General features: G+C 63.5%; 54 protein-coding genes and 1 other RNA gene (1 of these 55 only partly in view). 33 read left to right on the top strand and 22 right to left on the bottom strand.

Annotation, left to right across the window (positions count from 1 at the left end; all coding sequences use genetic code 11):
- Window positions 1-211, bottom strand: a 211-nt coding sequence (locus tag ACI2KG_RS25860; RefSeq protein WP_404663811.1) for a hypothetical protein, incomplete at its 3' end; no start/stop codon positions are given.
- A gap of 320 nt (window positions 212-531) precedes the next feature.
- On the opposite strand from ACI2KG_RS25860, the gene ACI2KG_RS25865 reads away from it, so the two are divergent.
- A complete protein-coding gene (locus tag ACI2KG_RS25865) occupies window positions 532-816 on the top strand; it encodes a HigA family addiction module antitoxin (protein ID WP_404663812.1) in 285 nt (94 codons plus the stop codon).
- A 4-nt stretch (window positions 817-820) separates the two neighbouring features.
- Here the strand turns inward: ACI2KG_RS25865 and ACI2KG_RS25870 are convergent, their stop codons facing one another.
- On the bottom strand, window positions 821-2,608 hold the full coding sequence (locus ACI2KG_RS25870) for a monovalent cation:proton antiporter-2 (CPA2) family protein (protein WP_404663813.1): 1,788 nt from the start codon (window positions 2,606-2,608) through the stop codon (window positions 821-823).
- A 298-nt stretch (window positions 2,609-2,906) separates the two neighbouring features.
- Window positions 2,907-3,881, bottom strand: coding sequence for a GlxA family transcriptional regulator (locus ACI2KG_RS25875; RefSeq protein ID WP_404663814.1), 975 nt, complete (start codon window positions 3,879-3,881; stop codon window positions 2,907-2,909).
- Window positions 3,882-4,061: 180 nt separating this feature from the next.
- On the opposite strand from ACI2KG_RS25875, the gene ACI2KG_RS25880 reads away from it, so the two are divergent.
- Together ACI2KG_RS25880 and ycaC are read left to right on the top strand one after the other, a co-directional pair.
- A complete protein-coding gene (locus ACI2KG_RS25880) occupies window positions 4,062-4,424 on the top strand; it encodes a helix-turn-helix domain-containing protein (RefSeq protein WP_404663815.1) in 363 nt (120 codons plus the stop codon).
- Between the two features lie 73 nt (window positions 4,425-4,497).
- Window positions 4,498-5,124: an isochorismate family cysteine hydrolase YcaC gene (gene ycaC, locus ACI2KG_RS25885; RefSeq protein ID WP_016712658.1), complete on the top strand. Its 627-nt coding sequence runs from the start codon at window positions 4,498-4,500 to the stop codon at window positions 5,122-5,124.
- 131 nt (window positions 5,125-5,255) lie between these two features.
- On the opposite strand, the gene ACI2KG_RS25890 is transcribed toward ycaC, so the two are convergent.
- Complete coding sequence (locus ACI2KG_RS25890; protein ID WP_404663816.1) at window positions 5,256-10,304, bottom strand: AAA family ATPase; 5,049 nt, start codon at window positions 10,302-10,304, stop codon at window positions 5,256-5,258.
- A 240-nt stretch (window positions 10,305-10,544) separates the two neighbouring features.
- Here ACI2KG_RS25890 and ACI2KG_RS25895 point away from each other — a divergent pair, with 240 nt between their 5' ends.
- From ACI2KG_RS25895 to ACI2KG_RS25910, 4 genes are all read left to right on the top strand, one after another.
- A complete protein-coding gene (locus ACI2KG_RS25895; RefSeq protein WP_404663817.1) occupies window positions 10,545-11,537 on the top strand; it encodes a response regulator in 993 nt (330 codons plus the stop codon).
- Entirely contained in the window at window positions 11,534-11,902 is a 369-nt protein-coding gene (locus tag ACI2KG_RS25900) for a response regulator transcription factor (protein WP_404663818.1), read from the top strand. Before ACI2KG_RS25895 ends, ACI2KG_RS25900 begins: the two co-directional genes overlap by 4 nt.
- Before the next feature lie 171 nt (window positions 11,903-12,073).
- Window positions 12,074-12,502 (top strand): DoxX family protein, encoded by a 429-nt coding sequence (locus ACI2KG_RS25905; RefSeq protein WP_404663819.1) that lies wholly within the window; start codon window positions 12,074-12,076, stop codon window positions 12,500-12,502.
- Window positions 12,503-12,710: 208 nt separating this feature from the next.
- Window positions 12,711-12,995, top strand: coding sequence for a helix-turn-helix domain-containing protein (locus ACI2KG_RS25910; protein WP_404663820.1), 285 nt, complete (start codon window positions 12,711-12,713; stop codon window positions 12,993-12,995).
- Between the two features lie 64 nt (window positions 12,996-13,059).
- On the opposite strand, the gene ACI2KG_RS25915 is transcribed toward ACI2KG_RS25910, so the two are convergent.
- On the bottom strand, window positions 13,060-14,550 hold the full coding sequence (locus ACI2KG_RS25915; protein ID WP_404663821.1) for a YifB family Mg chelatase-like AAA ATPase: 1,491 nt from the start codon (window positions 14,548-14,550) through the stop codon (window positions 13,060-13,062).
- Between the two features lie 256 nt (window positions 14,551-14,806).
- On the opposite strand from ACI2KG_RS25915, the gene ACI2KG_RS25920 reads away from it, so the two are divergent.
- Window positions 14,807-16,819 carry a DUF4034 domain-containing protein gene (locus ACI2KG_RS25920; protein WP_404663822.1) on the top strand — a complete coding sequence of 671 codons (2,013 nt, stop codon included), beginning with the start codon at window positions 14,807-14,809 and terminating at the stop codon, window positions 16,817-16,819.
- A gap of 25 nt (window positions 16,820-16,844) precedes the next feature.
- Here ACI2KG_RS25920 and ACI2KG_RS25925 read toward each other — a convergent pair whose 3' ends face one another.
- Entirely contained in the window at window positions 16,845-17,111 is a 267-nt protein-coding gene (locus ACI2KG_RS25925) for an accessory factor UbiK family protein (protein WP_400612746.1), read from the bottom strand.
- 373 nt (window positions 17,112-17,484) lie between these two features.
- Here ACI2KG_RS25925 and glnK point away from each other — a divergent pair, with 373 nt between their 5' ends.
- The 3 genes from glnK to sutA all read left to right on the top strand — a co-directional run bounded on the left by glnK (window position 17,485) and on the right by sutA (window position 19,959).
- On the top strand, window positions 17,485-17,823 hold the full coding sequence (gene glnK, locus ACI2KG_RS25930) for a P-II family nitrogen regulator (RefSeq protein WP_002555808.1): 339 nt from the start codon (window positions 17,485-17,487) through the stop codon (window positions 17,821-17,823).
- 46 nt (window positions 17,824-17,869) lie between these two features.
- Window positions 17,870-19,201, top strand: a complete 1,332-nt coding sequence (locus tag ACI2KG_RS25935; RefSeq protein WP_404663823.1) for an ammonium transporter — start codon at window positions 17,870-17,872, stop codon at window positions 19,199-19,201.
- Window positions 19,202-19,629: 428 nt separating this feature from the next.
- Window positions 19,630-19,959, top strand: a complete 330-nt coding sequence (gene sutA / locus ACI2KG_RS25940) for a transcriptional regulator SutA (RefSeq protein WP_060507631.1) — start codon at window positions 19,630-19,632, stop codon at window positions 19,957-19,959.
- Window positions 19,960-20,100: 141 nt separating this feature from the next.
- Here the strand turns inward: sutA and ACI2KG_RS25945 are convergent, their stop codons facing one another.
- From ACI2KG_RS25945 to ACI2KG_RS25970, 6 genes are read right to left on the bottom strand one after another with little or no spacing between them, the layout of a single operon-like run.
- Window positions 20,101-20,796 (bottom strand): HAD family hydrolase, encoded by a 696-nt coding sequence (locus ACI2KG_RS25945; RefSeq protein ID WP_404663824.1) that lies wholly within the window; start codon window positions 20,794-20,796, stop codon window positions 20,101-20,103.
- Window positions 20,793-21,692: a tyrosine recombinase XerC gene (xerC, locus tag ACI2KG_RS25950; RefSeq protein ID WP_400612738.1), complete on the bottom strand. Its 900-nt coding sequence runs from the start codon at window positions 21,690-21,692 to the stop codon at window positions 20,793-20,795. The genes ACI2KG_RS25945 and xerC overlap by 4 nt, the downstream gene beginning before the upstream one ends.
- Window positions 21,692-22,402 (bottom strand): DUF484 family protein, encoded by a 711-nt coding sequence (locus ACI2KG_RS25955; protein ID WP_404663825.1) that lies wholly within the window; start codon window positions 22,400-22,402, stop codon window positions 21,692-21,694. The genes xerC and ACI2KG_RS25955 overlap by 1 nt, the downstream gene beginning before the upstream one ends.
- Before the next feature lie 13 nt (window positions 22,403-22,415).
- The gene (dapF, locus tag ACI2KG_RS25960; RefSeq protein WP_400612733.1) at window positions 22,416-23,246 is read right to left on the bottom strand and encodes a diaminopimelate epimerase; all 831 of its coding nucleotides are present in this window, start codon (window positions 23,244-23,246) and stop codon (window positions 22,416-22,418) included.
- A 4-nt stretch (window positions 23,247-23,250) separates the two neighbouring features.
- Window positions 23,251-24,498 carry a diaminopimelate decarboxylase gene (gene lysA / locus ACI2KG_RS25965; protein ID WP_404663826.1) on the bottom strand — a complete coding sequence of 416 codons (1,248 nt, stop codon included), beginning with the start codon at window positions 24,496-24,498 and terminating at the stop codon, window positions 23,251-23,253.
- A 10-nt stretch (window positions 24,499-24,508) separates the two neighbouring features.
- The gene (locus ACI2KG_RS25970; protein WP_201207499.1) at window positions 24,509-24,721 is read right to left on the bottom strand and encodes a lipoprotein; all 213 of its coding nucleotides are present in this window, start codon (window positions 24,719-24,721) and stop codon (window positions 24,509-24,511) included.
- A gap of 251 nt (window positions 24,722-24,972) precedes the next feature.
- Between ACI2KG_RS25970 and cyaY the strand changes: the two genes are divergently transcribed.
- The 3 genes from cyaY (at window position 24,973) to rnk (ending at window position 26,088) form a co-directional block, all read left to right on the top strand.
- Window positions 24,973-25,305, top strand: a complete 333-nt coding sequence (gene cyaY, locus ACI2KG_RS25975; RefSeq protein ID WP_201207500.1) for an iron donor protein CyaY — start codon at window positions 24,973-24,975, stop codon at window positions 25,303-25,305.
- 1 nt (window position 25,306) lies between these two features.
- Window positions 25,307-25,531 (top strand): DUF1289 domain-containing protein, encoded by a 225-nt coding sequence (locus tag ACI2KG_RS25980; protein ID WP_201207501.1) that lies wholly within the window; start codon window positions 25,307-25,309, stop codon window positions 25,529-25,531.
- Between the two features lie 146 nt (window positions 25,532-25,677).
- Window positions 25,678-26,088, top strand: coding sequence for a nucleoside diphosphate kinase regulator (gene rnk, locus ACI2KG_RS25985; protein WP_400612724.1), 411 nt, complete (start codon window positions 25,678-25,680; stop codon window positions 26,086-26,088).
- A gap of 115 nt (window positions 26,089-26,203) precedes the next feature.
- Here rnk and ACI2KG_RS25990 read toward each other — a convergent pair whose 3' ends face one another.
- Window positions 26,204-29,059, bottom strand: a complete 2,856-nt coding sequence (locus ACI2KG_RS25990; protein WP_404663827.1) for a class I adenylate cyclase — start codon at window positions 29,057-29,059, stop codon at window positions 26,204-26,206.
- A 170-nt stretch (window positions 29,060-29,229) separates the two neighbouring features.
- Between ACI2KG_RS25990 and ACI2KG_RS25995 the strand changes: the two genes are divergently transcribed.
- Complete coding sequence (locus tag ACI2KG_RS25995; protein ID WP_404663828.1) at window positions 29,230-29,682, top strand: YaiI/YqxD family protein; 453 nt, start codon at window positions 29,230-29,232, stop codon at window positions 29,680-29,682.
- Between the two features lie 142 nt (window positions 29,683-29,824).
- On the opposite strand, the gene elbB is transcribed toward ACI2KG_RS25995, so the two are convergent.
- Complete coding sequence (elbB, locus tag ACI2KG_RS26000; RefSeq protein ID WP_404663829.1) at window positions 29,825-30,484, bottom strand: isoprenoid biosynthesis glyoxalase ElbB; 660 nt, start codon at window positions 30,482-30,484, stop codon at window positions 29,825-29,827.
- A 247-nt stretch (window positions 30,485-30,731) separates the two neighbouring features.
- On the bottom strand, window positions 30,732-31,376 hold the full coding sequence (locus tag ACI2KG_RS26005; protein WP_404663830.1) for a DedA family protein: 645 nt from the start codon (window positions 31,374-31,376) through the stop codon (window positions 30,732-30,734).
- Between the two features lie 212 nt (window positions 31,377-31,588).
- Here ACI2KG_RS26005 and ppk1 point away from each other — a divergent pair, with 212 nt between their 5' ends.
- Complete coding sequence (ppk1, locus tag ACI2KG_RS26010) at window positions 31,589-33,838, top strand: polyphosphate kinase 1 (protein ID WP_400612711.1); 2,250 nt, start codon at window positions 31,589-31,591, stop codon at window positions 33,836-33,838.
- Here the strand turns inward: ppk1 and ppx are convergent.
- Window positions 33,825-35,327, bottom strand: a complete 1,503-nt coding sequence (gene ppx, locus ACI2KG_RS26015; RefSeq protein ID WP_400612708.1) for an exopolyphosphatase — start codon at window positions 35,325-35,327, stop codon at window positions 33,825-33,827. The two genes, ppk1 and ppx, sit on opposite strands and share 14 nt — an antisense overlap.
- Before the next feature lie 244 nt (window positions 35,328-35,571).
- On the opposite strand from ppx, the gene trxA reads away from it, so the two are divergent.
- The 5 genes from trxA (at window position 35,572) to ACI2KG_RS26040 (ending at window position 41,070) form a co-directional block, all read left to right on the top strand.
- Window positions 35,572-35,901: a thioredoxin TrxA gene (gene trxA / locus ACI2KG_RS26020; protein WP_201201135.1), complete on the top strand. Its 330-nt coding sequence runs from the start codon at window positions 35,572-35,574 to the stop codon at window positions 35,899-35,901.
- A 325-nt stretch (window positions 35,902-36,226) separates the two neighbouring features.
- Complete coding sequence (rho, locus tag ACI2KG_RS26025) at window positions 36,227-37,486, top strand: transcription termination factor Rho (protein WP_003253661.1); 1,260 nt, start codon at window positions 36,227-36,229, stop codon at window positions 37,484-37,486.
- Between the two features lie 219 nt (window positions 37,487-37,705).
- Window positions 37,706-39,172 carry a 4-hydroxy-3-polyprenylbenzoate decarboxylase gene (gene ubiD / locus ACI2KG_RS26030; RefSeq protein ID WP_404663831.1) on the top strand — a complete coding sequence of 489 codons (1,467 nt, stop codon included), beginning with the start codon at window positions 37,706-37,708 and terminating at the stop codon, window positions 39,170-39,172.
- Entirely contained in the window at window positions 39,172-40,140 is a 969-nt protein-coding gene (locus ACI2KG_RS26035) for a CDP-6-deoxy-delta-3,4-glucoseen reductase (RefSeq protein ID WP_404663832.1), read from the top strand. Before ubiD ends, ACI2KG_RS26035 begins: the two co-directional genes overlap by 1 nt.
- Window positions 40,141-40,419: 279 nt before the next feature.
- Window positions 40,420-41,070 (top strand): gamma-glutamylcyclotransferase, encoded by a 651-nt coding sequence (locus tag ACI2KG_RS26040; RefSeq protein WP_201201141.1) that lies wholly within the window; start codon window positions 40,420-40,422, stop codon window positions 41,068-41,070.
- Between the two features lie 113 nt (window positions 41,071-41,183).
- Here the strand turns inward: ACI2KG_RS26040 and ACI2KG_RS26045 are convergent, their stop codons facing one another.
- Window positions 41,184-42,161, bottom strand: coding sequence for an NADPH:quinone oxidoreductase family protein (locus ACI2KG_RS26045; RefSeq protein WP_404663833.1), 978 nt, complete (start codon window positions 42,159-42,161; stop codon window positions 41,184-41,186).
- A 169-nt stretch (window positions 42,162-42,330) separates the two neighbouring features.
- Between ACI2KG_RS26045 and ACI2KG_RS26050 the strand changes: the two genes are divergently transcribed.
- On the top strand, window positions 42,331-42,735 hold the full coding sequence (locus ACI2KG_RS26050; RefSeq protein ID WP_016712618.1) for a flagellar basal body-associated protein FliL: 405 nt from the start codon (window positions 42,331-42,333) through the stop codon (window positions 42,733-42,735).
- 91 nt (window positions 42,736-42,826) lie between these two features.
- Here the strand turns inward: ACI2KG_RS26050 and ACI2KG_RS26055 are convergent, their stop codons facing one another.
- Entirely contained in the window at window positions 42,827-43,279 is a 453-nt protein-coding gene (locus tag ACI2KG_RS26055; RefSeq protein WP_404663834.1) for an EVE domain-containing protein, read from the bottom strand.
- A 179-nt stretch (window positions 43,280-43,458) separates the two neighbouring features.
- Between ACI2KG_RS26055 and ACI2KG_RS26060 the strand changes: the two genes are divergently transcribed.
- Window positions 43,459-43,611, top strand: coding sequence for a hypothetical protein (locus tag ACI2KG_RS26060; RefSeq protein ID WP_201201154.1), 153 nt, complete (start codon window positions 43,459-43,461; stop codon window positions 43,609-43,611).
- Between the two features lie 18 nt (window positions 43,612-43,629).
- On the opposite strand, the gene ACI2KG_RS26065 is transcribed toward ACI2KG_RS26060, so the two are convergent.
- The 4 genes from ACI2KG_RS26065 to ACI2KG_RS26080 all read right to left on the bottom strand — a co-directional run bounded on the left by ACI2KG_RS26065 (window position 43,630) and on the right by ACI2KG_RS26080 (window position 45,018).
- Window positions 43,630-44,238, bottom strand: coding sequence for a 5-formyltetrahydrofolate cyclo-ligase (locus tag ACI2KG_RS26065; RefSeq protein WP_110743596.1), 609 nt, complete (start codon window positions 44,236-44,238; stop codon window positions 43,630-43,632).
- An 83-nt stretch (window positions 44,239-44,321) separates the two neighbouring features.
- Window positions 44,322-44,501, bottom strand: a non-coding RNA gene (gene ssrS, locus ACI2KG_RS26070) — 6S RNA.
- 17 nt (window positions 44,502-44,518) lie between these two features.
- A complete protein-coding gene (locus ACI2KG_RS26075) occupies window positions 44,519-44,839 on the bottom strand; it encodes a cell division protein ZapA (protein ID WP_201201159.1) in 321 nt (106 codons plus the stop codon).
- Window positions 44,836-45,018, bottom strand: a complete 183-nt coding sequence (locus ACI2KG_RS26080; protein ID WP_201201241.1) for a TIGR02449 family protein — start codon at window positions 45,016-45,018, stop codon at window positions 44,836-44,838. The genes ACI2KG_RS26075 and ACI2KG_RS26080 overlap by 4 nt, the downstream gene beginning before the upstream one ends.
- Window positions 45,019-45,199: 181 nt before the next feature.
- Here ACI2KG_RS26080 and ACI2KG_RS26085 point away from each other — a divergent pair, with 181 nt between their 5' ends.
- From ACI2KG_RS26085 to gcvP, 10 genes are all read left to right on the top strand, one after another.
- Window positions 45,200-45,754 carry a YecA family protein gene (locus tag ACI2KG_RS26085; protein ID WP_400612684.1) on the top strand — a complete coding sequence of 185 codons (555 nt, stop codon included), beginning with the start codon at window positions 45,200-45,202 and terminating at the stop codon, window positions 45,752-45,754.
- A 21-nt stretch (window positions 45,755-45,775) separates the two neighbouring features.
- Window positions 45,776-47,110, top strand: coding sequence for a Xaa-Pro aminopeptidase (gene pepP, locus ACI2KG_RS26090; protein ID WP_404663835.1), 1,335 nt, complete (start codon window positions 45,776-45,778; stop codon window positions 47,108-47,110).
- Window positions 47,107-48,306: a 2-octaprenyl-6-methoxyphenyl hydroxylase gene (gene ubiH, locus ACI2KG_RS26095; protein WP_404663836.1), complete on the top strand. Its 1,200-nt coding sequence runs from the start codon at window positions 47,107-47,109 to the stop codon at window positions 48,304-48,306. The genes pepP and ubiH overlap by 4 nt, the downstream gene beginning before the upstream one ends.
- A complete protein-coding gene (locus ACI2KG_RS26100) occupies window positions 48,303-48,785 on the top strand; it encodes a DUF4442 domain-containing protein (RefSeq protein WP_201201164.1) in 483 nt (160 codons plus the stop codon). The genes ubiH and ACI2KG_RS26100 overlap by 4 nt, the downstream gene beginning before the upstream one ends.
- 9 nt (window positions 48,786-48,794) lie before the next feature.
- The gene (locus tag ACI2KG_RS26105; RefSeq protein ID WP_404663837.1) at window positions 48,795-50,012 is read left to right on the top strand and encodes a 2-octaprenyl-3-methyl-6-methoxy-1,4-benzoquinol hydroxylase; all 1,218 of its coding nucleotides are present in this window, start codon (window positions 48,795-48,797) and stop codon (window positions 50,010-50,012) included.
- Between the two features lie 218 nt (window positions 50,013-50,230).
- Window positions 50,231-51,232 carry an extracellular solute-binding protein gene (locus ACI2KG_RS26110; RefSeq protein WP_404663838.1) on the top strand — a complete coding sequence of 334 codons (1,002 nt, stop codon included), beginning with the start codon at window positions 50,231-50,233 and terminating at the stop codon, window positions 51,230-51,232.
- A 162-nt stretch (window positions 51,233-51,394) separates the two neighbouring features.
- Entirely contained in the window at window positions 51,395-53,017 is a 1,623-nt protein-coding gene (locus ACI2KG_RS26115) for an ABC transporter permease (RefSeq protein ID WP_404663839.1), read from the top strand.
- 124 nt (window positions 53,018-53,141) lie between these two features.
- Window positions 53,142-54,224: a glycine cleavage system aminomethyltransferase GcvT gene (gene gcvT, locus ACI2KG_RS26120; RefSeq protein ID WP_404663840.1), complete on the top strand. Its 1,083-nt coding sequence runs from the start codon at window positions 53,142-53,144 to the stop codon at window positions 54,222-54,224.
- Window positions 54,225-54,275: 51 nt separating this feature from the next.
- Complete coding sequence (gene gcvH / locus ACI2KG_RS26125; RefSeq protein ID WP_404663841.1) at window positions 54,276-54,659, top strand: glycine cleavage system protein GcvH; 384 nt, start codon at window positions 54,276-54,278, stop codon at window positions 54,657-54,659.
- Window positions 54,660-54,875: 216 nt separating this feature from the next.
- Window positions 54,876-54,957, top strand: the start of a protein-coding gene (gcvP, locus tag ACI2KG_RS26130; RefSeq protein ID WP_404663842.1) for an aminomethyl-transferring glycine dehydrogenase. The gene runs 2,792 nt beyond the window's last position; the window shows 82 of its 2,874 coding nt (coding positions 1-82); the start codon lies at window positions 54,876-54,878; its stop codon lies off the right edge, out of view.

Below are 54,957 nucleotides of genomic sequence, written 5' to 3' on the forward strand. Positions count from 1 at the left end.
GGAGCTGGCTTGCCGGCGATGGGCTGCACAGCAGCCCCGGCAGTCTTAACTGACTGGCATTAGGGCAAGCCCGCTCCCACATCTGTTTCGGGCCAATTATTCCTGTACCAATGGCGCGCGCACCCTTGGTGCATGTCTGAAGAATGATAAAAGCTACTGCTTTACCTTCGATATCGAAGGGAGCAAACAAGGCGGACAGAGGTGAACTCACAGGATTGACTGGCCCGAAACAGATGTGGGAGCGGGCTTGTCCCGCGAAGCGCCGCGCGGGCGGCGCTCGATCTTGTAGGCGCTGCAACCCTCAAGCCATGCACTCAAAGGCCTCAATTCGGCCCCGGCCAAATCCCTTTTTGGGAAACTTCTTACATTGAAAGCGGATGGCATGACGGCGCCAAACTGGAAGGCCAAGCGCAAACTGGGCAACCCGGAAACCCTTCAGGAGTGCCGCATGTTCCGTCCCAGTAATAGCTTGAAAAGTGTAAGGCGTGGCCTTGCACTCAACCGTCAATGATCAGCTAGGAGCCTTCAATCATGGCTATGTTCGATCCTCCCCATCCTGGGGAATCCTTGCGAGGAGACGTGTTGCCCGCAATCGGCATGAATGTCTCTGAGTTGGCTCGCCACCTTGGCTATTCGCGGGGGCAGTTATCCACTGTGCTCAATGGGCGCGCCGCCATCTCTGCCGATCTTGCTTACCGCCTTGAGCTGGCGGGTCTGGGGCCTGCCCGGCAATACCTTGCCGAACAGGCAGCTTACGATCTTTGGCAGGCTGCCCACCGTGAGCATCCTCAGATAGCGCGCTTGGTGTTCGCCTGATGCCTCAATCCGCATCCGAATCAAACAACCGCTCCAGCTCCACCCGCGCCTCCTTGGCCGTCTGCATCACCTTGGCGCGGTCATCGCGCACCTGCCCCTGCGCCACCAGCACCTCTTCGTCATGCTGGGTAAATCGTGCAATCCGGTCGGCCGCCTGCTCGTCACTCAAGCCCAGCCCCACCAGCGCGCGGCGGGTCATTTCCAGGCTGGAATAGAACGTCTCGCGAATCGGCTCGGCACCCACATCCGCCAGTTTGTGCACATGCTGGCGGTTACGGGCGCGAGCCAGCACTTTCAGGTGCGGGTACAGGCGCTTCACCCGTTCCGCGGTATGAATGGCCGCTTCCGGGTCGTCGATGGTGATGATGAAGTACTCCGCCTCGCCCACTTTGGCCGCGTGCAGCACCTCCGGGCGCAGCGGGTCGCCGTAGAACACCGGCACCTGTTCGAACATGCGGGTCATCTCGATGGTGTCGACCGAGGTTTCCAGGGCAATGAACGGGATCTTCTGCGCCCGCAGGATGCGCGCGACAATCTGGCCCATGCGGCCCATGCCAACGATGACCACCCGTGGCGTATCGGTCTGGATCTGCTTGTATTGCTCGGGCACTTCACGCACCGCTTGCGGGCGTTTGAGGGCACGGGCGCAGGCAATCATCAGCAGCGGGGTAATGGCCATCGACAGGGTGATGGTCATCAGCAGCAGGTCGTAGGTCTGGGTGTCGAACAGGCCTTGGTCCTTGCCCAGCTTGAACACCACGAAGGCGAATTCGCCACCGGCCGCCAGCACCATGCCCAGGCGCAGCGCGCTGGCGCCGCTCAGGCCACCGGCCAGCCGACCGACACCCACCAGCAGCACCAGCTTCACCGCCACCAGCAGCAGGGTCAGGCCCAGCACCACCAGCGGCATTTCCAGCAGCAGGCGCAGGTTGGCGCCCATGCCGACGCTGATGAAGAACAACCCCAGCAGCAGGCCCTTGAACGGTTCGATCTGCGACTCCAGCTCGTGGCGGTACTCCGAATCAGCCAGCAGCAGGCCGGCGAGGAACGCACCCAGGGCCATGGAAATGCCGGCTTCTTCCATCAGCCAGGCGGTGCCGATCACCACTAGCAAGGCAGTCGCAGTGGACACTTCCGGCAGGCCGGTGCGGGCCACGGTGCGGAACACCGGGCGCAGCAGGTAGCGGCCGCCGATGATCACCACGGCAATGCTGGCGAATACCTTCAGGCCGTGTTGCAGGCTATCGCCGTGGCTGGTGTCCGGGCCACTGGCGGCCAGCAGCGGGACCAGGGCAATCAGCGGGATCGCGGCGATGTCCTGGAACAGCAGGATGGCGAAGGCCAGGCGGCCGTGCGGGGCATTCAGCTGCTTGCTCTCGGCCAGGCTTTGCAGGCCGAGGGCGGTGGACGACAGCGCCAGGCCCAGGCCGAGCACGATGGCGGCCGGTAGCGACTGGCTGAAGCCGAACAGGGCGATGGCGCCAATCAGCGCGCCAGTCAGCAGCACCTGTGCGGTGCCGACACCGAACACCGATTTGCGCATCAGCCACAGGCGTTTGGGCGACAATTCCAGGCCGATGATGAACAGCAGCAGGACCACACCCAGCTCGGAAATGTGCGCCACGCTTTCAGTGTCGCGGATCAGGCCCAGCGCCTGCGGGCCAATGACCACGCCGGCTAACAGGTAACCGAGCACTGCACCCAGTTGCAGGCGCTTGGCCAAAGGGACGGCGAGGACGGCGGCGAGCAGGAAGATCACCGCGGTTTGCAGAAGGCTGCCTTCGTGTGGCATTGGCTCGTACTCCATGAGCTGCCGGGGCAGCATTTGAACAGTTTGGCGGACAATTCTGGGGGTTGGAGTGGTGTTAGACAATCTGCTGTTGGGGAGTAAGATTGTCCCGAACAAAGAGACAGTAGCTGCAGGCTGCGTTTCAATTGTGGGAGCGGCTTTGCCGGGGCGCCGGACCGGTCGGAAAGGGCTGCGCAGCAGCCCCGGGATCTTGAGGTAACGCTGTAATTTCTGAGGCTGCTTAGCAGCCCTTTCCGACCGGTCCGGCGCCCCGGCAAGGCCGCTCCCACAGGGACCGCGTTCAGGCTCCGCCAAACTGCGCCCGATACTGCGCCGGTGTCATGCCAATCCGCTCACAGAACACCTTCCTCATATGCCGGTCACTGCCAAACCCGCACTGCGCCGCCACCACCTTAAGCGGCAGGTCGCCGCATTCAAGCAGCTTGCGCGCCCGGTCGATGCGCGCATTCTGCAAATACTGCAGCGGCGTAATCCCTACTTCACGCTGAAACGTCCGGGCAAAGTTGCGCGCGCTCATGGCCACCAGGTCGGCCATCTTCTGCACGGTGAATGCCTGCTCGATATGGTCGACGATATACGCCTGCACCCGGGCAACCGGCGAATCATCCCGTGGCACCGCCGCCAGCAGCGGGCCGTACGGGGTCTGCCCGCCCTGGCGATGACGGGCCACCAGCAGCACCTTGGCGACTTCCAGTGCCAACGCCTTGCCATGGTCTTCAGCCACTACCGCCAAAGCCAGGTCGATGCCCGCAGTGATACCGCCCGAGGTAATCAGGCAGCGGTCGATCACGTAGATCTGCTCGGTTTCCACCTTGGCCTCGGGAAACGCCCGCGCCAGCCGCTCGACGTAGTTCCAGTGGGTGGTGCAACGATAGCCACCCAGCAGCCCGGCCCGGCCCAGCAGGAACACCCCGGTGCAAATGGCGCCGAAGCGCTTGGCACTGCGCACGGCCTGCGGTAGCCAGCGCTCGATCGCCGGCAGGGCGACGTCGTAGGCGCCCGGGCCGCCAGGTACCAGCAACAGGTCGACCGCTTCTGGCAGATCTTCCAGGCGCAGGTCGGCCACCACCTTCAACCCGCACGAGCCGCGCACCGCTGCCTGGCCCTCGGCCAGGGTCAGCAGCCGGTAGCGGCGCTCGGCCGGCAGGAAGCGGTTGGCAATGGCGAACGCATCCATGGGCCCGGTCACATCCAGCAACAGCACATCGTTGAAAAGCACCATGGCTACGGTGCGGTGGGCGGGGTTTTCCTGCATGGCTCTTTTGCCTTGAATGCCGGCCGCCGCTGGCGGCCTTGGGCTAAATACGAAACGCATCTTATGGTAACGGCAAAACGGCCAGGGCCAGCAGTGCACAATTAAGAACAATTCAGCTTTGGCTCAGGACTTTGTCATGTGCCAGCGGCGAGACTTTCCCCACTGAACAGGAGAGTCGCCATGCACCCTGGGACGCCCCACACGCCGCTGCAAGCCCCTGGCGCCCTGACGCCGGCGCGCTTGCGCCAGGCCAAGGAACTGATGCTGCGCAGCTCGCTGTCGATCATCGAGATCGCTGGCGTGTGCAACCTCACCCGCAGCCATTTTTCCCGTGCCTTCAAGGTCAACACCGGCCTCTCGCCCCAGGCCTGGCGCCTGCTGGCGCGCATGGAAAAGGCCAAGCGCCTACTCGCCACCGAGGCGCCGATTACCCATGTGAGCCTGGAGTGCGGCTTTTGCGACCAGGCCCATTTCACCCGCGCCTTCAGCCGCCTGGTCGGCCAGCCGCCGAATGCCTGGCGCCAGGCGCAAACCATTTCTTAAGCCGACGCTATCCGCCGGTATAGCCACTTGCGGGCAGTGCCGGGCCGCTTTCCCAACCCAAGGAGTCACCCCGATGAGCCAACCCGATTACAAGCGCCTGAACAAAGACGACGCCGTGGTGCTGCTGGTCGACCACCAGACCGGCCTGATCTCGCTGGTGCAGGACTTCTCGCCCAACGAGTTCAAGAACAACGTGCTGGCCCTGGGTGACCTGGCCAAGTTCTTTGGCCTGCCGACCATCCTCACCACCAGCTTCGAACAAGGCCCGAACGGCCCGCTGGTACCGGAACTGAAAGCAATGTTCCCGGACGCGCCCTACATCGCCCGCCCAGGGCAGATCAACGCCTGGGACAACGAAGACTTCGTCAAGGCGATCAAGGCCACCGGCCGCAAGCAGCTGATCATCGCTGGTGTGGTCACCGACGTGTGCGTGGCGTTCCCGACCTTGTCGGCGCTGGCGGAAGGTTTTGAAGTGTTCGTGGTCACCGATGCCTCCGGCACCTTCAACGAAACCGTGCAGCAGGCGGCGTGGGTGCGCATGACCCAGGCGGGCGCGCAGATGATGAACTGGTTCTCGGTGGCCTGTGAGCTGCACCGCGACTGGCGCAACGACATCGAAGGGTTGGGCAACCTGCTGTCGCAGCGCATTCCTAACTACCGCAACCTGATGAACAGCTACGCGGCGTTGACCTCGCGTTGATGTAAACCTGTACCGGCCTGTTCGCGGCGGTTCGGCGCCCCGATGAACCCGCTCCTACAATGGCAGCACGGCCCCCGGGTTGTGCGCTATCCCTGTAGGAGCGGCTTTAGCCGCGAAGAGGCCGGCACAGGCTAAGCAGAACTCACAGGCAGACTGAAACGAATCCGGCACCCACCCAGCTCCGACACCAGCGCCTGCAACCGCCCCCCATGGGCCAGCACCACCGAGTTGCAGATCGCCAGGCCCATGCCCATGCCACTGCCCTTGGTGGTATAGAACGCCCCGAATACCCGCTCCCGTTCCTCAGGCGCAATGCCCGGCCCGTTGTCGTCCACGCAAATCTCCACCCGCTCCCCAATCACTGCCGAGGCAATCCGCAGCGTGCCATCGCTGCGATACCCCGCCAGCGCCTCCAGGCCATTGGTGATCAGGTTGAACACCAGCTGTTGCAGCTGCACCGGGTCGCCCATCACGCTCACCCCCGCCTGCAACCGCGTCTGCACATCCACCGGGCCCTTGGCCGCATCGGCCGAGGTCAGGCGCACCACCTCGCGGATCAGTTCGTCCAGCTTCACCGCCTTGAGTTGCACCGGCGACTGCTTGGCCAATGAGCGCAGCGCCCGCACGATGTTGGCGGCACGCTCACTGTCGTTGCGGATGTCCTCCAGGCCGGCAATCGCTTCCTCCAGGTCGGGTTTGGCGCGCTTCAGCCAGCGCAGGCTGGCGGCGGCGTTGGAGCTGATGCCGAGCAGCGGCTGGCTGATCTCGTGGGCGATGGACGCCGACAGTTCGTTCATTACTTGCAGGTGCGCAGTGCGCGCAAGCTCTGCGCGCGAATGGCGCAGTTCTGCCTCAATCTGCGCGCGGCTCTGATTGTCTTCCGCCAGGCGCGTATAGAACTTGGCCGTCTGCAGTGACACGGCGGCCTGCGAAGCAAGGATTTCCAGCATGGCCAGGCGCTGGCTGCCGAACAGGTTGGGCACCAGGCGGTTTTCCAGGTACACCAGGCCGATCAGCACGCCCTGCAGCACCAGCGGCAGGCACAGCACCGAGCGGGCGTTGCGTGCCTTGAGCTCCTGGCGCAAGGCCTCGGGGCAATCACTTTGGGCATCGTTGAGTACCAGCGGCTTGCGCGTGCGCAGGGTGGTGTTGATGACCGACAGCGGCGCCTGGGTCATGAACTTCTGGCAGTTGTCCATGCTCACGTGCAGCCCGGCATCGTCGATGTAGGCAAGGGCGGCCATCTGGAATTCGGCGCCACTGACGATCAGCAGTGCTCCGTGGTCGGCACCGGAGTGCTGGGTCAGGTGGCCCATCAGGGTTTCGATCAGGCCTTCGAGCAGCACTTCTTCGGACAACGCCCGCGCGGCTTCGATACCGGCCTCAAGGTCCAGCCTGGCCTGGTGGGTGGCGCGTTGGGTTTCCTGGATCGGTTGGGTACGCAAGAACGGGTGCAGTGCCTCTAGCTGGTGCACCTTGCCGGTGGCGCCCCAGATATGGAAGCAGTCACGGGCGATGCGCAGGTGCAGGTTGGCACCGGAGATCAGGCCGCTGGGGATGCACACCTCGGCCAGTTGTTCGTGGGCCAGTGCCTGCTCGTGGATGAACCCGGCGGCGGTGGCGGCGATCTGCGCCTGGTCGAAGCAGCGGATGGCGGCCAGCCCGTCGCCCTCCAGCTTGGCGATCACCCCTTCGATCAGCAGCAGTTTGTTGCGGAAGGTGGCGGGGTTGAAGCCGGCCCAGTGGCCAAAGCGCTCACGCAGGGCCTGCAACTCACCCAGCTTGTCGGCAAGGCTGCCGGGGACCTCTGGGCTGCCCAGGGCCAGGCCACGGAACAGATGATAGTCGGCCAGGTTGATGTGCACCGGCGCGGCCCAGGCGTGGTCACCGGCCAGGGCCAGGGTGAGCATGGCCTTCGGGTGGTTGCCCAGGTAGAAGGCGCACATGCCGTCGAACAGATGCTGGAAGAACCGCGTGGTCGGCGAGTGCGAGGGGCCGACCGAAGCCGGGCAGGGCGTGCCGCTGAGGTGGGCAACGAACGCTTGCTGGGCCAGCAGGATCTGTTCGACATCGCGGTAGCCATGGCGGCGCACAGTGGCCAGGCCTTGTGCTATTTCCTCGGCCACCTCCGGCAAGTAACGGCCCATGATCAGCGAGTCGGAAACCAGGTGGTTGCAGGCATGGCAGCTCATTGCCAGGTCTCCGCTCAGGTGCGCCGAATCAACGGCCTCCAGCGCTGTGCGACGGGCGAATTCCATGGGCGAGGTCCAGGCGCTGACCTGGTCCAGGGCCAATAGCGCGCTGCTCAGGTCCGCCTCGAAGCCGTGGCGCTCGATCAGCTTGAGCGCGGCCAGGCAGTAGGCGTGGCCATCGTGATAAGCGCCGAAGCGCTCGGCGCGCATCACCCCGTACCAGGCCAGGCCGTAGGTGCTGCCTGGGGCCACGCCATGCAACAGCGACAACTCCATGAGCTTGGCCAGGTGCAGGAAGCACAGGTCGTCCTGCACCAGCAATGATGACGACAGGGTGGCCAGCAAGCCGATTGCCAGGGCCACATGTTCCGAATCGGTGCGCGGTAGCGATTCCAGGCAGTGGCGGCCTTGCTGTTCGATCAAGGCCTGCACGCGCGCGTGGCTGGCTTCCACCTGTTGCGGGTCAAGGCCCTGTGCCAGGTGGATGCCCAGCTTCTCCAGGCCGGACAGCGCGCTGCCAATGGCTGCCTGATAGTCGCCCTGCAAGGTATCAAGGCGCGCCTGCAGCTGGCACACCCTGGCCCGGTCCAGGGTCGAGCGTGCGCGTTGGCGGCACTCGCCGAGCTGGACCTCGGCGGCGGCCACGCGCGCCAGCTGCAAGTCGCACTCCGCTGCCATGCTGCAAATGGCAAAGCCAAGCGTGGCGCGGCTTTCCAGCGCGCTGCCGTGGTTTAGCAACTGTTCGGCCGTGCGCAGGTAGCCGGCGGCCTGTTCATAGGCGCCGCTGTCACGCGCGCGCAATGCCGCTTCGTGTAAAAGCTGCAGGAACACTGCGCAGTCATCCGCGGTAAACCCGCATGGGCTGGCGCGTTGCAGCTGATGGGTGATTTCGAACAGCAGCTCATGCAAACGCTCTGGCCAGGCCCGGAGCATGGCCAGGGCAATGTGCGCATGCAGCGATTCGCGCTGTTGCACCGGCGTCAGCTCGTAAGCCGCCTCCAGCACCCGGTCATGAACAAAGCCCAGGCCGTTCTGGCCTGAAAGCAGAAAACCCGCGCCAATCAACGCCTGCAACGGATCACCCGGTGCATGCCCAAGGGCCAGGCGCAGTACGGCTTCATCACATCGGTTGCCCGCCGCGCTGGCAATGCGCAGCACATCGCGCTGTGGCGCGGGCAGGCGCGCCAGGCGGTGGATCATCAAGTCGGCAACATTGTCGGAGTAGCGGTGCCGGGCTACAGCCTGCGGGCACCATGACCAGCGCATGGCCTGGGTGTCGAAATTGAACAGCTGGTCCTCGACCATGGCCCTGAGAATCTGGTTGATGAAGAACGGGTTGCCAGCCGTCTTCTCGTGTACCTGCCCGGCCAGTTGCAACGCCGCGCCGGGGTCGATGTGGTAGCGTTCGCCGATCAGCTCGGCCACTGCACCCACGGCCAGCGGGCGCAAGTTCAGGGTGGTGCTGTGCACCGTTGCGGGTACGGCAAGTGGCGCATGGCTGGCGTGGGCGTCATTGCGCCGGGCTACGATCAGCAGCAGGTTGCCGGGCGTGTTCGCCAGCAGTTGTGCCAGTAGCTGCCGGGAGGCGTCATCGACCCACTGCGTGTCGTCGAGGAACAGCACCAGGGGCAGGCCTGGGCGGCTGAATACCTGAAGAAACTCGACGACTGCCTGCAGCTCTTTCTGCAGTGCCAGACGCGTAGGTTTGGCTGGCAGCTCAGGCAGGGGGCCGAGGACCAGTTGCAGGTCAGGCGCCAGCTTGCCGAGCAGGCTGCCGTGGCCTTTGATGCGGCGCAGGATTTCACGGCGCAAGGTGTCGAGGTCCTGGCTGTTCTTGGCCAGCAACTGGTTGGTCAGCGCGCCGAGGATCTCGACCCAGGGGGCGTAGGGCGACGACTGGGCCAGGCTGTTGCACTTGCCTATGGCCCAGTAACCCTCGGCGTTGGCCTTCAGTGTCGCCTCGACCAGGCTCGACTTGCCCATGCCGGCGGCGCCGTTGATATGCAGCATTTGTGGCTTGCTGTTGCGGCGCAAACCCTTGAGCAACAGGGCGATGGCTTTCTGCTCAGCACTGCGGCCATACAAGCGGGTGCTATTGGCCGCAACCGGGTCGGCGCAGCCTGGCTCGAAGGCGACCATGTGGTTGTTGGCGGCCCATTGCCGCTGGCAGTGGCCCAGGTCCACCGCCAGCGCTTGGGCACTCTGGTAGCGGGCGTCCGGCTCTTTGGCCAGCGCCTTGCTCAATACCTTGCTCAGTGGCTGCGGCACGTTGCTATCCACTTCGCAGGCCGCCCTTGGCTGCACGCCGGCATGCAGCTGCCGCCAGTGCTGGGTATCGCGCCCGACCAGCGGCAGCTCACCGAGCAGCAGCTGGTAGAGGATCGTGCCCAGGGCATAGATGTCGCTTCGCTGGTCGCTGTTGCTGCCGTGCGGGCAGACTTGCTCGGGCGCCAGGTAGGCCCAGTTGCCGAGGGGCGTGCCTTGTTCGCTGGTCAGTTGCGCGGGGGTGGCACGAAAGCAACCCAGTCTTGCTCGCTGGTTTCCCTGCAGGTACACGTGGGCTGGCTGCAAAGCACCGTGCAGTACATTGCGTTGATGGGCCTGGGCCAGGGCAGTCGCGGCGCTCAGTGCAATGTCGAGAAACGGCTCCAGGGCCAGCGGGCCGTCGTCAAGCAGGTCGGCGATGGAGTGGCCAGCCGGATACACCAGCAGCGGGCCTTCGGCAGAACGCACGAATGCGGAGGGGATTACCGCCCACTGCGGGTCCAGCGCCAGCCGGTAGTCGCGTTCCAGGCGCTGGCAGGCGGCGGGGGCTTCAAGCGGCGCGCGCACGGCGACCCAGGCGTGCTGGGTAGCGGGGTCGCGCAGGCGAAAGTAGCTGAGCTCGCCTTCCTGCCCCAATGCAGTGATTTCGCAGCGGTTCAGCCAGCCCTCGTCGACCGACTGATCGTAATCGATGGGCCTGTGGGCAAGGCGTTCATCGAGCATAAAGCACCCCCTGCTAGCGACATCCAGAGGCGCGAGTATACGCAGCGGGCCCAGTGCGGGTGCGGGTTGCAGCCGGCTTGGCAGAAACGGGCACGCTGTTGTCCGTTATCGTACCCTGGCCTTTGCCGGGGGCTTGTATAGTCCTTGGGCTACCTATCCCTCGGGATAATTGTCTGAACGCGTACGCGGGCCTAGGCTGCTCCGGGGCTGCGCAAACGCCCATGCCCGTGTGAGGAAGCCATGATCCGAGTAGGCAATGCCCAGGTGTCGCTGGAGCGGCGAGAAGTGTTTCTCGACGGCAAGCCGATTCTGTTGGGCGGCCGTGCGTTCGAGGTGCTGGCCACGCTGATCAAGGCCAAGGGCCGGGTGGTCGGCAAGGACGAGTTGTTCAGCCAGGTGTGGGCTGGCACGGTAGTCGAGGACAACAACCTGCAGGTGCAGGTGTCGTTGCTGCGCAAGGCTTTTGCCGACCGTGGGCTGATCCAGACCGTGCCACGACGTGGCTACCGCCTGGCCGCCGAGATCAGCTTCGATGCCCCTTGCCGGGCGCTGGGGCACTTGCCGTTGCGCATGGGGGCCGACAACCTCGAGCCGTCGGGTGACAGCGCGGACGTCCCGGTACTGGTGGTGGACGACGACCCGTCGGTACGCATGGCGCTGGGCCGCCTGCTGCGCTCGCAGGATATTGCGCATCATCTGTTTGCCAGTGCCGAGGCGTTGTTCGACGCCCGCCTGGAAACCCCCTATGCCTGCCTGCTGCTGGACATGCACCTGCCTGATACCACCGGCCTGGAAGTGCAGGACGCGCTGCGCCGGCTGGCGCTGCCCTGGCCAATCGTGTTCATGACCGGCTTCGGTACCATCCCGATGACCGTGCAGGCCATGCGTGCCGGTGCCGTGGAGTTCCTGACCAAGCCCTTTGACGAGGACCAGTTGCTGGCGCTGCTGCAGGTGGTGCGCCAGCGGGCCGTGGTCGATGGGCGCAAATGGCGCCACGCGCGGCAGGTTGAAGAAAAGTATCAGCGCCTGACCCCGCGTGAGCGCCAGGTGTTCTCGCTGGTGGTCGATGGCCTGTCGCACAAGCAGATCGCCAGGCAAATTGGCACCAGCGAGGTGACCACCAAGGTGCACAAGAAGAACATCATGAACAAGATGCAGTCCCGCTCGCTGGTGGAGTTGGTGGCCATGCACAACGTGCTCGGTGCACCGCCCGAGGGCCTGGCTGGCGCATGAGCAGATGGGTGTGCATCGTCGACGATGATGCTTCGGTGCGCAAAAGCCTGGCCAACCTGCTGCGTTCGGCCGGGTACCAGACCTTGTCATTCGCTGCCGGCGATGTGTTCCTGACCTCCGACCTGGCCCGCCAGGCCGGTTGTGTGCTGCTCGACCTGAAGATGTCGGGGATGAACGGGTTGGCGGTGCAGCGTGAGCTGGCACTGCTGCAGTGGTCGGTACCGGTGATCTGCATGTCGGCGCATTGGGATGAGGGTTCGGTGCAGGCGGCGATGGGGCAGGGGGCACTGGCCTGCCTGGCCAAGCCGTTTTCTGAAGAGGTGTTGTTGAAGGTGGTTGAAGAGGCTTTGACGGGTTGTCAGTGAAGTGCTGCCGGTGCGGGCCCTTTCGCGGGCGCGCCCGCTCCCACAGGTACTGCGCAATGCCAGGCCCCGTGGTGATCGGTAGCCTTGACTCCAACTCAGCACACCCGCGCTATCAACCACCAGGATTAATGGACCATGCTCCAAGGTTGACCGATTAGCGAGCCCCTTGCCATGCCACGCCTGAAAATGTTTCTCGACCCTCAGTCCCCAACCCTGACTGCCATCGGCCTGCTGTTCATGCGGGTAACGGCCGCCTTGCTGCTGCTCTTCATCCACGGCCTGCCCAAGCTGCTGGACTGGAGCGGTGAGTTGCAGCGCATTGAAGACCCCTTCGGCCTGGGCGCCCCGCTGACCTTGGGGCTGGCGATTTTTGCCGAAGTGGTTTGCCCGCTGTTGCTGCTGCTGGGGATCGCCGCCCGCCTGGCTTGCCTGCCGGTGCTGGCGGTATTGCTGGTGGCGCTGGTGGTGGTGCACCCGGACTGGACGCTGGAGCAGGGGCAGTTTGCCTGGTTGCTGGTGGCGCTTTATGGTGGGCTGGCCTTGACCGGGCCGGGGGTGTATTCGGTTTCCGGGTATGTCTGTCGGAGTCGCATTGTCTGACCAAGACTGGGGCCGCTTTGCAGCCGCACTACAAGTCAGTTTCCATAGGTGCCGTTGAGGCCTCAAGGCGTGGGCGGTTCTGTTCTGTCATATCTCGAAATTGAAATATCGGCTACAGCTGCTTGAGCCTATATCGAAACAGATATAATTTTGCCCTGTCTGGCAAGGAGCGAAAGAGAGCTCGCTCTTGTTTTGGAGGGTACAGATAATGGCAAACGAACGCTCTAGCTCCGTGTGGGAAGCGTTGGTTGACTCGCCAGAAGAAGCCGAGAACCTTCGTTTGCGCTCACAACTGATGCGCATACTGACCCGGACAGTCCAGTCTTGGGATTTGCCACAAAAAGAAGCGGCGCGACGGCTGCACATTACCCAGCCTCGCTTGAGCGAGCTGCTGAACGGGAAAATCGACAAGTTTTCTCTGGATGCCCTGGTGAACCTGCTGGGCAACGCAAATCTGGAAATTGATATTACCGTGAAGCCTAAAGTGGCCTGATGCAAGTGGCGTACGGCGACCGGGCTGGCCCTTTTCATGGTGCGCGTTGTCACACACTGGCTGGCTAACTGCTCCCCGGCCGATACTGCAGAGCCTCGGCCAGATGCGCCCGGCCAATTGCCTCACATCCCTCCAGGTCCGCCAACGTCCGCGCCACCTTCAGCAATCGATGCGCTGCCCGCAACGACAAGGTAAGCCGTTCACAGGCCCCCTCCAGCCAGACTTGGTCCGCTGCCTCCAATCGGCAATGTCGACGCAACCCCTCCAGGTTCAAAAACGCATTCGCACACCCTTGCCGTTTGTGCTGCAGCTCCCGCGCCGCAGCCACCCTGACGGCGACATCGGCACTGGTTTCACCGCAAGGCTGGTTGTTCAACGTAGTGCTTTCGCGAGCCACGGTCAGGTGCAGGTCGATGCGGTCCAGCAGTGGGCCGGACAGCTTGTTGCGATAGCGCGCGATCTGCTCGGTGCTGCAGCGGCAGCGGCCCGTGGGGTCGCCCAGGTAGCCGCAAGGGCAGGGGTTCATCGCAGCCACCAACTGGAAGCGGGCTGGGAAGCGCACCTTGTCGCGGGCGCGGGCAATCACGATCTCGCCTGACTCCAGCGGTTCGCGCAGCACTTCCAGCACACGCCGCTCGAACTCTGGCAATTCATCGAGAAACAGCACGCCATGGTGGGCGAGGGTGATCTCACCGGGTTGCGGTCGGCTGCTGCCACCGACCAGCGCCGGGCCGGAGGCGGAGTGATGGGGGTGGCGAAACGGTCGTTGTGGCCAGCTGTTCAGCGGCGCATGCCCGCTGACCGACTGGATCGCCGCCACTTCCAGCGCCTCATGTTCGTCCAGCGGTGGCAACAGCCCAGGCAGGCGGCTGGCGAGCAAGGTCTTGCCGGTGCCGGGTGGCCCGGTGAACAGCAGGTTGTGCGCCCCCGCCGCCGCCAGCAACAAAGCACGCTTGGCCGCCAGCTGGCCCTGCACCTCGCTCAGGTCCGGGTAGGGCCTTTGCTTCAGGATCAAGCCGTTGGCCGCGTAGGGCGGCAGTGGCACCTGGCCGTTCAGGTGGGCGACCAGCTCTAGCAAGTGGCCCACCGCGTACACCACCAGGCCGCCGGCCAGGCTGGCCTCTTCGGCATTTTCCCGTGGCACCACCAGCGCCCGGCCTGCTTCGCGTGCTGCCAGTGCCGCCGGCAGCACGCCCTGCACCGGGCGCAGCTTGCCAGACAGTGCCAGTTCGCCCAGGCACTCGACGTCTGCCAGTGTGGCGCTTGGCACCTGGCCGTCGGCGGCGAGGATGCCCAGGGCAATGGCCAGGTCGTAACGCCCGCCATCCTTGGGCAGGTCGGCGGGGGCCAGGTTCTGGGTGATGCGCCGCTGCGGGTACTTAAGCCCGGAATTGACGATGGCGCTGCGCACCCGGTCCTTGCTTTCCTTGACCGTGGTTTCTGGCAGGCCGACCAGGGTGAGATGGGGCAGGCCATTGGTCAGGTGGGTTTCGACGCTGACGGCGGGTGCCTGTACGCCTACCTGGGCGCGGCTGTGGACGAGGGCTAAAGACATGGACGCTCCGTTGTCGCTGACAGGGGCCGCTTCCTGCGGCTGTGCACAGAATAGCCAGGGTGGCGACGGCAGGCGCAACAAGTGTGCGTCGTGGTTTTTCAGGGCAGGGGTTTTTCCTGTGTTTTCAGGTTGCCCGGCAAAAATGGATCCAATAGCCTTTGCGCAGGTACCGGGTATGGCTTAGTGTTATCAGGCAACTGCAGTTGCCATGGAATGGCACCGCGTCTTCTTTCAAATGGATTTGGGGTATTGCTCCGTGCAAACGCTTACCCGCACGCGCCAGGTGATCCGCGAACTGGTGCAGGCCAGTGCTTTCGTTGAACTCAACCGCTTTTTCGACAGCCTCCAGGCGCAATGGCATCAGGCCCCGCCTGGCGAGTTTCCCGCCTATCTGGCGGCCATCGAAGGGCACCTGTTGGCCGACGTGGACAACCACGGCGACAAAGCCCTGAGCCTGGTGCTCAAAGCCTGGACCGATGCCTGCCCCAGGGCTTACCACCCGCAAGTGGTAATGGGTATGCACTGCTTCCACCGGGCTTGCCAGGTACAGGGTACTGGCCCGCGCAACGCCGCACGGGCGCTGGCCGTCGAGCAAATATGCGAAACCGCGGCTGCGCATTTGTTGCGTGCCATGGACCGTTCTGCGCAACCGGTGGCCGCGGCCATTGGCATGCTGCGCGTCAGTGCGCAATTACGTGAGCCTGGCTGGTTGGTCGAACTGTTCCAGGGGGAGCCTGCGCGCTCCAGGCCTAGCGCCCATGCCGATGTGGAAATACAGGAAGCGGCAGCGCCGATGTTGGTGAAGCACGGGGTGAAGCCCTTGGCCGAGCTGCCACAGGCGTTGCCGGCTTGCCTGGGTAGTCGGGCCGAGCACGAAAACCAGGACCCCCGTTACTACTGGCTTCGCCATGCATTGGTCGCGCGACCTGATTGCTTCGAGGCGATCCAGGCCCTTGCCGCTTACCTGTTGCCCCGTTGGGGCGCTAGCGCTGATGCGCTCGAGCTGTTGGCCAATGGCCCGTTGTGCGCAACCTGGGACGAAAGCCTGCGTAACGCATTGCGCTGGATGGCTGTCGAAGAGCGGCTGGTGCTGCCCCATGCCGACCAGTTGCAGGCTGTCGCCGACTGGCAGCAATTATTCGATACCTGGTCGCAACGCCAGCTGAGGCCCAGGGAGCGTGCGTTGCTGCTGGCCTGGCGAGGCGCGCTGCACAGCAGTGCATTGCACGATCAAGCCGGCGCCATGCGCGACTTTGCGGCGAGCCTGGCGTGCAATGCCGATCACGGTGCGGTCCAGGCCATGGGCGAGCCCTTTCACTGCCTGGCCACGCTGATACTGCGCGATGGCCAGGTGGATGAACAACAGTTGTTGCGCCGTGCCATCGAGCGCCTGTGCGATGGCCGTTCGCATGCGGGCGCCTGTGCATTGCGTGCCGCCGGGCACCGCTTTGGCCTGTGGGGGCTGCCGCGCTCGGCCGAGCAGGCCCGGGTATGGTCGCAGCGTGCGGTGAAGCGCCAGCAAGCGGGCCAGGCGCCGGGCTTCGAGGTGTTGGCAGTGGCGCGCCTGCTGTGGGTTGCCAACCGGCATGCGGTGGCGTGTTACCTGTATGAGCGCTTTGCTGAACTGAACTTGCCCGGGGCAGCCCTTGGCTTGTACGAATTGCACCACGGCGGCCTGGGCAATACCCCGGAGCATTACCTGGACGAAGAAGTAGCCGAATATTGGCTGATGCGCGCGGTAGAGGCGGGCAGCCGCCGGGCCAAATACAACCTGGCCTGCCTGCGCATGAAGGGCGACGAAGACCTGAGCGAGCGCAGTGCCATGCTGGCTGTCAGGCGCCTGCTGGTTGATGCGTTGGACAATGCGCAGACCAATGCCCGCGCGCGTTTGCACCTGGGCATGCTGCTGCGCCAGTTTGGCGAGCCGCAGGAGCGGGCCGAGGCGGTGGCCTACCTGCTGAGCCTGGTCGAGCACCCGGACCCGGGTATTGCCGCGCGTGCCAGCGCCGAGCTGGGGTTAGCCTGGATGCAGGGTCGTGGTACCCGCAAGCAAAGCCGCTTTGCTGCCATCGAATGGGTTAACCGTGCGGCGAACCTGCAACCGGGGGACTCCGCTATCGAGGGCATACAGGCCGAAATCCTCAATTCGCATAACCGGGTGAAAACCTTGTTCACCCAGTGTGGTGCAGCGCTGTTCCGCGGCACCTTGCATGCCAGTGAGCTACCGCCGAAGCCGGCAGCGTTCGAAGCAGGCCGCCTGCAGTCTTAGGCTAAATGCCCCGCGCAAGGCCGCTTTACTCGTTCTGCGGGGACGGGTTCAGTCGAGCTTCCAGCTCGGCCACCTGCTGTTCAAGGGCCTCAAGGCGCGCACGGGTGCGTGCCAGCACGACCATCTGGCTGTCGAATTCGTCGCGGCTGACCAGGTCCAGCTTACTGAACGCCCCTTGCATCAGCACCTTGAACTGGCTTTCCAGTTCTGCGCGGGGCTGGGCGGTATCGCTGCTGAACAGGCGCGAGGCCTGGTCGCTCAGGGCATCGAGAAGGGCTTTGGGCGCGAGCATGGGGCTGTCCACTGAAACGAAGAAATGGCCGGCAGTGTAGCACGGGCAATTCCGCCACTCAGGGTTCGGGCGATTGCACATTTTTCGCGCAATGCGCGCTGCCGCTACGCACCGAAACTGTGCATGTTTTCCATGCTGGCGACTGGCCAATCCCGACTAAAACACATAACCCACTGTTTTCCGGTGCTTTGCCGGAACTGGCAAGGTTTCTGCAAAGACCTGTACGAGCCATGCACTGATGCAGTTCCTTGTGACCAGGCAGTGCGCACGCGGAGCCGGATGCCGACGACGCGTTACAAAGCCAACCGCTGCGCTTAGACTTGAGACGGGTTTGTTTTCCTGGGGCAAGTCCACCAAATCGGGAGAGAGTTTCATGAAGCTAGTCACAGCCATCATCAAGCCGTTCAAGCTGGACGACGTGCGCGAGTCGCTGTCGGAAATCGGCGTGCAGGGCATCACCGTTACCGAGGTCAAAGGTTTCGGTCGCCAGAAGGGCCACACAGAGCTATATCGCGGTGCTGAATATGTGGTCGACTTCCTGCCCAAGGTGAAGATCGATGTCGCCATCGACGACAAGGACCTTGATCGGGTAATCGAAGCCATCACCAAGGCAGCCAACACCGGCAAGATCGGTGACGGCAAGATTTTCGTGGTGAATCTGGAGCAGGCGATCCGCATCCGTACCGGCGAAACCGATACCGACGCGATCTAAGCAGCAACAAAGCCTCACCAAACCCAACGCCCCAGGAGAAAACAACATGACTCTGCGTAAGATCGCAGGGCTAGGAGCCCTATTGTCCCTCGTAATGCCTGGGCTCGCCCTGGCAGAGGAAGCTGCCCCAGCGCTTAACTCCGGCGACACCGCCTGGATGCTGACCGCAACGGCGCTGGTGCTGTTCATGACCATTCCGGGCCTGGCCCTGTTCTATGGCGGCATGGTGCGTTCCAAGAACGTGCTGTCGGTGATGATGCAGTGCTTTGCAATCACTGGCCTGATGAGCATTCTCTGGGTCGTCTACGGCTACAGCATGGCCTTCGATACCGCCGGTATGGAAAAGGGCGTGCTCAACTTCAATTCCTTCGTGGGCGGCTTCTCCAAAGCCTTCCTCAGCGGCGTCACCCCTGAAAGCCTGACCTCGGCCACCGCGCTGTTCCCTGAAGCGGTATTCATCACCTTCCAGATGACGTTCGCCATCATCACCCCGGCGCTGATCGTCGGTGCCTTTGCCGAGCGCATGAAGTTCTCTGCGATGCTGGTGTTCATGGGCATCTGGTTCACCCTGGTGTATGCGCCTATCGCGCACATGGTGTGGAGCGGTGACGGTGCCCTGATGTGGGACTGGGGTGTGCTGGACTTCGCTGGCGGCACCGTGGTGCACATCAATGCCGGTATCGCCGGCCTGGTCTGCTGCCTGGTGCTGGGCAAGCGCAAGGGCTACCCGACCACCCCAATGGCCCCGCACAACCTTGGTTACACGCTGATGGGCGCAGCCATGCTGTGGATCGGCTGGTTCGGCTTCAACGCAGGCTCTGCCGCAGCCGCCAATGGCACCGCCGGCATGGCCATGCTGGTCACCCAGATCGCCACCGCTGCCGCGGCGCTGGGCTGGATGTTCGCCGAGTGGATCGGCCACGGCAAGCCAAGTGCCCTGGGCATTGCCTCGGGCGTGGTGGCCGGCCTGGTCGCCATTACCCCGGCTGCCGGCACCGTAGGCCCGATGGGCGCACTGGTGATCGGCCTGTCCTCGGGCGTGATCTGCTACTTCTGCGCCACCAGCCTCAAGCGCAAGCTGGGCTATGACGACTCGCTGGATGCCTTCGGTGTGCACGGCATCGGCGGTATCGTCGGCGCCATCCTCACCGGTGTGTTTGCAGCCCCGGCGCTGGGCGGCTTCGGCGCCGTCACCGACATCGGCATGCAGGTCTGGGTCCAGGCCAAGGGCGTGATCTTCACCGTGGTCTACACCGCCATCGTCACCTACGTGATCCTCAAGGTGCTGGATGTGGTGATGGGCCTGCGGGTCAACGAAGAAGAAGAGTCGGTCGGCCTCGACCTGGCTCAACACAACGAACGCGGCTACAACCTGTAACTGCGACGCGGTAAAAACTTGCCCGGCTTGCCGGGCATTTTTTTGCCAGATTTTTAACATTTCCCGCTCGGCAAACGGTTTATCCGGCACGTTCGCGACGTAGGTAGAAAACTTACAAGTCGTAAGGCATTTATGGAGCTTTGCTTTTTCTACGGGCGCGCTAGAATGCGCGCCGAAGGGTGTTTACGAGTAGTCCGCACACTTCACCAGCCTTTGCTAGGCTTGCCAATAGCGTGTGGCCAGCAGGGGTTAATGGATTTGTCAGGTCCTGCCAGGAGCAGGGCCTGCTGGGTGCCGCCTCCCATCAGGAGCGCCGACCCAAGGGCAGTGGCCTAACCCACGGCCAGTTGAATTTTCACTGGTGGCTGCCGGTCTACGGCTGCACTGGTCTATAACTAACCTGCTTTTCGCAAGTCATGAGGTAGAACATGAGCGACGACGATCTGGAAAATGATGACCTCGAAGTAGGCGACGAAGACGAGGCTGATGAAGGCCTCGAAGCGGCTGCTGACGATGTCGCCGAAGATGCTGGCGATGATGACAGCAGCCCTGCACCCACTGCCAAGGGCAAATCCAAGGCGGCAGTCTCGGTAGACGAGATGCCAAGCATGGAAGCCAAGCAGAAAGAGCGTGATGCCCTGGCCAAGGCGATGGAAGAATTCCTTTCGCGCGGTGGCAAGGTGCAGGAAGTCGAGGCCAACGTGGTCGCCGACCCGCCCAAGAAGCCGGATAACAAGTACGGCAGCCGCCCTATCTGAGTGGTTGATCGTAAAAAGCCCGCCGTCGCTGCGGGCTTTTTTGTGGCTGTTCGGCGAGAGATTTTCATTGCCAGTGAGATCGAGCGCCGCCCGCCCGGCGCTCGATCTACGCACCACCAAGAATATTAAGCCAGCCTCTTGTCAGCGCCAGCGCGCGAGCACGTCGGGCAACTGCGACAGCCGCTGGATCTCGGCATCCGGCGCCCGCTCGCCCGCCCAGGCCTTGCCCTGCGGGTTGAACCACACCGCCCGCAGCCCTGCACGCTGGGCACCGGCAATGTCATCACCCGGGTGATCACCAATGTGCACCGCCGCACCGGCGTCCACCTCACCACGCCGCAAGGCCTCCAGGAATGGCGCCGGGTCCGGCTTGCCGATACCGAGGTCTTCGGCACACAAGGCAAAGCGGAAGTAATCCGCCAGCCCCAGCCGGCTTACGTCGGCATTGCCGTTGGTGACCACGCCCAGGGTGTAGCGGTGGCGCAGAATCTCCAGCACCGGCTGTACCTCGGGGAAGATCTCCACCTGATGGCGGGCATGCAGGAACACCTCGAAGCCTTCGTTGGCCAGGTCCTGCGCGTGTTTCTCGCTGTAGCCGGCTTCTTCCAGGGCATGGAACAGCACACGCCGGCGCAGGGTGCTGATGCGGTGCTTCAGGCCAGGCTCGGCCTGCACCAGGCGCTCCCGGATGGCGAACAGGTGTTCCACCGGCACGCCGCCAAGGATCGGGGCGTTGGCTTCGAGCCAGTCGCGCAGCACGACTTCTGCGCTGGCGATGACCGGCGCGGTGTCCCACAGGGTGTCGTCGAGGTCGAAGGTGATCAGCTTGATGCTCATGAGTCTGTGCCTTTGCTGCGTTTGGCCCGGGGGTGGGCGCTGTCGTACACCGCGGCCAGGTGTTGGAAGTCCAAGTGGGTGTAGATTTGCGTGGTGCTGATGTCGGCATGGCCGAGCATTTCCTGTACCGCGCGCAGGTCCTGGGACGATTCCAGCACATGGCTGGCGAAGGAATGGCGAAGCATGTGCGGGTGCAGGTGCTGGCCCAACTCGCGCTCGCCGACCGCTTTCACCCGTTGTTGCACGGCCCGCGGGCTGATGCGGTTGCCCTGGCGGGTGATGAACACGGCGCGGTCGCGCGGGTTGCCGATGCCGCGCAGGCGGTACCATTCCTGCAGCGCCTCGCGGGCCTTGCGGCCAACGGGCAGCACGCGGGCCTTGCCGCCCTTGCCCAGCACCTGCACCAGGCCGGCGGTGAGGTCGAGGTGATCGAGGTCGAGGTTGGTCAGTTCGGACAGGCGCAGGCCAGACGAATAGAACAGTTCGAGCATGGCTTGGTCGCGGCGGGCAATGAAATCATCATCGACGCCGCCATCGAGCAACTGCAGGGCACGGTCGGTATCCAGCACCTTGGGTAGCCGGCGTTCACCCTTGGGGGCGCTCAAGCCGGTGGCCGGGTCGTGCTGGCACAGGCCCTCGCGGTTGAGGTAGCGGTACAGGCCGCGTACAGCCGACAGCAGCCGGGCCAGGCTGCGCGAGGACTGGCCATGGTGATGCAGGCGGGCGATCAACTGGCGCAGTTGCTGGATCTGCAGCGCCTGCCAGTCGGCAATGCCGTGTTCCTTGCAGTAGGCGATGACCTTGGCCAGGTCGCGACGGTAGCCCAGCAAGGTGTGCTCCGACACCTGGCGCTCATTGCGCAGGTGTGCGCAATAAGCTTCCAGCTGGCGTTCCATCAGCGTACCGAACGCAGGGTCTGGGTAACGCGAGGCACAACGCGGCCGAGTACTTCGGCGATATAGCCGAGGAACAGCGTGCCGACGCTGCTCTTGTAGTGCTGCGGGTCGCGGCTGCCGATTGCCAGCACGCCGTGCAGCCCTTGGTACTCAAGCGCGGCAACCGCGCTGGAGCCCACTTCGCGACGCTGCTCTTCACCGAACAGGAACGCCAGTTCGTGCTCGCGCAGGTTGCCGCTGACTGTCTTGCCGCCGCCCAACAGGGCTCCAATGGCTTGTTGCGCCTCGGCGTTGCTGACCCACCGCCCGACCGGCGCGACGTTTTCGCCGAACAGGATCAGGCTGACGAAAGGCACCTGGAACTCCTGGCGCAGGCTGTCTTCGACCGCCATGACCACTTCTTCCAGGCTGCCGGCATCGAGCAGGTCGAGGATCAGCCGGCGGGTCTTGTCGAACAGCCGGTCGTTGTCGCGGGCTACGTCCATCAGCTGTGACAGGCGATGGCGCATTTCGATGTTGCGGTCGCGCAGCAGCTTGAGCTGTCGCTCTACCAGCGACACGCTGTCGCCTCGCTGGTGCGGAATGCGCTGTTCGATCAGCAACTCATCGTGCTCGGCGAAGAAGGTGGGGTGGTCGCGCAGGTAGGCGACCACCGCCTCGGCATCGAGCTCGGCGGACTGCTGGGGTACAACCTTGGGCTGATCGGTCATGACGGTTACTCGCTTAGAGACGAACCTGTCCTTCGTAGACGCGTACGGCCGGGCCAGTCATCACCACGGGCTTGCCGGGGCCGGCCCATTCGATGTGCAGGCGGCCACCAGGCAGGTCGAGGGACACCGGGGAGTCCATCCAGCCCTGGCTGATCGCCGCCACCGCAGCGGCGCAGGCGCCGGTGCCGCAGGCCTGGGTTTCACCCGCGCCGCGTTCCCACACGCGCAGGTTGGCGCGGTGGCGGTCGATAACCTGGAGGAAGCCGGCATTCACCCGCTGCGGGAAGCGTGGGTGGTTTTCGATCTTCGGGCCCAGCTCATGCACGGGGGCAGTATGCACGTCGTCGACACGCAGCACGGCATGCGGGTTACCCATGGACACGGCGGCAATCGAGTGCAGCTGGCCGTCGACTTCCAGTGGGTAGTTCAGCGCCTGCGCGTCGGCGACGAAGGGGATTTCGGCTGGGATGAAGCGCGGCGGGCCCATGTCGACACTCACCTGGCCGTCGTTCTGCACGTCCAGCACGATGATGCCGCTCTTGGTTTCCACGCGGATGCGCTTTTTCGCGGTCAGGCGTTTGTCCAGCACGAAGCGGGCGAAGCAGCGCGCACCATTGCCACACTGCTCCACTTCGGAGCCGTCGGCGTTGAAGATGCGGTAGCGGAAGTCCACTTCCGGGTTGTTCGGCGCCTCGACGATCAGCAACTGGTCGAAGCCGATGCCGGTGTGGCGGTCACCCCATTGCTTGGCGTGCTTGGGCTGGATGTGCGCGTGCTGGCTGACCAGGTCGAGGACCATGAAATCGTTGCCCAGCCCATGCATCTTGGTAAAACGCAGCAGCATGGGCTTACTCCGGCAGCAGGCTTTCGCCAGCGAACAGTTCGGCGACGGTCTCGCGGCGGCGTACTTCGAACGCCTGGTCGCCGTCGACCAGGATTTCAGCGCAACGGCCACGGGTGTTGTAGTTGGAGCTCATGACAAAACCATAGGCGCCCGCAGACTCTACGGCCAGCAGGTCGCCTTCGGCCAGGTTGAGTACGCGGTCCTTGCCGAGGAAGTCGCCGGTCTCGCAGATCGGGCCGACCAGGTCATAGGCACGGCCTTCGCCTGCACGTGGCTTGACTGCACTGACACCCATCCAGGCCTGGTACAGGGCCGGGCGGATGAGGTCGTTCATCGCCGCATCGATGATGGCGAAGTCCTTGTGTTCGGTGTGCTTGAGGTATTCCACGCGGGTCAGCAGCACCCCAGCGTTGGCCACGATGTAGCGGCCAGGCTCGAATACCAGGGCCAGGTCGCGGTCGCCGACGCGCTCGCGAATGGCCTTGATGTAGTCGGCCACCCGCGGCGGCTGTTCGTCACGGTAGCGCACGCCGACACCGCCGCCCAGGTCCAGGTGGCGCAGATGGATGCCGCACTCGGCCAGGCGGTCGACCAGCACCAGCAGGCGGTCGAGGGCGTCGAGGAACGGATCGATGGTGGTCAGCTGTGAGCCGATATGGCAGTCGACACCGACCACTTCAAGGTTCGGCAGCTGCGCGGCGCGCACGTAGATGGCCTCGGCGTCGGCAATGGCGATGCCGAACTTGTTCTCTTTAAGGCCGGTGGAGATGTACGGGTGGGTACCGGCGTCTACGTCCGGGTTGACCCGCAGCGACACCGGGGCAACCTTGCCCATCTCGGCGGCCACCCCTTGCAGGCGCTCCAGTTCGTCGGTGGATTCGACGTTGAAGCAGTGCACACCCACTTCCAGGGCGCGGCGCATGTCTTCACGGGTTTTACCCACGCCGGAGAACACCACGCGGTCGGCGCGGCCACCAGCGGCCAGCACGCGTTCCAGCTCGCCACCGGAGACGATGTCGAAACCGGCACCCAGGCGTGCCAGCACGTTCAGCACGCCAAGGTTGGAGTTGGCCTTGACCGCGAAGCACACCAGGTGGTCGGCGCCTTGCAGGGCGTCGGTATAGCTGCGGTACTGGGCCTCGATGTGGGCGCGCGAATACACGTAGGTAGGGGTGCCGTGGCGTTCGGCGATGGCCGACAGGGCCACGCCTTCCGCGAACAGCTCACCGTCGCGGTAGTTGAAAGCGTTCATCTGGTTTCCTTTACTGCGCTGGCGACTGCTCAGGCTCGGCCTGCGGCTCTGGCTGCTGCTCTTGTACCGGGGCCGGCTTGGCTTTTGGCTGGTGCTGGTGTGCCTTGTGCGCTTTGCCGTTATCGCCGTCTTCAGGCAGATACAGCGGGCCTTTCTGGCCGCAGGCCGAAACGAGGCAGGCAACAGCGACCAGCGCCGCGAAGGAGGAAATCAGGCGCTTCATGGGTGAAATCCTTAGAAAATGCAGTATTGCGCCCGAGTATACCGAGCGACCGGCGGCTTGCCTATGCAAGGGCCGGTCCGTCGGGCGGGGCAGCAGAAGCGGCAAGCTTCAAGCTTCAAGCGGCAAGAAAAAGCTATCGGGTGTAGGCTGGGCTTTTTCTTGCGGCTTGTAGCTAGCAGCTTGCGGCTGGCGCTTTGCGCCCGTATCTTGCCGGGCTTGCCTGTAACGCAGCCAATTTCGAGGTTCCTGCAATGAGTTTGAGTGAAGCGCGTTTCCATGATCTGGTCGACGCGACCCAACAGGCCCTGGAAGACCTGTTCGACGAGAGCGGCCTGGACCTGGATATGGAGAATTCCGCTGGCGTCCTCACCGTCAAGTTCGAAGGCGGCGCCCAGCTGATCTTCAGCCGTCAGGAGCCGCTGCGCCAACTGTGGCTGGCTGACAAGTCCGGTGGTTTCCACTTCGACTACGACGAAGAGAGCAAAAAGTGGGTCTGCGAAAAGAGCGAAGAGCTGCTGGGCGAAATGCTCGAACGCATCGTCTGGGAGCGGGCCGGCGAGAAGCTGGACTTCGACGAGATCTGACATGAGCAACGCCCAGCCCCGGCCGCCCAAGCCGCTGTACAGCAATGTCAGCCCCGCCGTGCCGTCGCCCTGCATCAGCATCTGCCGGCTTGACGAGCAGCGTGTGTGCACCGGTTGCCACCGGCATGTCGAGCACATCCGTGAATGGCGTTCGGCCGATGATGAACGGCGCCGGCAGATCTGCCGCGAGGCCCAGGTTTTGCGCGAGCAGGCTAAGGCACACTGAGCGCAGGGGCTTGAGTATTTACCCGGCTGTGGTAGTGTCGGGTTCTGCGTCGGTGACGCCAAAGCCATCTCAAACCCCGCCCTTGGGCGGGGTTTTGCTTTATCTGCGCACTGAAAATTGCCTGTTCAAAGGAGTCTGACTGGATCATGAGCACCAAGCCTTCCCTCATCCTCACCCGATTGGACGTACAGCGTCTGGAGCGTCTTATCGACAGCCTCGACGAGAGTACGCCGGGTGTGCTCGCCTTGCAGGACGAGCTGGACCGCGCCGAGCAGGTGGTCGGTCATGAGGAAGTGCCCGCGGGCGTGGTGACCATGAACTCGCGTGTGCACTGCCGTGAGGAAGCCGGCGGCAAGGACTACCATCTGACTCTGGTGTACCCGAAGGATGCCGGGGCAGAGGGCAAGGTCTCGATCCTGGCACCGATTGGCTGCGCCTTGCTGGGGTTGTCGGTGGGTGAACAGATCGACTGGCCGGCACCGGGGGGCAAGACCCTCAAGCTGAAGCTGCTGGAAGTCGAGTACCAGCCGGAAGCGGCGGGCGATTTCGACCTGTGAGATTTTGGGGCCGCTTTGCGGCCCATCGCGGCACAAGGCCGCTCCTACAGGGGATCGCGTACCCCTGTAGGAGCGGCCTTGTGTCGCGAAAGGGGTGCAAAGCACCCCCGGCAATTCAGGATCCCTCCGCCAATACCTGCTCCAACCCCTCATTCAACGCCTGCTCCAGCACCCGCTTGTAGCTCAGGTAAACCTGCGTTGCCCCCAGCCGGTCATCCAGCAATTCGGACAAGTCCAGGTCGGTGATGTAGCACCGGTAATGCTCGGCCCCACGACGCTGCGCGATAATCTGCCGGGCCACCACCGCATACAGCTGCGCCCCATGCTCCAGCTCGGAAAACTCCTGCTGGTCGCAGTACAGCGTCACATGCGCGGCACCGGCCACACCGGCCTGGATAATGGCCTGCACTTCATAGTAAGGCTGGTCACTGCCCTCCAGCGGCGCCAGGCGCGGCTCGATGCTGCGCGCTTTGCCCGGGCCGCTAGGCAGTAGCTGTGCGTACTGGATATCCAGAAACGCCTGCCCAAGGTTCTCCAGCGGCAGGCGGGCATCGCGGCGCATCACCACCGAGCGTAAAAAGCGCTGCAGCGGCAGCAGCAGGTGCGCTTCGTCATGCAACGGTAGGCGTTGCTGCCACAAGGCGTTGTGTTCATCCAGCACGTACAGCTCGGCCCAGCCGCCCTGCAAACGGTAGAACACCTGGATGCAGGCCGGCCTGCCTTGCTCCAGCACCAGGCGCAGGTCATGGTCGTGCAGGGCGTGAGTATCCAGGTACAACGGGCTGTAGGCGCTGCGCTCTTCGCCCAGGTAGGTCAACAGTGCCCCATGTTCGGCCAGGGTGGTCAGGCTGACGTGCCCGGGCAACAGTTCCAGCACATGGGTGTGCTCAGCCACCTGTAGCAGGTAGCGGTGGTGCAGGCCTTGGTCCAGCAGCAACTGCACGGTGTCGAAGATCTCTTCCACGCGTTGGCCGATGGCCTGGGCGCGGCTCTGGCAGAAGCAGCGTACCCGCACCCGCGGCCGGTGGCCATGCAACACCGGGCTGTTGAGGAAGTCGCGCAGGCAGCGCACCAGCGCGTGTTCGCCGTCATAGCGCTGGACCAGCACCTCGTTCCAGCTGTTGAGGGTCACCTGGTCCAGGGTCAGCACCAGGTTCTCGCGCACGCCGGCGTAACTCAGCGAGTCGGTGCGCTCGGTGGTCATCAGGATGTTCAGGCCGCGATGGTGGCGCAGCGGGTCGATGGCGACGTTGACCAGCAGCAGTACCTCATCGGCAACGCTGGGCTGCAGCAGGCGTACTTCGCTGACCGTCGGCAAGGGCAGGGGGATGCTTTGCTGCAGGCAGCCCAGCAGGTTGAACAGCTCGAACTCGCCAAGGTCACTGACACCCGGGTGCAGCGCCAGGCGCGAGCTGCTGTCGATCACCCCGTTGCGGTGGGCCCAGGCCAGCAGCTCGAGCAGCTCGCGACAGCGTTTTATCGGGCTCAAGTGCTCGACTTCGTGCGTACTCAGGTTGCCGCTGTACAGCTCCCAGTGGTAGCTGCCCGGCTCCTTACGGTTGGGGACCTGGGCCAGGGTCAGGGTGCCTTCGGCGAGGTCTGGGGCGATGCCGGGGTTGATCACTTCGACCTTGCCGGCGCGGCGCTCGAAGGCCGCATACAGGCGCCGGCCCAGCACGTTGAGGTCGCGTTGGTCGGCGCGGCTGCTGGCGTTTTGGGTGCGGGCGAACTGGCTGAGAAAGCGGTAGCTGTGGTTCAGTTCGGCCACCAGCTCGCGACGTTCGACGGCAACCTGCTGCACTTTCCATTGGCTGCGGCTGTCCAGCACGGCCAGCTGGCGTTCGTCCCAGCCCCATTCGTCTGCCAGGCGCTGCAGTAGCCGGCGTTGCCAGCCATTGCTACGGCCTTGGTCGCTGAGCTTCTTGTTCACCTTCAAGTACAGGCTGCGCCGTACCCGCTCCAGGCGAACGGTCTCGCCACGTTGCAACAGGTAATGCTCGATGCGCCGGTAGACCATCACATACGGGTCCAGCTCGTCGAGGTCGAGCTGGTTGGCAAACACCGCCTGCTTGTAGTCCAGGCTCAGGCAGCGTACGGCGGGGTGTTCGCTGGCGTAGGTCTCGGTCAGTAGCAGTTTGAGCAGTGACTTGTAGGGTGAGTCGATGCCTTTGAACAGTTGCCACAGGCCTGCGCCGACGAACTCGCCGGGCGGAATATGCGCCAGGTTGCCGAGGTCGAGGGCGTCCTGGCTGCGGATAAAACGCTTGGCCAGCAGGGTTTGGGTATAGGTGTGGTAATTGTGTTCTTCGTAGACCGGCACCAGCCACCATAGCGGCGTGCGACCGGCCAGCCACAGGGTGGTGCGGTAGAACTCGTCGAGCAGCAGGTAATGCTGGGTGGTGCCGCAATCGTCGGAGCCCAGCTGGCCGTCGCGCTGGCCTTGGGCAAAGCCTTGCGTGTCGATGAGAAAGAAGTGCGCCTCGGCGCCCAGGCTGGCTGCCCAGGCTTCCAGCAGCTGGCACTTGCGGCGCAGTTCATCCAGCTGCGGCTCGGGCAAGCCTGGCGCATGGCATACCCATACGTCCATGTCGCTGTGCTCGGCTTGGGCCAGCGAACCCAGGCTGCCCATCAGGAACAAGCCGTGGATCGGGCGTGGCGGGTTGCCACGCTGGGCCTTGTAAGTGAACGAACGGGCCAGGCGTTGGGCCTCTGCCACCCGTTCGGCATCTGGCTCGTAGCCCGATACACCTGCGGGCGTGCTGCCAGAAACATAGCCCGGTAACAGCGGGTGGTTTACATGGAACAGCAGCGGCAGCAGCGTCAGTACCTGTTGCTGGCGTGTCGACAGGCCTTCCATCGCCCGTTGCAGCCGGCCCTGGTTCAGATGCAGGAAGCGCGCACGCAATGTCGCCAGGACTTTGCGGTCGATGCCTTCGTCCAGGTCTGGGCGGATTTCGTGGGGGTGGTTCATTGCGCACTCGGGCAGGCCAGCGGAGCTGTGGCGAGTTTAGCCTGAGTGACGGTGGCGGATAAGCGCCAATTGAAATATTGGCGCCATTTTCCCAGCGTCAGCGCGCCTGCTCCAGCTTTTGCTGCGCTTGAGGCATGATGGTCGCATTGAGTTCATGTAGAGATTTCCCGATGCGTGTATGGATCGATGCCGACGCCTGCCCCAAGGCGGCCAAGGATCTGATCGTCAAGTTCGCCCTCAAGCGCAAGTTCGAGGTGGTGATGGTGGCAGGGCAGGCCGTGGCCAAGCCGGCGTTCGCCATCGTGCGGCTGATCGTGGTGCCCAGCGGCATGGATGCGGCCGACGATTACCTGGTCGAGCATGCCGTGCCGGGCGAGCTGGTGATCTGCAGTGACGTGCCACTGGCTGACCGCCTGGTGAAGAAGGGCGTGGCGGCGCTGGACCCGCGCGGGCGCGAGTTTGACGAGCGCAACATGGGCGACAGGCTGGCGGCGCGCAACCTGTTCACCGAACTGCGCGAGCAGGGCCAGGTGGGCGGCGGGCAGGCGAGCTATGGTGAGCGCGACAAGCAGGCATTTGCCAATGCGCTGGACCGGATCATTTCGCGACTCTCGAAGCCTTGAGGGATCCTGTAGGAGCGGCCTTGTGTCGCGATCGGGCCGCAGCGCGGCCCCAGCATTTAAGCTTAGCCGCATAAATTGCCGAGGCCGCTTCACGGCCCGATCGCGACACAAGGCCGCTCCTACACAGGCGCGTTTGCAGGGCTTACTCGTGCGTCAGCTCCAGCACCCGGTCCACCAGCTTGTAGATGCCGCCAGCCGCCTCGCTGATCGACTTGGCCTCCATGTAAGCCGGGGTGGTCACCAGCTTGCGCTGGGTATCTTCGACGATGTCGTGCACATCGCATTCTTCGTGAGTGCCGCCCATCTTCACCACCGCCGCCGCAGTGCCAGCGTCGCTACCAATGGTGCACACCACCCCCGGCCCGTAGATCTTCGCCGCCAGTGCCGGCGAAATGCAGATCAGGCCAACCGGCTTGCAGGCGCCGGCAAAGGCTTCGGCCAAGGCCAGCACGTCGGGGTTGACGCTGCAGTTGGCGCCTTCCACGGCAAAGTTGGACAGGTTCTTCGCTGCCCCGAAGCCACCCGGCACGATCAGCGCATCGAAGTCTTCGGCCTTGGCCTCGCGGATGTCCTTGACCTCGCCGCGGGCAATGCGCGCCGATTCCACCAGCACATTGCGCGATTCGGGCATTTCTTCGCCAGTCAGGTGGTTGATTACATGCATCTGCGCAATGTCTGGCGCGAAGCACTGCACCTGCGCACCGCGCTGGTCGAGGCGCAGCAGGGTGATCACGCTTTCGTGGATTTCGGCGCCGTCATACACGCCACAGCCGGAAAGAATCACCGCTACTTTTTTTGTCATGTTCACTACTCCAGTGTCGAGGCGCTAAATGCTCTCTAGTTTGGCAGATGTCGACGATAGGGGTTCCCGCCGGTATGGACTGATCGTGTGCCCTCGGTATCGAATGGAGCAAACAAGGTGGGCAGCGGTGGGCTTACAGAAGTGACTGGCCCGAAACCGATGTGGGAGCGGCCTTGTGCCGCGAAGCGCCGCGCGGGCGGCGCTCGATATAAGCTCCACCTGATACCCCTAGCCGGGCACCCAGGGCCTAGCGGTGGTCCCGCCGCTGGGGTGGTTCCTGCTTGTGGCTTACAGCCCGCTCGGCCTCATCGGCCTGGGCCTGGCTTGCAGCCTTGCGCTCCGCGCGCAGGGTGCGAAAGCGCCGGCGCAGCCACAGTAGGGCGCCCAGCGCCAACAGGCCGCCGAGTACCCAAAGCTCGTAGCGCTTCACGTTGCCCAGCAGGCCTTCGAGGATGGCGCCGAAGTGATAGGCGGCCGCACCCAGGGCAATGGCCCATATCGCTGCACCAATGCCGTTCAGCAGCAGGTAACGGCGTGGCGGGTAGCCCGACAGGCCAATCGCCACCGGCATGACTGTACGCAGGCCATAGACAAAGCGGAAACTCAGCACCCAGATGTCGGGGTGGCGGCGGATGTGGTCCAGCGCCCGGTCACCCATTGCCTGCCAGCGCGGTTTGCGCGCCAGAATCCTGCGCCCATGGCGACGGCCCATGAAGTACCACAGCTGGTCGCCGGCGTAGCTGCCGAAGAACGCCACCAGGCACACCAGCTTGATATCCATGTAACCGCGGAATGCAAGAAACCCTGCAAGCACCAGAATGGTCTCGCCTTCAAAGAAGGTGCCAAGAAAAAGGGCGAAGTAGCCGAAATCCTGCAGGAATTGTTGAAGCATTTTCTGAGGTGCTGGCGAAATGAACGCGCAGCCTACCCCTTCACGCGCGTTCGTGAAAGTGTCCAAATGTGTCTCGACGTGAACAATTCTGCGTCGACAATGCCAGAGCCCTCGCGCCATGGCTTGCCCTGGTGTGTAACACAGGCGTCATAATGGGCGCTTATCTTGCCGCTCAATTGATGATAGGGCGTTAACGTCCTCAGGAACGCCAGATGAATAATGAAGTGCTTAGCCCTGTCGCGATCAAGGATGCTCAGGAGCTTCCAGAAGAGATGGTGCAGACGCCGCCAGACCTGCCGCCGGCTCCCGAGCCAGAAGCGGAGCAGGTGGCCGAGCCTGCGGTCCCGGCGCCAGCAGCGGCACCGGCCCCGGCAATTGCCGTCCCTGGCCTGGACGACAGCAGCCTGTACATTCATCGCGAACTTTCGCAGTTGCAGTTCAACATCCGTGTGCTGGAACAGGCACTGGACGAGAGCTACCCCTTGCTGGAACGCCTCAAGTTCCTGCTGATCTTCTCCAGCAACCTCGACGAGTTCTTTGAAATCCGTGTCGCGGGCCTGAAGAAGCAGATCAATTTTGCACGCGAACAGGCCGGTGCCGATGGCCTGCAGCCGCACCAGGCGCTGGCGCGCATCAGCGAGCTGGTGCACTTCGAGGTAGAGCGCCAGTACGCGATCCTCAACGACGTCTTGCTGCCAGAACTGGAAAAGCACCAGATCCGCTTTATTCGCCGCCGTTACTGGACGCCCAAGCTCAAAACCTGGGTACGCCGTTACTTCCGCGACGAAATCGCCCCGATCATCACCCCGATCGGCCTCGACCCGACTCACCCGTTCCCGTTGCTGGTGAACAAGAGCCTGAACTTCATCGTCGAGCTTGAAGGTGTCGACGCCTTCGGCCGTGATTCGGGCCTGGCGATCATCCCGGCCCCGCGCCTGCTGCCGCGGGTGATCCGCGTGCCGGAAGAGGTGGGTGGCCCGGGCGCCAATTACGTGTTCCTGTCGTCGATGATCCACGCGCACGCCGACGACCTGTTCCAGGGCATGAAGGTCAAGGGCTGCTACCAGTTCCGGCTGACCCGTAACGCCGACCTGGCGCTGGACTCCGAAGAGGTCGACGACCTTGCCCGCGCCCTGCGTGGCGAGCTGTTCTCGCGCCGCTACGGCGATGCCGTGCGCCTGGAAGTCGCCGACACCTGCCCCAAACACCTGTCGGACTACCTGCTCAAGCAGTTCAGCCTCAGCGAAAGCGAGCTTTACCAGGTCAATGGCCCGGTCAACCTCACCCGCCTGTTCAGCATCACCAGCCTGGACAGCCACCCCGAGCTGCAGTACACGCCGTTCACCCCGGCCATCCCCAAGCTTTTGGTAAACGCCGACAACATCTTCAGCGTGATCAGCAAGCAGGACATCCTGCTGATGCACCCGTTCGAGTCCTTCACCCCGGTTGTAGACTTGCTGCGCCAGGCCGCCAAGGACCCGCATGTGCTCGCCGTGCGCCAGACCCTGTACCGTTCCGGGGCCAACTCGGAAATCGTCGACGCCCTGGTGGACGCGGCGCGTAACGGCAAGGAGGTCACCGCGGTGATCGAGCTGCGTGCGCGCTTCGACGAAGAATCCAACCTGCAGATGGCCAGCCGCCTGCAAGCGGCCGGTGCGGTGGTGATCTACGGCGTGGTCGGTTTCAAGACCCACGCCAAGATGATGCTGATCCTGCGCCGCGAGCAGGGCGAAATCGTGCGTTATGCGCACCTGGGTACCGGCAACTACCACGCCGGCAACGCCCGCCTGTACACCGACTACAGCCTGCTGACCTCTGACGATGCCCTCACCGAGGACGTCGGCAAGCTGTTCAGCCAGCTGATCGGCATGGGCAAGACCCTGCGCATGAAGAAGCTGCTGCACGCGCCGTTTACCCTGAAGAAGGGCATGCTAGACATGATCGCGCGGGAAACCCAGTTTGCCCTTGAAGGCAAGCCAGCGCACATCATTGCCAAGTTCAACTCGCTGACCGACGCCAAGGTTATCAAGGCGCTGTACAAGGCCAGCCAGTCGGGCGTGAAGATCGACCTGGTGGTGCGCGGCATGTGCTGCCTGCGCCCAGGCATTCCGGGGGTTTCGCACAACATCCAGGTGCGCTCGATCATCGGCCGCTTCCTTGAGCACACGCGGGTGTTCTACTTCCTCAATGGCGGCGAAGAGCAGATCTACCTCTCCAGTGCCGACTGGATGGAGCGCAACCTCGACAAGCGTGTCGAGACCTGCTTCCCGGTGGAAGGCAAAAAGCTGTTGCTGCGGGTGAAGAAGGAGCTGGAAGGCTACCTGACCGACAACACCCACGCCTGGACCTTGCAGCCAGACGGGCGCTACGTGCGCAGCACCCCAACCGGCAACCAGAACCCGCGCAGTGCCCAGGCGACCCTGCTGGAGCGCCTGAGCAACCCGGTCCTCAACGTACGCTGAGGACGAAGCCGACCCGGGCCAGCCACTCCGCCTCGTTGGCGAAGTCGGCCTGGGTCAGCTGGTTCTGCTCCAGCCAACCTTCAGGGAAGGCTACATCAAGGCTGTCATCGGCGGCCTTGAGCGCCACCTTCGGCATCTGCTGATTGCCACGGATGTGGTGGAACAGGATGGCGAAGCGCAGCAGTACGCACAGGCGCAGCAGCTTCACGCCTTCTTCACCCAGTTCTGCGAACTTGTCCTTGGGGATGTTGCGACGGTGGCCGCGTACCAGCAGGGCCATCATCTGCTGGTCCTCGCGAGAGAAGCCCGACAGGTCGGAGTGCTCGATCAGGTAGGCACCGTGCTTGTGGTAGTGGTAATGGGCGATATCCAGGCCGATTTCGTGCACTTTCGCCGCCCAGCCCAGCAGATCGCGCCAGTTCCCGCTGTTGAGCTGCCAGGCGTCGGCGACTTGGTCGAAGGCATGCAGGGCCTTGCGCTCGACACGCGCTGCCTGGCCATGGTCGACGTGATAGCGCTCCATCAGCGAGTTCAGGGTGCGTTCGCGCACGTCTTCGTGGTGATGGCGACCGAGCAGGTCGAACAGCACGCCTTCTCGCAGGGCGCCGTCGCAGTGGTCCATGCGCTGCAGTTCCAGGGCATCGAAGATGGCTTCGAGAATCGCCATGCCGGCCGGGAAGATGGTGCGTCGGTCTGGCTTGACCCCGTCGAAGTCGATCTTGTCGACCTCGCCCAGCTTGAACATCTTGCGTTTGACCCAGGCCAGGCCTTCGGCGTTGACCTCGCCATTGCCCAGGCCGCCTGCCTTGATCGCAGCGCCGATGGCGCGAATGGTGCCAGACGAGCCAATGGCCTCGTCCCAGGTCAGGCGGTGCAGGGCGTTCTCGATGCTCATCAATTCCAGGCGCGCGGCGGTATAGGCCTGGGCATAGCGTGCCGGGGTGATCTTGCCGTCGCGGAAATAACGCTGGGTGAAGCTGACGCAGCCCATTTGCAGGCTCTCACGCAGCAGCGGCTCGAAGCGCTGGCCAATGATGAATTCGGTACTGCCACCGCCGATGTCGGCGACCAGGCGTTTGCCAGGGGTGTCGGCCAGGGTGTGGGATACGCCCAGGTAGATCAGGCGCGCCTCTTCACGGCCGGAGATGACCTCCACCGGGTGGCCGAGAATGGCCTCGGCGCGCTGAATGAATGCGTTGCGGTTGCGCGCTTCGCGCAGGGCGTTGGTACCGACGATACGCACGGCGCCTGATGGCATGCCGTTGATCAGTTGGGAAAAGCGCTTGAGGCAATCCAGGCCCCGTTCCATCGCCTCTTCACTGAGTTTGCGGTCTTCGTCGATGCCGGCGGCTAGCTGAACCTTCTCGCCGAGCCGCTCGAGGATGCGGATTTCGGTATGGTGGGCCTTGGCCACGACCATGTGAAAACTGTTGGAGCCAAGGTCGATGGCTGCGATCAGTGACAGGTTCTTCGCGATGGTATGCGGCATGATCTGGTTGTTCTCGGTCGTTAACCCGGCAATCGTGCCACGATAGCAGGCTGTCGCCAACGCGTGACACACCAGGCGTTGATGCAAGGCAATGTGCCATTCGATGCTATGACACTTGTGTGACAGTTTCGATTCGCGGCGTCTTGCACAACTATAGTTACACTCAATCGTCCGCGGCTTCCTGTCGGGCGTGGGTGCGGCTATCATGGGCCACGTTTTTTTGCTTACGACCCTGGAGATTTCCATGAGCAGCGATCTGATCAAACACGTCACCGACGCTACCTTCGAAGCCGAAGTCCTGAAGGCCGAAGGCGCGGTACTGGTCGACTACTGGGCTGAATGGTGCGGTCCGTGCAAGATGATCGCGCCAGTTCTGGACGACATCGCTTCTACCTACGAGGGCAAACTGACCGTCGCCAAGCTGAACATCGACGAAAACCAGGAAACCCCGGCCAAGCACGGCGTACGTGGCATTCCGACCTTGATGCTGTTCAAGAACGGCAACGTCGAAGCCACCAAGGTTGGCGCCCTGTCGAAATCGCAGCTGGCTGCGTTCCTCGACGCCCACCTGTAATGCGAAAGCCCCGCAAATGCGGGGCTTTTTTTTGCCCGTAGGGCCTGTGAAAGCGGGTTTACCCGCGAATTCGATGCCGAAGCTGCTGCCGCCTTCGCGGGTAAACCCGCTCCCACAGGGCAGAATTTACCCGGTCAAAACCACTAGACGTCGAAAAAAGCAAGTGTTACATTCGGCCTCGCACTGCTTTTCCAGTGCCCTCTACATGCCGTCGCCGAAGCATCCCTAATTCGAATCAGTACGCGATCCTGTCGCCATCTAGCGGCGCGGCTTCATTAAGCCAAAGCTTAATTCTCCCTTCTTACATGATTACGTCACTCCCCTTATGAACCTGACTGAACTCAAGCAAAAGCCGATTACCGATCTTTTGGAAATGGCCGAACAGATGGGCATCGAAAACATGGCCCGTTCGCGCAAACAGGACGTAATTTTCGCCCTGCTGAAAAAGCACGCGAAAAGCGGCGAAGAGATCTCCGGTGACGGCGTGCTGGAGATTCTCCAGGATGGTTTCGGTTTCCTGCGTTCCGCTGATGCGTCCTACCTGGCCGGCCCTGACGATATCTACGTCTCGCCCAGCCAGATTCGCCGTTTCAACCTGCGCACCGGCGACACCATCGTCGGCAAGATCCGCCCACCGAAGGAAGGGGAGCGTTACTTCGCGCTGCTGAAGGTCGACACCATCAACTTCGACCGCCCGGAAAACGCGAAGAACAAGATCCTGTTCGAAAACCTGACGCCGCTGTTCCCGAACAAGCGCCTGAAGATGGAAGCCGGTAACGGCTCCACCGAGGACTTGACCGGTCGCGTCATCGACCTGTGCGCCCCGATCGGCAAAGGCCAGCGCGGCCTGATCGTTGCCCCGCCGAAAGCCGGTAAGACGATCATGCTGCAGAACATCGCGGCGAACATCACCCGTAACAACCCCGAGTGCCACCTGATCGTCCTGCTGATCGACGAGCGCCCGGAAGAAGTAACCGAAATGCAGCGCACCGTGCGCGGCGAAGTGGTTGCCTCTACCTTCGACGAGCCGCCAACCCGCCACGTGCAGGTTGCTGAAATGGTGATCGAGAAGGCCAAGCGCCTGGTCGAGCACAAGAAGGACGTGGTTATCCTGCTGGACTCCATCACCCGTCTGGCGCGTGCCTATAACACCGTCATCCCGAGCTCCGGCAAGGTGCTGACCGGTGGTGTCGACGCCCACGCTCTGGAGAAGCCAAAGCGCTTCTTCGGTGCTGCGCGTAACATCGAGGAAGGCGGTTCGCTGACCATCATCGCCACCGCGCTGGTCGAAACCGGCTCGAAGATGGACGAAGTGATCTACGAAGAGTTCAAGGGTACCGGCAACATGGAGCTGCCGCTGGACCGCCGCATCGCTGAAAAGCGCGTGTTCCCGGCCATCAACATCAACCGCTCCGGCACCCGCCGCGAAGAGCTGCTGACCGCTGACGACGAACTGCAGCGCATGTGGATCCTGCGCAAGCTGCTGCACCCGATGGACGAAATCGCCGCCATCGAGTTCCTGGTCGACAAGCTCAAGCAGACCAAGACCAACGACGAGTTCTTCCTGTCGATGAAGCGCAAGTAAGCGTTTCAAACCGGGATTGATTGGGGCCGCTTCGCAGCCCATCGCCGGCAAGCCAGCTCCCACAGGTACTGCACAGCTTTAGAGGCTTGTGCAGAACCTGTGGGAGCTGGCTTGCCGGCGATGGGGCGCGAAGCGGCCCCAAGTCATTTTTGGCCATTGGGCACTGAACGGCGCTACACTCTGCACCCCCGACCGATACGGCCAACACGAGGCTCCTGCATGCAGTATCGCGACTTGCGCGACTTCATCCGTGGCCTGGAACAGCGCGGCGAGCTCAAGCGCATCCAGGTTCCGATCTCCCCCGTCCTGGAAATGACCGAGGTGTGCGACCGCACCCTGCGTGCCAAGGGCCCGGCATTGCTGTTCGAAAAGCCCACCGGCTTCGACATCCCGGTGCTAGGCAACCTGTTCGGCACCCCGGAGCGCGTGGCCATGGGCATGGGCGCCGAGTCGGTCGATGAATTGCGCGAAATCGGCAAGCTGCTGGCGTTTCTCAAGGAACCCGAGCCGCCGAAGGGCCTGAAGGATGCCTGGTCAAAGCTGCCGATCTTCAAGAAGGTCGTGTCGATGGCGCCTAAGGTGGTCAAGGATGCGGTGTGCCAGGAAGTGGTAGTGGAGGGTGACGATGTCGACCTCGGCGCGCTGCCGATCCAGCATTGCTGGCCCGGCGACGTGGCACCACTGATCACCTGGGGACTGACCGTGACCCGCGGCCCGAACAAGGAGCGCCAGAACCTGGGTATCTATCGCCAGCAGGTGATCGGCCGCAACAAGGTCATCATGCGCTGGCTCAGCCACCGTGGCGGCGCCCTCGACTATCGCGAGTGGTGCGAAAAGAACCCCGGCCAGCCGTTCCCGGTCGCCGTGGCCCTGGGCGCCGACCCGGCGACCATCCTCGGTGCGGTGACCCCGGTACCGGACACCCTCTCCGAGTACGCCTTTGCCGGCTTGCTGCGTGGCAACCGCACCGAGCTGGTCAAGTGCCGTGGCAGCAACCTGCAGGTGCCGGCCACGGCCGAAATCATTCTGGAAGGTGTGATCCACCCGGGCGAAATGGCCCCGGAAGGCCCGTATGGCGACCACACCGGCTATTACAACGAGGTGGACAGCTTCCCGGTGTTCACTGTCGAGCGCATCACCCACCGGCAAAAACCGATCTACCACAGCACCTACACCGGCCGCCCGCCAGATGAGCCGGCCATTCTCGGGGTGGCGCTGAACGAAGTGTTCGTGCCGATCCTGCAGAAGCAGTTCCCGGAAATCACCGATTTCTACCTGCCGCCGGAAGGCTGTTCGTACCGCATGGCGGTGGTGACCATGAAGAAGCAGTACCCGGGCCATGCCAAGCGCGTGATGCTGGGTGTGTGGTCGTTCCTGCGACAGTTCATGTACACCAAATTCGTTATTGTCACCGATGACGATATCAACGCCCGTGACTGGAATGATGTGATCTGGGCCATTACCACGCGCATGGACCCCAAGCGTGATACGGTGATGATCGACAACACCCCGATCGACTACCTCGACTTCGCGTCGCCGGTATCGGGGCTGGGGTCGAAGATGGGCCTGGATGCCACGCACAAGTGGCCGGGCGAGACAACACGCGAATGGGGGCGGGTCATCGTCAAGGACGAAGCCGTCACCCGCCGTATCGATGAGCTGTGGGATCAGTTGGGAATAGATTGATGCAGGTAACGTTGCAGCCGTCCGGGGCGGTGCTGGCGCTCGAACCCGGGGAACGGATCCTGGATGGAGCGCGGCGGCTGGGCTATGACTGCCCGAACAGCTGCCGCAATGGCAATTGCCATGTCTGCGCCGCGTTGTTGGTCGAAGGCCGGGTACGCCAGGACGGCGAAGTCCGCGACCATGGCGAGTTGTTTACCTGTATTGCCGAACCGCTGGAGGACTGCGTGTTGCTCTGGGACGGTGTGCTTGCCCTGGGCGAGCTGCCAGTGCGCAAGCTGGCGTGCAGTGTCAGTGAGTGCGTCGACGTCGGTGGCGACGTATGGCGGGTACGTTTGCGAGCGCCAGCCGGCAAGCCGCTGCGTTACCACGCCGGGCAATACCTGATGATCGAGCGTGAAGGCGGCAAGCAGGCGGCCTTTTCGCTGGCTTCCGCGCCGCATGCCGGGCGCGAGCTGGAATTGCATGTGCTGGCGCGTGAGCCCAGTGCCGTGCAGCTGATAGACCAGCTCAAGCGCGACGGCCTGGCGCGCATCGAAATGCCGTTTGGCGACACTCACCTGGCCGAGCTGCCCGATGGGCCGCTGGTACTGATTGCCGCCGGCACCGGCATGGGCCAGATGCACAGCCTGGTCGAGCATTGCCGGGCCAAGGGCTTCAAGCACCCGGTACACCTGTACTGGGGCGTGCGCCGGCCCGAGGACTTCTACCAGATCGAGCACTGGGACGAATGGCAGCGCCTGCCCAACTTGTTCCTGCACCAGGTGGTCAGTGACCTGTGTGGTTGGGAGGGCCGCTGCGGCATGCTGCATGAAGCCGTTTGCGAAGATATTGCCAACCTCAACACCGTGCATGTGTATGCCAGTGGCTCGCCAAACATGGTCTACGCCACCCTCGACGCCTTGGTCGAAGCCGGCATGGATGCGCACCGCATGCGTGCCGATGTGTTTGCCTACGCACCACGCGGCTAATAACCGAAGTTTGCAAGTGTGGGTATAAGGCGGTAATGGTTACCGCCTTGGCCACTAACTTTCACGCGTGGCGAAATAATAATTCCCAATCGTCGGAATGCCCGATGAAAATTTCGACATATACTTGAGCTAACGTACCGGTCTGCCTTAATTTACCTGTCATGCCCCCTTTGTAGGAGCGGGCTTGCCCGCGAAAGGGCCTGTACAGGCAGGCCATTGCGTCTGCCTTGAAATATTTGCGCTACGAGTGTAGTTCTCAGGGAATTATGGCGGCAGCTTATGTCGACACTTGAAAGTTCGTCCTGGAAAGTTACTTATCCCCCTTCGCTCGACTTCGGTCAGCAACTGACCCGCGAGCAACTGTATAACTCCATGCAAATGACCATGTCACAGCATCAGGGTGGCCCGGTGTGGCTGTTTGCCTATGGTTCGTTGATCTGGCGCCCGGAATGTAATTCGGTAGAACGCCAGCGCGCGCGGGTACATGGTTATCACCGTGGTTTGTACTTGTGGTCGCATGAACATCGCGGCACTCCGGAAACCCCCGGGCTGGTGTTTGGCCTGGACCGCGGTGGCTCCTGCAGCGGTTTTGCCTACCGGCTGGACGAAAGCAACCTGGACGACTCGCTGATGGCCCTGTGGCAACGCGAGATGCCGTACCCGGCATACCGGCCGCACTGGCTCAATTGCCGGTTGGTCGATGGCAGCAAGGTGCAGGCCCTGGGCTTTGTACTGGAGCGGCATTTACCGTGTTATGCCGGCAACCTGCCGGACACCTTGCTCAGCCAGATCCTGGCCAGTGCCAAGGGGCGCTATGGCAGCACGCGCGATTATGTCGAGCAGACCTTGAATGCCCTGCGTAGCCACCAAATGCCCGATCGCAACCTCGAAGCGCGGTTCCGGCGTTGCCATAACCTGCGCGAAGTCTGATTTTTTTGGGGCCGCTTTGCGGCCCATCGCGACACAAGGCCGCTCCTACATGGGAACGCGTAACCCTGTAGGAGCGGCCTTGTGTCGCGATGGGCTGCACCGCAGCCCCAAGATCAACGGGCCAGCACCACCAACTTACCCACAGCCCGCCGCTGCCCAAGCTTCTCGATTGCAGCCCCAGCCTCGCCCAGTGGATAAGTCTGCGACACCAGCGGCTTCAACTGGCCCTCGGCATGCCAGGCGAACAGCTGCCTGAAGTTGGCCGCATTGTCCTCCGGTTGACGCTGGGCAAATGCCCCCCAGAACACCCCCAGCACCGCAGCGCCCTTGAGCAACACCAGGTTGGCTGCCAGCTGTGGAATGCTGCCACTGGCAAACCCCACCACCAGTAATCGGCCGTTCCACGCCAGCCCGCGCACAGCTTGCTCGAACAGCTCGCCACCGACCGGGTCGTAGATCACGTCCACACCCTGGCCACCGGTCAGGCGTTTGATCTCTTCGCGCAGGCTGGCCTGGCTGTAGTCGATCAGCTCATCCGCCCCAGCCGCCTTGGCCACGGCCAGTTTCTCGGCACTGCTGGCGGCGGCAATCACCCGCGCGCCCATGGCCTTGCCGATTTCCACTGCCGCCAGGCCGACCCCGCCGGACGCGCCCAGTACCAGCAGCGTTTCGCCGGCTTGCAGCTGGCCACGCTGGCGCAGGGCATGCATCGAGGTGCCGTAAGTCATGCCGAACGCTGCAGCGGTGATGAAGTCCATGCTCGCCGGAATGGGCAGCACGTTGTAGAACGGCACTGCCACCTGCTCGGCAAAGGCGCCCCAGCCGGTGAGCGCCATGACCCGGTCGCCGACCTTGAAGGCGCCGGCCTTTTCGCCCACCGCAGCCACCACGCCTGCCGCTTCGCTACCAGGAGAGAACGGCAGCGGTGGCTGGAACTGGTACTTGCCTTCAATGATGAGGGTGTCGGGGAAATTGACCCCGGCGGCCTGCACGTCCAGCAGGATCTCGTTTTTCTTCGGCACCGGGCTGGCCACGTCTTCCAGCACCAGGTTGCGCGCCGGGCCCAGGGTTTTGCACAACACAGCTTTCATCGGGGCTATTCCTTTGCGGGTAGTGGCCGATAAGTGTAGGAGGGCCGATTGGCGGGTCAACGAGCATGGCCCGCCCTGATGTGCAGGCATAAGTGGCAGCACAAGGCCGGGCTTGGGTTTGAATGGCATGCTGGGTAAGCTGGCGCCAACTGTATTGAGGAGCGAATTCGTGAAAGCGTGGATCTTGATGGTACTGGCGCTGCTGCTACCGGCTGCGGCCATGGCCGAGGAAGCCAAGGAAGGGGCGCCCAAGGTTGCCTATATCAGCCTGAGCCCGCCCTTTGTCGGCAACTACGCCCTCGACGGCGGCCCGCGGCTGCGCGTGTACAAGGCCGACGTGGCCCTGCGCGTGACCGGCGACGAAGCGGCCAAGGCGGTGCAGCACCACGAACCGCTGATCCGCAACCAGCTGGTGGCACTGTTCACCCAGCAGACGGTGGACAGCATGAGCAACGTCGAGGCCAAGGAGCATCTGCGCCAAGAGGCCCTGAAGCAGGTGCAGCAGGTGCTGGAAGCGGAAGAGGGCAAGCCGATCGTTGAAGACTTGCTGTTCAACAACCTGATCGTGCAGTGATTGGCTTGGCTTTAGAAATTTTGAGCCTGTGAAATCGAGCGCCGCCCGCGCGGCGCTCGATCGCAAGCGCGCTGCAGCACTCATGCCCGACTCAGTGGGCCAGCGCAATGATCGCCGCCCACTGTTCTTCAGTTACCGGCATCACCGACAGGCGGCTGCCTTTCTGAACCAGCGGCAGGTCGGCCAGGCCGGCCTGCTGCTTCAGCCAGCCCAGTTCCAGCACCCGCGGCAGGGTTTGCACATGGGCCACATCCACGGCACTCCACGGGTTCTTCCCGGGCGTGGCTTTGGCATCGTAATAGTGGCTCTGCGGGTCCAGCGCGGTCGGGTCGGGGTAGGCCGCGCGGGTGATCCGGGCAATGCCGGCAATACCGGGCTGCGGGCAGCTGGAGTGGTAGAAGAAGAACTCGTCACCCACGCTCATGGCGCGCAGGAAATTGCGCGCCTGATAGTTGCGCACGCCGTCCCAGCGCGCTTCGCCCAGGCGGCCGAGGGCTTCGATGGAGAGCTCGTCGGGTTCGGATTTCATCAGCCAATAGGCCATGCAGCGTGCTCCTGAAAAGGTTTGAAATAACCTGTTGCACGAAACCGACAGCCGGTTGGCGTCAAGGTTTGCTTGCAGACGCAGGTTGTCGGAAAATGCGCCCCGTTTAACGCGCGATGCTCCGGCGGTACCCAGAAAGTCGCCGAGCACTGAACAGTTTGCCTGGGGGGCAATCTTCGATGAATCAACGTAAAAAGCCGGATCTGCTGTGGATCCTGGTGTTCATTTTTGGCCTGGGTGTGGTCACTACCGGTTATGCGCAAGGGTTCTGGGAGCGCAAGCTGGACAATGCCTATCAGATGCCGGTCGAGGCCAGCCAGCCACAACGTTGATGCCCCCGCTGGCGCCGCTCAACGCGGCGCCAGGTACCAGCCCCGGTCCGAGACCGTGCCCTGCAGCGGTACATCCCAACTGGCCTGGGCCAGCCGCTCGACCTTCTGACATTCATGTGCCAGCCCCAGCAGCAACGGTTTTTTCCAGGTTTGCCGACGCGCCTGGTAGGCCAGGCTGCGGTCATAGAAGCCTCCGCCCATTCCCAGGCGACCACCCATCTCGTCAAAACCGACCAACGGTAGCAGGATCAGGTCCAGCGCCCAGATCGGCCGTTGGCGCTTGCGCTCGGTCACCGGCTCGGGAATACGGAAGCGGTTGGGCCTGAGCTTTTCACCCTGCTCGAAACGCTGGAACACCATGCGCGTGCGCGGCCAGGCATGCAGCACTGGCAGGTAGGTGCGCTTACCGCGGCGCTGGGCTTCGCGCAGCAATAGGCAAGGGTCGATTTCGCCGTCATTGGGCAGGTACAGGGCAATGTGCCGGGCGCGACGGAACAACGGGTGCTGCGCCAGCTGGCGGTACAGGCCAAGGGTGGCCTGGCGTTGCTGAGCAGGGGTAAGGGCGCGGCGGGCATTGCGAAGCAGGCGGCGAAGCTGAGGGCGGGTTAGCGGTGCAGTGTCGGTCATGGCACGGGCATCCCGGAAGTAGTGGCCGCATTTGAAGGGCGGCCAAAACGAAAATGCCCGCCACAGGGGCGGGCAAGAAATTCAGGCTCCCCGATAAGACCGCTATCGGTGTAGCCCTTGAACCCGAAAGTTCAAGGTGGAGATTGCAGGGGGCGTTAAGGCTTTCCGTCGGGCGGACATGCACACCGGCCCCAGCGTGCAACCCCCGTGGTTGTGCGTATCGGCTCAGGGACATAACCGACTGGCGCATCCCCCAGGGAGTGGCGCCAGTATACCAATCTCAGCCGATTTTGGTATCCGTGTCGTCGGACAAAGCCTTGTCTACCCGATCCAGCAGGTCGCGCACCTGTTCGCGGTTGGTGCTGCTGACCGGCGCATCGCTGCGTTCTTCCTGGCGATGGAGCATTTCGTGGGTAATGTTCAACGCGGCCATGACTGCAATGCGGTCGGCGCCGATCACCTTGCCGCTGCTGCGGATCTCGCGCATTTTGCTGTCCAGGTAGCGCGCGGCGCTGACCAGGTTGTTGCGCTCTTCCGGCGGGCAGATGATCGAGTATTCCTTGTCGAGAATCTGCACGGTGACGCTATTGCTTGAACTCATGAGTCTTGCTCCAGAGCCTTGAGGCGTATGATCATCGACTCGACCTTGCGCTTGGCGATCTCGTTCTTTTCGATGAGGTGGGCGCGCTCTTCGCGCCAGGACTTTTCCTGAGCTACTAGGAGTGCATTTTGCCGTTTTAGTTGCTCGACGCGGTCGATCAGCAACTCGAAACGGCTCATCAGTGCCTGCAGGTCGTTCTCTTGCGTGGGTTGCACTCGATTCGCTCCGTCGTTCAGTCACCTGGCGATGATGCCTCTCCCTGAGCGGCGACGGCCAGTGCCGATGGTCTTGGCGCGCCTGCCGGTGCTAGGATACAAGGTCTCCATTCTAGTCATTGCGCCGTCTGGCGCCTAGCTGCCCATGCCCAATACCCAATCGCCCTACATCGCCTTCGCCATGCTGCTCTCGAGCAATGGCCATCCTGTCACCCCGGCCGAACTGCACGGCCTGCTGATCGGCCGCAGCTGCGCCGGTGCCGGCTTTGACGCCGACAGCTGGCTGGCCGATGCCGCCCAGCTACTGGAAACCGAGCCCGGTGACACCGTGCGCAACGCCTTGGTCGGCCTGCAGGAAATGGTCAAGGGTGAGCTCACCAGCGACGATATGGCCATCGTCCTGCTGCTGCCTTCCGACGACGCTGCACTGACCGACCGTGCCACCGCGCTGGGCCAGTGGTGCCAAGGCTTCATTACCGGTTTCGGCTTGAACGCCGGCGGCAAGGACTTGTCCGACGAGGCCAAGGAAGTGCTGCAGGACCTGGTAGCCATTTCCCAGGTGCAAGAGGCCCTCGAAGAGTCCGAAGACGGCGAGAGCGACTACATGGAAGTCATGGAATACCTGCGCGTGGCGCCCTTGCTGCTGTTCTCCGAGCTGGCCAAGCCGGCCGCACCCGCGCCCAAGCCATCGCTGCACTGATCAACCAGGGGTAGTCTGCCCATGAGCCACATTCCCAAGGCCGAGTATGCCCGGCGGCGCAAGGCGCTGATGGCGCAGATGGTCCCCAACAGCATCGCCATTCTGCCCGCCGCCGCAGTTGCCATCCGCAACCGCGACGTCGAGCACGTGTACCGCCAGGACAGCGACTTTCAGTACCTTAGCGGCTTCCCCGAGCCAGAGGCGGTGATTGCGCTGATCCCCGGGCGCGAGCATGGCGAGTACGTGCTTTTTTGCCGTGAACGCAACCCCGAGCGCGAGCTGTGGGACGGCCTGCGCGCCGGCCAGGAAGGCGCAGTGCGCGATTTTGGCGCCGATGATGCATTCCCCATCACCGACATCGACGAGATTCTGCCGGGCCTGATCGAAGGCCGCGAGCGGGTGTACAGCGCCATGGGCAGCAACCCCGAGTTCGATCGCCGGCTGATGGACTGGATCAACGTTATCCGCTCCAAGGCCCGGCTGGGCGCCCAGCCGCCGAACGAGTTCGTTGCGCTGGATCATCTGCTGCACGACATGCGCCTGTATAAATCGGCAGCGGAAGTGAAGGTGATGCGCGCGGCCGCAGACATTTCTGCGCGTGCCCATGTGCGGGCCATGCAGGCTTGCCGGGCCGGGCTGCACGAGTACAGCCTGGAAGCCGAGCTGGACTACGCGTTCCGCAAGGGCGGGGCAAAGATGCCGGCCTATGGCTCGATCGTCGCGGCAGGGCGCAATGGCTGCATCCTGCACTACCAGCAGAACGATGCACCGCTCAAGGATGGCGACCTGGTGCTGATCGACGCGGGCTGCGAAATCGATTGCTACGCCAGCGACATCACCCGCACGTTCCCGGTCAGCGGGCGGTTTTCGCCCGAGCAGAAGGCCATCTACGAGCTGGTGCTCAAGGCGCAGGCGGCGGCGTTTGCCGAAATCGCCCCCGGCAAGCACTGGAACCACGCCCACGAAGCAACCGTGCGGGTCATTACCGCAGGCCTGGTGGAGCTGGGCCTGCTGGAGGGCGATGTGCAGGCGCTGATCGACAGCGAGGCCTATCGCGCCTTCTACATGCACCGTGCCGGCCACTGGCTGGGCATGGATGTGCATGATGTGGGCGATTACAAGGTGGGCGGCGAGTGGCGGGTGCTGGAACCCGGCATGGCGCTGACCGTCGAACCGGGTATCTACATTGGCGCCGACAATCAGGCCGTTGCCAAAAAGTGGCGCGGCATTGGGGTAAGGATCGAGGACGACGTGGTAGTGACCAGGCAAGGTTGTGAAATCCTGACGTCGGGCGTGCCACGCACGGTCGCCGAGATCGAGGCGCTGATGCAGGCCGCCCGCAAGGACGCGGCATGAACCGGGTAAACCTGGCGATCATCGGCGGTGGTCTGGTCGGTGCAAGCCTGGCCTTGGCCCTGCAGGCCGGGGCCAAGGCACGTGGCTGGAAGATCCTGCTGATCGAGCCGTTCGCCCCCGGTGACAGCTTCCAGCCCAGCTACGATGCGCGCTCGTCGGCGTTGTCGTTCGGCACTCAGCAGATCTACCAGCACCTGGGCCTGTGGCAGGCCATTGGCCGGCGCGCCGAGCCAATCCGGCAGATTCACGTGTCCGACCGTGGCCGCTTTGGCGCCGCCCGTCTGGATGCCATGGAAGAAGGCGTGCCTGCGTTAGGTTACGTGGTGGAAAACGCCTGGCTTGGCCAGTGCCTGTGGCAAGGGCTCGACAGCGAAGTGGTGAGCTGGCGCTGCCCGGCGGAAGTCACCGCGATGCAGGCCATCGAAGGCGGCTACCAGTTGCGCCTGAACGACGACACCCAAGTGGAGTGCGACCTGGCGGTACTGGCCGACGGTGGCCGTTCCGGCCTGCGCGAGCAACTGGGCATTCACGTGCGCCACACGCCTTACCAGCAGAGTGCGTTGATCGCCAACATCACCCCGGGCGAGGCCCACGGCGGCCAGGCGTTCGAGCGCTTCACCGTAGAAGGCCCGATGGCCCTGCTGCCATTGCCGGATAACCGCTGTGCACTGGTGTGGACCCGCCAGGGCATGGACGCACGGCGCCTGGCCGACATCGACGAGCGCAGCTTCCTGCGCGAGTTGCAGGGCGTGTTCGGCTACCGCCTCGGCGCGCTGCGCCAGGTGGGCGCGCGGCACCTCTACCCGTTGTCGCTGATCGAGGCCCAGGAGCAGGTGCGTCCGCACTTGGTGGTACTGGGCAACGCAGCACACAGCCTGCACCCCATCGCCGGCCAGGGTTTCAACCTGTCGCTACGTGACGTGCAAGCGCTGGCCGAGGCGCTGCTGGCCGGCCCGCAGCGGCCTGGTGAGCTGGCCACCTTGTTAGCCTATCACCAGCGTCAGCGCCTGGACCAGGCAATGACCATCGGCTTTTCCGACCAGGTTACCCGCCTGTTTGGCAGCAACCAGCCACTGCTGGCTGCCGGGCGCAACCTCGGCCTGCTCGGGCTCGACCTGCTGCCACCGGCAAAAAGCTGGTTTGCCCGCCAGGCCATGGGCCTGGGCACCCGCCCCGATCCGCGGGGCCAGGCATGAGCAACCCACGTAAACTGGCGCGCCGGGCGCGCATGCTGCGCTGGCTGCTGAACCTCTACCCACCCTACCTGGGCGCGGGGATTCGCGTGCAGCACATCAGCCCGGACCTGCGCAGCGTCAAGGTGGCGATGAAGCTGACGCGCTGGAACCGCAACTACGTCGGTACCCAGTTCGGTGGCAGCCTGTATGCCATGACCGACCCGTTCTACATGTTGTTGCTGATCGAGCAGCTGGGGCGCGACTACATCGTCTGGGACAAGGCCGCCAGCATCGATTTCATCTCGCCGGGCAAAGGCCCGGTGTATGCCGAATTCCACGTCGATGACGCGCTGCTGGACGACATTCGCCAGCAGACCGCCACCGGCAAGAAGTGCCTGCCGCGTTTGCAGGTCGATATCCGTGATGGTGCCGGCGAGCTGGTGGCGCGGGTCGATAAAACCCTATACGTGCGGCTGAAGCCGCAAGCGAGGCTGGCGTAAGGCATGGAAATGCGCGCAGATCTGTTGATTGTCGGTGCCGGTATGGTCGGCAGCGCCCTGGCCCTGGCGTTGCGCCACAGTGGCCTGCAAATCCTGTTGCTCGACGGCGGCCCACTGACGGTCAAGCCGTTCGATGCTCAGGCCCCGTTCGAGCCGCGCGTCAGCGCGCTGTCGGCGGCCAGCCAGCGCATCCTCGAGCGCCTTGGCGCCTGGGACGGCATTGCCCAGCGGCGCGCCACGCCCTATTCCGACATGCAGGTGTGGGATGGCAGCGGCACCGGGCAGATTCACTTCTCGGCCGCCAGCGTGCACGCCCAGGTACTCGGCCATATTGTCGAGAACCGGGTGGTGCAGGACGGCCTGCTCGAGCGTCTGCTCGACAGCGATATCGGCCTGCTGGCCGATGCCCGTCTGGAGCAGTTGCGCCGCTCTGGCGATGAATGGCTGCTGACCCTGGCCGATGGCCGGCAACTGCGCGCGCCGCTGGTGATTGCAGCTGACGGCGCCAACTCGGCAGTGCGACGCCTGGCCGGTTGCGAAACCCGCGAGTGGGATTACCTGCACCATGCCATCGTCACCAGCGTGCGTTGCAGCGCCGGGCACCAGGCCACGGCCTGGCAGCGCTTCACCGATGAAGGGCCATTGGCGTTCCTGCCGTTGACCCGCGATGGCCAGCAGGACTGGTGCTCGATCGTATGGTCGACCACCCCGGAGCATGCCGAGCAGCTGATGGCACTGGACGAAGCGGCTTTCCTGCAGGCGTTGGAACGGGCCTTCGAGGGGCGCCTGGGCGATGTGCTGCAGGCCGACCCTCGGGTGTGTGTGCCACTGCGCCAGCGGCACGCCAAGCGCTATGTGGATGAAGGCTTGGCGTTGATCGGCGATGCGGCGCACACCATTCACCCGCTGGCCGGGCAGGGTGTGAACCTGGGCTTCCTCGATGCCGCAGTGCTGGCCGAGGTGCTGGTCAATGCCTGCGAGCGTGGCGAGCGGCTGGCGGACGTGAAAGTGCTGAGCCGTTACGAGCGGCGGCGCATGCCGCACAACTTGGCACTGATGGCGGCCATGGAAGGGTTCGAGCGGTTATTCCAGGCCAACCCGCTGCCGTTGCGCTGGTTGCGTAACAGCGGGTTGAAGCTGGTGGAGCAGATGCCGGAGGCCAAGGCGCTGTTTGTGCGGCAGGCGCTGGGTTTGAGTGGTGACTTGCCGGATCTGGCCAAGGCTTGAGATTGTTGGGGCCGCTTTGCGGCCCTTTCGCCGGCAAGCCAGCTCCCACAGGTACGGCGCAGGCCTGCTGGCCTTGTGAGATCCCTGTGGGAGCTGGCTTGCCGGCGATGGGCTGCGCAGCAGCCCCTCTGCAACATCCGGTAACGGCTCAAAGGGTGAGCCAGAAAATGGGATTCACTACCATTCGCACCTCTCATACGATCCGAGGAGTGCTTTCCATGTTGCCACGCAAGCCCCTACTGGCCGCCCTGGCCCTGACCCTGTTCGGCGGCACCGCCCAGGCAGCGGACGAAGTGGTGGTGTACTCCTCGCGCATCGACGAGCTGATCAAGCCAGTGTTCGATGCCTATACCGCCAAGACCGGGGTCAAGGTCAAGTTCATCACTGACAAGGAAGCCCCGCTGATGCAGCGCATCAAGGCCGAGGGCGATAACGGCGTGGCCGACCTGCTGCTCACCGTCGATGCCGGCAACCTGTGGCAGGCCGAGCAAATGGGCATCTTGCAGCCGATCAAGTCCGACATCATCGACCAGAACATCCCGCCGCAGTACCGTGCCTCGTCCCATGACTGGACCGGCCTGAGCCTGCGTGCGCGCACCATCATCTACGCAACCGACAGGGTCAAGCCGGCAGAGCTTAGCACCTATGAAGCCCTGGCCGACAAGCAGTGGGAAGGCCGCCTGTGCCTGCGCACAGCGAAGAAGGTGTACAACCAGTCGCTGACCGCCACCCTGATCGAAACGCACGGCGAGGCCAAGACCGAGCAGATCGTCAAAGGCTGGGTCAACAACTTGTCCACCGACGTGTTCTCCGACGACAACGCGGTAATCCAGGCCATCGAGGCTGGCCAGTGCGATGTGGGCGTGGTCAACACCTACTACTACGGCCGCCTGCACAAGCAGAACCCGAACCTGCCGGTGAAGATCTTCTGGCCCAACCAGGGTGACCGTGGCGTGCACGTTAACCTGTCGGGCATTGGCCTGACCAAACATGCACCGCACCCGGAAGCGGCGAAAAAGCTGGTGGAGTGGATGACCGGCGAAGAAGCACAGAAGCTGTTTGCCGACATCAACCAGGAATTCCCGGCCAACCCGAAGGTCAAGCCATCGGAAGAAGTGGCGGCGTGGGGCAGCTTCAAGGCCGACACCATTCCTGTGGAAATTGCCGGCAAGCGCCAGGCTGAAGCCATCCGCTTGATGGATCGGGCTGGCTACAACTAAGCGCCAGGCTTTATCCTTTCGGGGCCTGTAAGGGCCCTTTCGCGGGTAAACCCGCTCCTGCAGCGACCACACAAGGTTTGAATGTTGCGCGGTCCCTGTAGGAGCGGGTTCACCCGCGAACGACCGCAAAGCGGTCGCAAATCAGCCACAGAGACATCCAACTTGCCCCACACCCCCCAACGCCGCTGGTACCTCCCGGTCGCCCTGATCGCCGCCCTGGTCCTCCTGCCCCTGAGCGTCCTGCTGCTGTCGTGGCAAACCATCGACCTGCAGATCTGGTCGCACCTGCTGGAAACGCAGATGACCCGCCTGCTCGGCAATACCCTGGCCCTGGTGGTCGGCGTGGGCATCGGTGTCACCCTGCTGGGTGTCAGCCTGGCCTGGCTTACCAGCCTCTGCGAGTTCCCCGGCCGGCGCTGGCTGGACTGGGCGCTGATGCTGCCGTTCGCCATCCCGGCCTACGTGCTGGCATTCGTCTTCGTCGGCCTGCTGGACTTCGCCGGCCCGGTGCAAAGTGCCCTGCGCGAGGTGTTCGGGCCGATGCGCCTGCCGCGGGTACGCTCCACCGGGGGGGTGATCATTGTGCTGGTGCTGGTGTTCTACCCCTACGTCTACCTGCTGGCACGCACGGCGTTTCTGGCTCAGGGCAAGGGCCTGATGGAAGCCGCGCGGGTACTGGGCTTGTCGCCTTTGCAGGCTTTCTGGCGCGTGGCCCTGCCCATGGCGCGGCCGGCGATCGGCGCGGGTATTGCCCTGGCGCTGATGGAAACCCTGGCCGACTTCGGTGCGGTGGCGGTGTTCAACTTCGACACCTTCACCACCGCCATCTACAAGACCTGGTACGGCTTCTTCAGCCTGTCCAGCGCGGCCCAGCTGGCCAGCCTGCTGCTGCTGGCGGTCATGCTGGTGCTGTACGGCGAGCGTCGCGCCCGTGGGGCCAGCCGCAGCGGCAACGAGCGGCCACGCGCGCAGGCGCTGTACCACCTGCGTGGGGTTAAAGCGTTGCTGGCCAGTGGCTGGTGCCTGCTGGTGTTCGCCTGCGCTTTCGTCATCCCGCTGCTTCAGCTGCTGGCGTGGTTCTGGCAGCGCGGTCGCCATGACCTGGACGAACGCTACCTCGGCCTGGTGCTGCACACCCTGTACCTGGGCGGCATGGCCGCGCTGGTCACGGTGTGCGTGGCGCTGCTGCTGGCGTTTGCCCGGCGTCAGGCGCCGACCGGTGGCATTCGCGCTGGCGTCGGCCTGGCCAACCTGGGCTATGCCTTGCCCGGTTCGGTGCTGGCGGTGTCGATCATGCTGGCCTTCAGTTACCTCGACAATAATCTGGTCATCCCGTTGTCCAGTTGGCTGGGCGGGGCCGGCAAACCGTTGCTGCTAGGCAGCTTGTCGGCGTTGCTGCTGGCCTACCTGGTGCGCTTCATCGCGGTGGCTTACGGGCCACTGGAGAGCAGCCTGGAACGCATTCGCCCGTCTTTGCCGGAGGCTTCGCGCAGCCTGGGCGTCGGTGGCGCGGGATTGTTTTTCAAGGTGTATCTGCCGTTGCTGGTGCCCGGTGCCCTGAGTGCCGCCTTGCTGGTATTCGTTGACGTACTCAAGGAAATGCCGGCCACCTTGCTGATGCGCCCGTTCGGCTGGGACACCCTTGCCGTGCGCGTGTTCGAGATGACCAGCGAAGGCGAGTGGGCGCGTGCCTCGCTGCCGGCATTGACCCTGGTACTGGTGGGCCTGTTGCCGGTCATCGGCCTGATCCGCCGTTCGGCACGTCGACCCGGTCACAGCTACTAAGGATGCCAGCTTGCGACCTTGCGGCTACAATGCGCGGCATTCGCGCGGCGGGTGTTAAACAACAAGAGCTGACGACCCACGTCATCGACCGCCGCCGCTTCGCCACGCCCGGAAGGAGAAACCCATGGGACAGCGTACGCTTTTGTATGACCTGCACCTGGCGCTAGGCGCCAAGACGGTCGATTTTGGTGGCTGGGACATGCCTCTGCATTATGGCTCGCAGGTCGAGGAGCACCATCAGGTGCGCAGCGACTGTGGCGTCTTCGATGTTTCCCACATGACCGTTGTCGATGTCCACGGCACGGATGCCACCGCTTGGCTACAACGCCTGCTGGCCAACGACGTGGCCCGCCTCGACGACACCGGCAAGGCACTCTACAGCCCGCTGCTGCACGAGCAGGGCGGGGTGATCGACGACCTGATCGTCTATCGCACCGAGGGTGGCTACCGGCTGGTCACCAACGCCGCCACCCGGGCCAAGGTGCTCGACTGGCTGCAACTGCAACGCGACGGCTTCGCCGTAGACTTCCAGGTCCGCCCGGACCTGGCCATCCTTGCCATCCAGGGCCCGCATGCCCGCGAGAAAGTCGCAGCCCTGCTCAGCCCTGCACGTGCCGCGCTTATCCGCGAACTGCACCCATTCGAAGGGGTTGCCGAAGGCGACTGGTTCATTGCCCGTACCGGTTATACCGGTGAGGACGGGCTGGAGATCATCTTCCCGGGTGATCAGGCTGTGGCCTTCTTCAACGACCTGGTCGGCGCCGGTATCGCCCCTAGCGGCCTTGGCGCCCGCGACACCTTGCGCCTGGAAGCCGGCATGAACCTGTACGGCCAGGACATCGACGAAAACCATACCCCGCTCACGTCCAACCTGGGCTGGAGCATCGCCTGGGAACCGGCCGAGCGCGACTTCATCGGCCGTGCCGCCCTGCTGGCGGAAATCGAGCACGGTGTGCAGGAAAAACTGGTCGGCCTGGTGCTGGAAGAGCGCGGTGTGCTGCGTGCCCATCAGGTGGTGCGGGTAGCCGGGATTGGCGAAGGGGAGATCACCAGTGGTAGTTTCTCTCCTACGCTGAGCAAGTCCATTGCCTTGGCGCGCGTACCCATGGCCACCGGTGACCGGGCCGAGGTGGAAATTCGCGGCAAGTGGTACCCGGTGCGGGTGGTCAAACCGACCTTCGTGCGCCACGGCAAGATCCTGATCTGAACCATTTACAACCGGCGGGCGTACCGCTGAGCCAATCGAGGAATTCATTACATGAGCACTATCCCCGCCGAACTGCGTTTTGCCGAAAGCCACGAGTGGGCGCGCCTGGAAGCCGATGGCACGGTGACTGTGGGCATCAGCGACCACGCCCAGCAAGCCCTGGGTGACGTGGTGTTCGTCGAGCTGGCCGAAGTCGGCAAGGTGTTCGCCGCTGGCGACGCTGCGGGTGTGGTCGAGTCGGTCAAGGCCGCTTCGGACATCTACGCCCCGGTGGGTGGCGAAGTGATCGCCGTTAACGAAGAGCTGGCTGACAGCCCGGAGCAGCTTAACGAAGAACCATATGATTCGTGGATCTTCAAGCTGAAGCCAAGCAACCCGGCCGAGCTGGACAAGCTGCTGGATGCCGCTGCCTACAAGGCCGCGATCGGCGAATAATTGAAAGATCCCTGGGGCTGCTTCGCAGCCCTATCGCGACACAAGGCCGCTCCTACAGGAGATCGCATACTCCTGTAGGAGCGGCCTTGTGTCGCGATAGGGGCGCAAAGCGCCCCCGGCTTTCGCCAGGTGCAAACAAGTTTCCCCGCACAATCGGCAATCCCTTCCTAGACTTGTAAGTCTCCATGAGAGCTGTTCCAGGAAGAGAGCGTCGTCATGTCCCAGTCGCCGTCCCTGCATCAACTGCAAGAGCTCAACCCTTTCCTGCGTCGCCACCTCGGCCCGGATGCCTCCGAGC

The sequence above is a fragment of the Pseudomonas sp. NPDC089407 genome (genome assembly GCF_044900445.1).
Taxonomy (GTDB): domain Bacteria; phylum Pseudomonadota; class Gammaproteobacteria; order Pseudomonadales; family Pseudomonadaceae; genus Aquipseudomonas.

What these genes read in the sequence shown, in the direction of transcription:
- ACI2KG_RS25995 (WP_404663828.1), top strand. Translation starts at nt 29,230, where the DNA reads ATGCGTGTATGGATCGATGCCGACGCCTGCCCCAAGGCGGCCAAGGAT.
- ACI2KG_RS26005 (WP_404663830.1), bottom strand. Translation starts at nt 31,376, where the DNA reads ATGCTTCAACAATTCCTGCAGGATTTCGGCTACTTCGCCCTTTTTCTT.
- ACI2KG_RS26110 (WP_404663838.1), top strand. Translation starts at nt 50,231, where the DNA reads ATGTTGCCACGCAAGCCCCTACTGGCCGCCCTGGCCCTGACCCTGTTC.
- ACI2KG_RS25875 (WP_404663814.1), bottom strand. Translation starts at nt 3,881, where the DNA reads ATGCAGGAAAACCCCGCCCACCGCACCGTAGCCATGGTGCTTTTCAAC.
- ACI2KG_RS25990 (WP_404663827.1), bottom strand. Translation starts at nt 29,059, where the DNA reads ATGAACCACCCCCACGAAATCCGCCCAGACCTGGACGAAGGCATCGAC.
- ACI2KG_RS26045 (WP_404663833.1), bottom strand. Translation starts at nt 42,161, where the DNA reads ATGAAAGCTGTGTTGTGCAAAACCCTGGGCCCGGCGCGCAACCTGGTG.
- ACI2KG_RS25905 (WP_404663819.1), top strand. Translation starts at nt 12,074, where the DNA reads ATGCCACGCCTGAAAATGTTTCTCGACCCTCAGTCCCCAACCCTGACT.
- pepP (WP_404663835.1), top strand. Translation starts at nt 45,776, where the DNA reads ATGAGCCACATTCCCAAGGCCGAGTATGCCCGGCGGCGCAAGGCGCTG.
- ppk1 (WP_400612711.1), top strand. Translation starts at nt 31,589, where the DNA reads ATGAATAATGAAGTGCTTAGCCCTGTCGCGATCAAGGATGCTCAGGAG.
- dapF (WP_400612733.1), bottom strand. Translation starts at nt 23,246, where the DNA reads ATGCTGCTGCGTTTTACCAAGATGCATGGGCTGGGCAACGATTTCATG.
- ACI2KG_RS25890 (WP_404663816.1), bottom strand. Translation starts at nt 10,304, where the DNA reads ATGCTCGATGAACGCCTTGCCCACAGGCCCATCGATTACGATCAGTCG.
- ACI2KG_RS25970 (WP_201207499.1), bottom strand. Translation starts at nt 24,721, where the DNA reads ATGAAGCGCCTGATTTCCTCCTTCGCGGCGCTGGTCGCTGTTGCCTGC.
- ACI2KG_RS26080 (WP_201201241.1), bottom strand. Translation starts at nt 45,018, where the DNA reads ATGAGCCGTTTCGAGTTGCTGATCGACCGCGTCGAGCAACTAAAACGG.
- ACI2KG_RS25955 (WP_404663825.1), bottom strand. Translation starts at nt 22,402, where the DNA reads ATGACCGATCAGCCCAAGGTTGTACCCCAGCAGTCCGCCGAGCTCGAT.
- ycaC (WP_016712658.1), top strand. Translation starts at nt 4,498, where the DNA reads ATGAGCCAACCCGATTACAAGCGCCTGAACAAAGACGACGCCGTGGTG.
- ACI2KG_RS26055 (WP_404663834.1), bottom strand. Translation starts at nt 43,279, where the DNA reads ATGGCCTATTGGCTGATGAAATCCGAACCCGACGAGCTCTCCATCGAA.
- elbB (WP_404663829.1), bottom strand. Translation starts at nt 30,484, where the DNA reads ATGACAAAAAAAGTAGCGGTGATTCTTTCCGGCTGTGGCGTGTATGAC.
- xerC (WP_400612738.1), bottom strand. Translation starts at nt 21,692, where the DNA reads ATGGAACGCCAGCTGGAAGCTTATTGCGCACACCTGCGCAATGAGCGC.
- ACI2KG_RS25865 (WP_404663812.1), top strand. Translation starts at nt 532, where the DNA reads ATGGCTATGTTCGATCCTCCCCATCCTGGGGAATCCTTGCGAGGAGAC.
- ACI2KG_RS26105 (WP_404663837.1), top strand. Translation starts at nt 48,795, where the DNA reads ATGCGCGCAGATCTGTTGATTGTCGGTGCCGGTATGGTCGGCAGCGCC.
- glnK (WP_002555808.1), top strand. Translation starts at nt 17,485, where the DNA reads ATGAAGCTAGTCACAGCCATCATCAAGCCGTTCAAGCTGGACGACGTG.
- ACI2KG_RS26100 (WP_201201164.1), top strand. Translation starts at nt 48,303, where the DNA reads ATGAGCAACCCACGTAAACTGGCGCGCCGGGCGCGCATGCTGCGCTGG.
- ACI2KG_RS26085 (WP_400612684.1), top strand. Translation starts at nt 45,200, where the DNA reads ATGCCCAATACCCAATCGCCCTACATCGCCTTCGCCATGCTGCTCTCG.
- cyaY (WP_201207500.1), top strand. Translation starts at nt 24,973, where the DNA reads ATGAGTTTGAGTGAAGCGCGTTTCCATGATCTGGTCGACGCGACCCAA.
- ACI2KG_RS25980 (WP_201207501.1), top strand. Translation starts at nt 25,307, where the DNA reads ATGAGCAACGCCCAGCCCCGGCCGCCCAAGCCGCTGTACAGCAATGTC.
- ubiD (WP_404663831.1), top strand. Translation starts at nt 37,706, where the DNA reads ATGCAGTATCGCGACTTGCGCGACTTCATCCGTGGCCTGGAACAGCGC.
- gcvH (WP_404663841.1), top strand. Translation starts at nt 54,276, where the DNA reads ATGAGCACTATCCCCGCCGAACTGCGTTTTGCCGAAAGCCACGAGTGG.
- lysA (WP_404663826.1), bottom strand. Translation starts at nt 24,498, where the DNA reads ATGAACGCTTTCAACTACCGCGACGGTGAGCTGTTCGCGGAAGGCGTG.
- ACI2KG_RS25870 (WP_404663813.1), bottom strand. Translation starts at nt 2,608, where the DNA reads ATGCCACACGAAGGCAGCCTTCTGCAAACCGCGGTGATCTTCCTGCTC.
- ACI2KG_RS25910 (WP_404663820.1), top strand. Translation starts at nt 12,711, where the DNA reads ATGGCAAACGAACGCTCTAGCTCCGTGTGGGAAGCGTTGGTTGACTCG.
- ACI2KG_RS26060 (WP_201201154.1), top strand. Translation starts at nt 43,459, where the DNA reads ATGAATCAACGTAAAAAGCCGGATCTGCTGTGGATCCTGGTGTTCATT.
- ACI2KG_RS25935 (WP_404663823.1), top strand. Translation starts at nt 17,870, where the DNA reads ATGACTCTGCGTAAGATCGCAGGGCTAGGAGCCCTATTGTCCCTCGTA.
- sutA (WP_060507631.1), top strand. Translation starts at nt 19,630, where the DNA reads ATGAGCGACGACGATCTGGAAAATGATGACCTCGAAGTAGGCGACGAA.
- rho (WP_003253661.1), top strand. Translation starts at nt 36,227, where the DNA reads ATGAACCTGACTGAACTCAAGCAAAAGCCGATTACCGATCTTTTGGAA.
- gcvT (WP_404663840.1), top strand. Translation starts at nt 53,142, where the DNA reads ATGGGACAGCGTACGCTTTTGTATGACCTGCACCTGGCGCTAGGCGCC.
- ACI2KG_RS25915 (WP_404663821.1), bottom strand. Translation starts at nt 14,550, where the DNA reads ATGTCTTTAGCCCTCGTCCACAGCCGCGCCCAGGTAGGCGTACAGGCA.
- ppx (WP_400612708.1), bottom strand. Translation starts at nt 35,327, where the DNA reads ATGCCGCATACCATCGCGAAGAACCTGTCACTGATCGCAGCCATCGAC.
- ACI2KG_RS25880 (WP_404663815.1), top strand. Translation starts at nt 4,062, where the DNA reads ATGCACCCTGGGACGCCCCACACGCCGCTGCAAGCCCCTGGCGCCCTG.
- trxA (WP_201201135.1), top strand. Translation starts at nt 35,572, where the DNA reads ATGAGCAGCGATCTGATCAAACACGTCACCGACGCTACCTTCGAAGCC.
- ACI2KG_RS25925 (WP_400612746.1), bottom strand. Translation starts at nt 17,111, where the DNA reads ATGCTCGCGCCCAAAGCCCTTCTCGATGCCCTGAGCGACCAGGCCTCG.
- ACI2KG_RS26075 (WP_201201159.1), bottom strand. Translation starts at nt 44,839, where the DNA reads ATGAGTTCAAGCAATAGCGTCACCGTGCAGATTCTCGACAAGGAATAC.
- ACI2KG_RS25900 (WP_404663818.1), top strand. Translation starts at nt 11,534, where the DNA reads ATGAGCAGATGGGTGTGCATCGTCGACGATGATGCTTCGGTGCGCAAA.
- ACI2KG_RS26065 (WP_110743596.1), bottom strand. Translation starts at nt 44,238, where the DNA reads ATGACCGACACTGCACCGCTAACCCGCCCTCAGCTTCGCCGCCTGCTT.
- ACI2KG_RS26035 (WP_404663832.1), top strand. Translation starts at nt 39,172, where the DNA reads ATGCAGGTAACGTTGCAGCCGTCCGGGGCGGTGCTGGCGCTCGAACCC.
- ubiH (WP_404663836.1), top strand. Translation starts at nt 47,107, where the DNA reads ATGAACCGGGTAAACCTGGCGATCATCGGCGGTGGTCTGGTCGGTGCA.
- ACI2KG_RS25945 (WP_404663824.1), bottom strand. Translation starts at nt 20,796, where the DNA reads ATGAGCATCAAGCTGATCACCTTCGACCTCGACGACACCCTGTGGGAC.
- ACI2KG_RS25895 (WP_404663817.1), top strand. Translation starts at nt 10,545, where the DNA reads ATGATCCGAGTAGGCAATGCCCAGGTGTCGCTGGAGCGGCGAGAAGTG.
- rnk (WP_400612724.1), top strand. Translation starts at nt 25,678, where the DNA reads ATGAGCACCAAGCCTTCCCTCATCCTCACCCGATTGGACGTACAGCGT.
- ACI2KG_RS26040 (WP_201201141.1), top strand. Translation starts at nt 40,420, where the DNA reads ATGTCGACACTTGAAAGTTCGTCCTGGAAAGTTACTTATCCCCCTTCG.